This is a genomic window from Streptomyces sp. NPDC048370, from assembly GCF_043200825.1.
In the GTDB taxonomy this organism is placed as follows: Bacteria; Actinomycetota; Actinomycetes; order Streptomycetales; family Streptomycetaceae; genus Streptomyces.
Genome location: NZ_JBICYI010000015.1, coordinates 56,043 through 112,176, shown reverse-complemented (window position 1 = coordinate 112,176; position 56,134 = coordinate 56,043). Strand labels below are relative to the sequence as shown.

The following is a 56,134-nucleotide window of genomic DNA, read 5'->3' as shown; positions in this document are numbered from 1 at the left end:
CGCATCCCGCCACTCATCGGGGCCGATCATCTTGTCCAGGAGGCGGACGGGGGTCCGGTCGTGGACGAGCCCCTCAAGGCTGCAGAGCCGGTCGAGCACCTTGTCGCACAAGGTGTCCAGGGTGTCCTGCGTGGGAAGCAGGCAGGAGAGGCCGGTACGGTCCTCCCGGAAGAGTTCCCTGTGGCGCGCGGCAGAGGACGTGCGCTCGCTCTCCTCGAACGCGCGCAGAGCCCCGACCAGTTCGTGGAGGTCCTTCCTGGCCCGCAGCAGATGGGGCTGGTTGATCCTCTCGTGTTCCCTCCAGTGGCGGTGCCACAGCACTCTGGTCCGCCACCAGTACCAGGTGTCCTGGTCCGAGATGGCCCGCTGTACCTCCAGGTCCCCCCAACGGGCCGGCACCAGGCCGCCCCTGAGCCGGGGGACCGCGGGGGCGGAAGGGCTGACGCCCGCCGGCCGCTCCGGTTCGTTGCGACGGTTCTCGAGCAGGCCCATGAAGCTCCCGTCGGGCCGCTGAGGGTGCCCCGCCGGCCCTGTCATGATCCTTTCCAGTGCGAAAGGCCCCAGGGGGCCGATCAGTTCAGACATCGCGGTGCGCGGCGAGAATTCGTCCACCATGCGAGGGACGACTCGGGCGAGCTCCAGGTCGAGTCCGTCGAGCGCCCGCTCCATGTCGCCGAGCCGATCCCGCAGGGCCTGACCGATGGCCAGCCTGCCCCTCGGTAGCGGGTCGGGGTCCGGGACCTGCAGGGGGTCCCGCGTCCACAACCCACCGATGCGGGAGCGGACGAAGAAGTCCCGGACCCACTGGAGGTCGTCGTCGTGAGGGCGCCGGGCGTCCTCGTCCATCGCGCGTAACCCCCGGGCCAGGAGTCGTCCCGCGATGATCTCCGCCAGGTCGTGCACCGGCACCGTCAGCGAGGCGGTGAAGCCGGTGGACAGGCCCCGGTGGCCGATTCCGGAGCGCGAGGGCGTGGAACGTTCCACACCGTGGTTGACGAAACCGGCGGTGAACGACGGGTAGCCGCCCCCCGTACGCCCGCGCGGCTGCTCCGCACCCGGCTCGGAGCTGACGAACGACATGATCATGGCCGAGACCGAACGGCTTAGATCATCGGGACGGACACCGGCGGGCCTGCTCAGCAGGATCGCGGTCGGCACGGTCGAAGGAGGGAGTCTCACCACACCCTCCCGCGGGTAGAGCACGGAGAGCGCCCCGCGGTCCTCTCGATCACCGGGGGCGGCGAACGACGGGGCGTTCTGGTCGTCCACCAGATGGGCGAGGTCCACCAGTGCACGACCGGCGTTGAGTTCGGCCTCGTGCCCGCCGCCCGCCGCGGGCGGAAACGCCGACGGCATGATCACCAGCGGGTAGATGTTCACCCCCGACATCCTGGCCTTGCGGAACTCGTGCCCGATGAGGTGGAGGAAGTCGTAGTAGATCCCCGCTCCTGTGCCACCCGCCACCGAGAAGGCGACGAACACATCGCAGCCCCGGATCCGGCCGCCGCCCAACATCGCGACGTCAGCGGTTGATCTGCTGATGTCGGCGATGGCCTCCCTCAACTGAACGACGACCGGTTCGAGGCCATGGCGCAGCGACGCGAAGAGCGCGGCCCTGCCGACCGTGGGCAACTGCCCGGCGCCCAAGCGCAGTGGAGTCACCCTCGGCTCTCCATGCCCACGGGGCAGCCAGGAACGCGTCTCCTCGTCCAGCGAGACCCGCAGCAGCCGTGTCACGTCGGGCGAGCTGTCGTAGTCGGGCAGCAGGTCCTCGACGACACGCGAGGTACGGGCGTACGCCTCCGACTCGGCACCCGAGGCGTTGACATGCGGCAGCCGGGAGAGCTCGGGCTCACTGAAGTCCGCGTACACGAACTGAAGGCAGTCCGGCAGTTGAAACGGGAGCCGCCTTCCGTCACCGACCAGCGCCGTGCCGTCGGGTCCGCACAGACTGCGGCGCAGCCCGCGCTCGAGCTCGGCGCCGATCTGTGCGCCCGTTCCTCCCAGGCCGACGAAGAGCATCGGCTGAAAGATCTTGGAGACGGAGGGCAGGCCCGGGCTCGGGAGCGGCTCGGCCTGTCCCGGATGCGAGGAGAGGGGCGCGTCAGCGTGCTCCGCACCGTCCGTCACCGGCTGGGGGTGCTCATCGGCGGAGGGGAAGGCGGAGGGAGGAGGAGAGGCGGAGGGAGACGGGGAGGCCGTGGGGGTGGCGGAAGGTGCTGCCATGTCCACGCCTCGCGCCATGGCCGTCGACATCGCGGACGCCAACTGTCGGTTGGCGCCGCCCAGGCCACGCAGCACCGACAGGGCGACCCTCGCGAACGGGAGGCCGGTCTCCGGAATCGAGAACGGGCTGTCCGGATCCCCGGACGGTACGAGCGCGCGGAAGTCGAGGGTCCCGCCGAACCGCTGGGCGACCGTGCCGGAGACCCGGCTCAGGACGTCGAGTACCTGCATCGACTCGCGCCTCGTCAGCGTGTCGAGCAGCTGGTCCCGTATCCCCGGTGCGAAGTCGTACAGCACGGTCTCCGGGTCCTGGCTCTCGCTGTGCGGGCCGTCCACGGCCACCAGCAGGCCCGAGAGGAAGACCTCGGCCAGATGCATCGGCCCGGACGCGGGCAGCATCGCGTGCTGCACGAGGCGCATCACGGGCAGCGTCAGGGGAGCCGCGGCCAGATACCCGGCGAGCTCGAACGCCGTCGAGGACGCCTCCGCCCGGAAGCGGTCGAGGCCGGCCCAGGGGTCGACCGGTACGGACCCCACCGGCGACGTGAGGTGCCGAGGATCGGCCCCCACTCCGGCGGCGGACACCGCGAGCAGGGAGGTCGATCCGATCGACGTGCCCCCGACGACCTCGGCCCACGGTCCCAGCCAGGTCGCGTCGACTTCCAGCACCGGAATCCAGCAGTCCGGCGGTCCCTGCGCGAGGGCGGGCGCCACGGGATCCACGGCGTGGATCAGCGGTACGGACCGTCCGGTACGCGGCTGGGCGGCGGCCCGCACCGGCACGGGCCGCAGAGACGTGCGGTGCCACAGGCGCCGCGGCAGCACCTGGAGGATCGCCACCGGGGACGTCCTCGCCCATTGGCCCAGTGCCGGTCCGATGCGGCCGTGGTGCCAGGCGGGACCCACACCGTCGGTCAGGATCAGCACAGCACGCCGCCCGGTGGGGTCCGCGAGCTGCTCCGGGCTCCGCCGCAACCCCTGCCCCCGGCCCAGGCGCTGCCCACGCCGCCGGAACGGCACGAGGTCGATCCGGGTGGCCGATGCGGACATCGACCAGCACCGTACGTCCCGGAACGCCCCCTGCCGCTCCAGCAGCGTGCGCAGCTCCGCGCTGAAGCTGTGCCACAGCACCATGGAGGGTCCCGCATCCACCACCAGATCGACCGACAGCCAGGGCTCGCTGGCCGGTCGCTGAACCGGGAAGGGGAAGCGGGCCTCGGCGGACGCCGTCGCCGAGGCCGCCTCGTCCAGGACGAGGGGCCCGGGCGCCCGGACCGCACGCTTCAGCGGGCGCAGGGCACGCGACAGCGCGAGCCCGTCGGCGAGGGCGAAGGCGCCGGGCACCCGCACGGCCGATGCCCGTGTTCCGGTGAATCCCCTGTCGGTGACGGAGCTCGTGGGGCCGAGCCAGGGAGGCATCCCGGCCGGAAACAGCTCGACCAGGGGCTCGTTCTCCGCCGAGCCGCCACCTCTCGGCTCGTCCTCCCGTGGCCCGTACTCCTCCTCCGCGTCCTCCCCGCCGGGCGGAGCGCCGTCCACGCCCGCGGGCGGCACATCGAGGTCCGATACCGCGGGCTCGTCGTGTCCTGTGTCCGCCGCCTCGTCGTCGGACCGGACCTCCTCAGGGTCCGCCGCCGGCGATCTCCGCGTCCATCCGGTCGTGTGCCCTGCCAGCCAGAGCACATCAGCCACATCGTCCGCCGTCGGGGAGCCGATCTCCGGTCCCGACGCGAGCAACTGCAGGAATTCACGCGGGAGTTCGCCGGGCATGGGCTCAGTCCCCGTTGAGTGGACGCAGCAGGCGGTCCTCGATGAGTTCCGGGCCGCCCTCTTCCTCCCACAAGGAGGACGAGGCCATCTGGAGGGCGTTCAGCAACTGGTCGTTCGCCAAGTCCGCCGCCTCGTCCTGCTGTTTGCGCAGGAACGTGGCGATCAGACGCCGCCGCTTGGCGAGCTCCCCCTCGTCGCGGGTGGGAAGGTGCGCGGCCACCATGTGCGCGAGTTTGTTCGCGTCGGGCGGCGCGATCTCCAGGCGTACACAGCGCCGCAGGAACGCCGGCGGGAAGTCTCGTTCACCATTGCTGGTGAGCACGACCAGGGGGAACTCCGTGCAGCTCACCTGACCGTTCCGAAGCTCCGCCCAGTGGCCCGGGTCCGCCGTCATCACCGTCGCACTGTCCTGGGCCAGTCGCGCCAGCTCGGGAACGAGGAACTCACCCTCCTCGAAGATGTTCAGCAGGTCGTTCGGCAGGTCGAGATCGCTCTTGTCGATCTCGTCGACCAGCAGCACGCGGGGCCTTCGCCAGGGGAGCAACGCCGTCCCGAGGGGGCCGAGCCGCAGATAGGGCCCGATGTCCGGCGGCTCCACCGGTTCTCCGGGGCCGTCGTGGCCCGAAAGCACCTTGTCGCGGTGGAGCCCCACGTCCTGGAGCCGCCCGATCGCGTCGTAGTGGTACTGCCCCTCAAGCAGGGTGGAACGACTGGTGATGGGCCATCGCAGGACCGGACCCAGCTTCAGCTCGTGAGCGATGCTGTACGCCAGGGTCGACTTGCCGACCCCGGGCCGCCCCGTGACGAGCAGCGGACGGCGCAGGTGGAGAGCCATGTTGACCAGATTGATCTCCTCAGGATCCGCCTGGTACGTCATGCCGCGCAGATTGCGCCCAAGGCGGCGTGCGCCGGACTGCCCCACCTCGCCCGACGCCGGCGTCGACGCCGGTGGGACGTCGTCGGGAGCCTGCCGCGCGAACGCTCGCCACGGCGGCGGCTCGGGCAGGCGCTCGATGCCGTCGTGCGGTTCCGGGGTGCAGCGGTAGATCCACCAGTGCGGTGGCGCGCCGGCCGCCGGTTCCTCGATCTCTTCCATCACTGCTCCTGTTCCTGCTCGATCGTGGTCCAGACCGGAGCGATGAAATGGCGGGCAGGACTCACGTCGACACAGTCCGGGTCGTCCCACAAGAGGGTCAGGTGGTTGTGCATGTCCGCGTCGTCGTCCTCCTGTGCCGAACGCCGCCAACGGCGCAACAGCTCGGGCAGCGAGGTCAGTTCTTCGGCGGCGAGGTCGCCGAGCCGGGAGATCAACGGCCCGGGGTCTCCTCCGTCGCGGCGCCAGATGATGGCGGGAATCCCCTCACGCACGGCGTCCTTGACCCCACGCGCGACCCATGCGTCGGTCGGCTCGTAGGCGAAGGCGAGACCCAGGCAGGCGACGTCGGCATGGGTGTCGAGCCAACGCCGTACGTCACCGTCCTTGCCCCGCAGCCGCAGCACGGGCCCCCGGTCCCGCAGACCCTCCAGCCGCTCGGGAGCGTCGGCCGCGGCGTCGATGGCCAGCCACCCGCAGCGGGTCGACCGCTGCGCCTCGGGCGGTTTGTCGTGCAGCAGTTTCCAGCGGTCCTGCCACGGCCGACGCCACGACGGCTCGCGCAACCGGTCCAGGGACCGCACCACCACCGGGCACCGGAATCCGACCCGGTAGCCGTCCGCGTCGATCCCCCACAGATCCGCCGGGTGTCCGAGGAGCGACCACGGCAGCAGGAACTCGATCCGGAAGTCGTCGCCTTGATCGCCCGCGGCGACGAGGTCGTTCCAGGTGACGAGAAGGTCGGCGCCGCTCGCGACCAGTTCCCTCCCGCCGAGGCGATCCTGACGCTCCCGCTTGGCGAGCAGGCGCAGACCCACGTCGTCGCGCTCGTAGAGGTGCGCCTCGACGACGTACTGCTCGCCGCCGGCGGGCGCGGACACCTCCTCCACCCTCACCTGGAGGATCATGCGGCCGCCGGGCGCCGGTTGCATGGTCCGGGCGGACAGCGCGAGTCTGTCCTCGTCCGGAAGCCCGAGCAGACCCGACGCGGCGCCGATCTCCTCACGCAACTCGCCGCGCAGCCGGTCCGGTAGGCGGGCAGCCAGTTCGGCGAGGAACAGCAGCACCAGAGGCACGTCGTCGTCGTTGCCCCGCGCCTGGTCGAGCCGGCGTACGGCCTCCGGCAGGGACTCCCTCCCTCGCAGGGGCGCCCGCCGGCCGGCGCCACAGGCCGCCTGCAAGGCCTGCTCCATCACGGCACGCGGCACGGACGGGGCGATCCGGCCGCTGAGTTCCTCGAGTCTGGCCAACTGCCGCTCCGGAAGCCTGCCCCTGCGGGTCAGCCAGTCGATGCATCTCCTCAGTTCGACCAGCGCGGCTTCGTCACGGCGTAGGAATCTCAGGGTGGTCCACAGCGCCTTGAGGGCCGCCTCCGGATCACGATGACGCTCGCAGAAACGGGACAGCTCCAGCAGATGCTCGGAGGCCGTGGCGGCGTGGCGGATCTCGAGAGGTCTCTTGTCGTGATGGAGCTGGGCTCCCATCTCCTTCAGAACGGTGTGCCGGAACTCGGCGTCGATGGAGTCCGGGAATCCGAGCAATGCCTCGGCGAGCCGCACAGCTCCACCACGCGGCCATGCGCTTCCGTACGAGGGGGTCGTCGCCTCGGGCCGGACGACTGGAGCTGGTGCCACGGGAGTTGGTGGCACGGGAGTTGGTGGTGCCACCGGACTTGGCGCCACGGGCGTCGGTAGTGGCTCAGGGCGTGCACCGGCGATGTCCCGCGTCTCCGGGGCCGGGTCGGGTCCGCCCGTGTCCCGGTCCCGGCTCGCCAGGAGGTGACGTAACCGCTCCCGCCACGCTCCCTTCATGACAGTGCCCCGAGATCGGCACGGAGCTCATGAGCCGCGGCCTCGTCGGGCCGCAGTGAGGCGACCGCGTTTCCCAGTGCCCTGTAGGCCAGTCGTGGGTTCCGGTAACTGCGGCACCGTTGAACGATCTCCAGCAGCTGGTCACGGGGGTGGGATCGGTACGCCACTTGAAAGGCGGTCGTGAGGCCGAGCTCCTCACCCATGAGTCTCAGGACCTGGCGCCGGAACTCGGGATCCTCCGTATCGGGAAGGCCCTGCAGCACCGCGACGATCCGCATCGTGTCGGGCAGCGCCCCGCTCTCGGAGCGAGCTGCCGGGGGTGCCGGCGGAAGGGGTTCCGGAAGGAGATCCGCCAGCCAGGTGCGCAGCGCGGACACGGGGGTGACCCATCCCCCGCGCGGACTGTCGTAGTCACGACTCCCCTTGAGTACCCCGCAGACTTCCGCCGTACCGGCACGCATCACCATGCTGCCGCTCATGCCGTCCTTCACCTCGTCACCGCGCACTCGGACGTACGGACCGATCGGCCCGGTCACTTCCAGGAGGAGCGAGTCGGGGTGGACGCCCTCGTCCGGTGCGTAGGTGGAGAATCCGAGAACGTGCACCTGCTCCGCCGGATTCGGATCGGTCGTTGCCAGTTCGGCGTACGGACGTCCGTCGCGGTGCGCCAGGCTGAGCAGAGCCACGTCGGGGAAGGGGTAGGAGGCGCCGGAGCCGTCGTGCTCCGGGGACACCTCGATATCGCCTTCCCGTACCACCAGCCGCTCACCCAGGTGGTGAACGGTCACCCACCCCTGGGACCTCCGGGATTCGGTCACCACGTGCGCCGCTGTGACCACATGCCGGGGTGTCACCAGGAATCCGCTGCCGAGGAACCCCTCGGCGTCACTCAGCCAGACCGCGGCATCCCGCGCGATAGCCATGACGGGTCGTCAGGCAGGGCTGCCCGGGGAAGGTGTGCTGGGCGTTGCCGTCTCGACCTCGGATCGCTCGCGCCTGGCGGCGGTGTCCCAGCTCATCCGCACGGTCAGAGAGGCCTCGCTCGCCGCCTCCGCGATCACACCCACCAGGTGCCCCGACTTGACGGCCAACTTGAGGCCGAACTCCAACTCGAAGGTGTCAGGTTGTCCCGGCCCGCCACCGGCGATGGTGTCGGCGGCCCAAGTCCCCATCCCCCTGATCAACGTGCGGACCTCGTCCAGCTTGAGCGCCACCGCCTCCGCCGCCCGGCCGCTCGCCCTGCGGAGTCCCGCGTCCCCGCCACTGCCCGGACCGGTCAGCTCGACGACCTCGGCCCGGATCTCCGTGCCGTCCCCCATGTTGATCGTGACCAGAGCACTCATCGCGCACCTTCCCGCTCCGACGGACTGTCAGCATAGGGACTGGCACGGGCGGTTGGCAGCAGTTCGACCTTGCTTCCCCCTGCCCGGTCGGAGATCGTCAAGGAGCGGACGGGGTCGGCCGTTCGGCAGCGAAGGTGCCGGCGTCCGAGCCGTCGGCTTCGCTCAACTCGGATCAGGGGGGCGTCCCATGGACGCGAACATCACGTCGGCCGTGATCGGGTCCGTCGCCGTGGCCGGCACGGCCCTGGGCACGGTGCTCGGTGGTTGGGTCCAGGCCCGGGGGGGCAAGGCCCAGGCCAAGGCCGCCCAGCAGGCCGCCCGGATAGCGGCGGAGGCCGCGCACCAGCAAGCTCTGTACGACAGGCGCTGGTCACTTCTGGCCGGATACCTGCGAGCCGCCAGCGAATGCATGGAGGCCGCGGACCAGCTCTACACCACGGACTCCGTGCCGGAGGTCCGGCGGCGCTGGCACGCGTTCACGCTCGCCCACGCCGAGGCCGAACTGGCCGCGCCGGCGGCGCTTCTCGCTCCCATCGACGACCTCCGAAAGGCCGTGGGACGCATGTACTGGACGGCTCAGCGGTCCGGGCCCGCCCATCGCGCCCTGAAGGAGCTGCGCAGGCGGGCGAAGCAGGGGGACGCGGCAGCGGTCCGGGCGCGGGAGGCGGTCGAGCGACTGTGGGTGGCGGGTGAGGGCGTACCCCTCGCACAACGGGAATCGTCTCCGGAGTACGTGGACGCGGGGCAGGCTCTCGACGGCCTTCCCGGCTTCGGCGGCGAGCAGGCGGCTCTCCTGCTGAGCAGGACGCAGCAGCAGTGGGACGAGGCCGCCCAAGACAGGGAGACGCGGAAGGAGAACCACCACCTGGCCCGCCGGACGCTGGTGTCGGACGCGCGGAGCGTGTTCGGCACGGACCGCTTCTGACGGGGACGGGGCGTGGACCGGCCTGCGCCACGGAGCCCGGGTCAGCGGCTGATCGCGCGCCGGGGGAGGGGCGAGGAGTACACCACGCTCGTCGTCACCGAACCCAGCGTGCCCACCTTGCCGGAGATCTCCTCCAGGTGCTTCATGGACCGGGCGGCCACCTTCAGGACGAAGCAGTCGTCGCCGGTCACGTGGTGCGCCTCCAGGACCTCCGGGGTGGACGCGATCAGATCGTGGAACGGCTTGTAGTTGCCGTTCGGGTAGCGCAGCCGGACGAAGGCGAGGATCGGCAGCCCGAGGCGATCCGGGTCGACGACGGCCGCGTACCCCGTGATCACCCCGGCCTCCTCCAGTCTGCGGACCCGCTCGGTCACGGCGGACGCGGACATGGAGACGGCGCGGGCCAGCTCGGTGAAGCTGGCCCTGCCCTGGCTCTGCAGGGCGTCGAGGATGCGCCAGTCGGTGGCGTCCGGGGTGTATCCGGTCATGACGGTCATGACGGAGATGGTGCAGGGGAATCCCCGGGTGATCAAGCGATCCCCGGGGATTTCTCACCGTCCGGAACGCGCGCCGGGCGGGATGTCCCGCCTGGTCAGAGCCGCGAGATCTCCTCCACGAGGTCGTCGAGGCCCAGCGGGCCCTGCGAGAGCGCCGCCATGTGCCACGCCTTCGCGTCGAAGGCGTCACCGTGCGCGGCCCGCGCGTTCTCGCGGCCGAGCAGCCAGGCCCGCTCGCCCAGCTTGTAGCCGATCGCCTGCCCCGGCATCGAAAGGTAGCGGGTCATCTCGCTCTCGACGAAGGCCGGCGGCCGGCTGCTGTGCCGCTGGAAGAACTCCTGCGCCAGCTCGGGGGTCCACTGCTCGCCCGGGTGGAACGGCGAGTCCGCCGGGATCTCCAGGCGCAGGTGCATGCCGATGTCGACGATCACCCGGCAGGCCCGCATCATCTGCGCGTCCAGGTAGCCGAGGCGCCGCTCGGCGTCGGGCAGGAAGCCCAGCTCGTCCATGAGCCGCTCCGCGTAGAGCGCCCAGCCCTCCGCGTTGGCGCTGACCCCGCCGATCGTCGCCTGGTAGCGGGAGAGCTGGTCGGCGACGTGCACCCACTGGGCGATCTGCAGGTGATGGCCCGGCACGCCCTCGTGGTACCAGGTCGACACCAGGTCGTACACCGGGAAGCGGGTCTGGCCGTCGACCGGCAGCCAGGTGCGGCCCGGCCGGGAGAAGTCCTCCGAGGGGCCGGTGTAGTACGGCGCGGCGGCGCCGCCCGGCGGGGCGATGTGCGACTCCACCTTCCGTACCCGCTCGGCGAGTTCGAAGTGGGTGCCGTCCAGCGCCTCGATCGCCTCGTCCATCAGGCCCTGCAGCCAGACCCGTACCTCCTCGACACCTTCGATGTGGGTGCCGTGGACGTCGAGGTGGGCGAGCGCCTCCCACGGGCCGGAGCCCGGCAGGATGCGGTCCGCCTCGGTGCGCATCTCGCCGAGGAGACGGTGGTACTCGGACCAGCCGTACGCGTACGCCTGGTCGAGGTCCAGGTCGGTGCCGTTGAAATACCGCGACCAGCGCCGGTACCGTTCGCGGCCCACCGTGTCGGGCGCGCCCGCGACGGCGGGGGCGTACACGTCGCGCATCCAGTCCCGCAGGGCGACGACCGCCCCGGTGGCGCCCCGGGCCGCAGAGGCCAGCTCCGTACGCAGCTCGGGGCTGAGGGACTCCGGCCCCGTGGCCGCGAACTCCTCGAACCAGCCCCGGCCCTCGGCGTCGTCCCCGCCGGCCCACTCCGTCAGCTGACCGATGAAGGTGGTGGTCGCCCTGGGCCCGCCCAGGAGCTTGCGCTCCAGGCCGAGGGCGAGGGAGTCGCGGTAGCCGTCGAGCGCCGCCGGCACCCCGCGCAGCCGCCGGGCGACGGCCTCCCAGTCCTCCTCGGTCTCGGTCGGCGCCACGGTGAACACCATCCGCACGCTGTGCGCGGGGGACCGCATGTTGCTGACCGCGCAGAGGCCCTCGTCGGCCTCGTGGACGGCGAGTTCGGCCGTCAGCCGCTCCCGCAGCAGCCGGGCGCAGCGCCGTTCGGCGTCGGTGTCCGCGCCCGGGAGCCGCTCGGCCTCGTCGAGCCGCGCGAGGGTGCGGCGGGCGAGTTCGGCCACCGCCTCCTGACCGGCCGGCGAGAAGTCGGGGAGGAGGCCGGCGCTCGCTTCGACTCCCAGGTATGTACCGGTGATCGGGTCGAGTTCGATGAGTGCGTCGACGTAGCTGTCGGCGACCTGGCGGGGCAGCGGGCTGCTGGAAGTCTCTGGCATGGGGGTCATCCTCGTGCCTCCACGGTCCTCTCGTCATCCTCAATCGATCTCATGAGGCTGACAAATGAGCGCCCGGATCGAGAGCCCGCGGGCCTCCGGCGAGAAGGTCCGCCGGAGGTCTACGCGGGTCACCTCGCGCATGCGCTCGACGGACGGGCCGAACAGTTCGCGCCGGTACGGGCACGTCCTGACCTGCCGCCGAGCAAACGGCCCCAGGCCGAGTTTGGCCGGATCCCGTCGTCGGCGGTTCCCCGGCGGGCCCGGACCCGCACGCCCACCTCGACGGTGAGGTGGCGGAGCGCGACCCGGGCGCCGTCGCCCGGGAGGCGGAGAAGGGGCAGGTTGGCCGGGTGGGGTACGACGGATTCGGCCACCTGCCCCTGTCGTCAGCGTTCGCCCAGCGGCAGCCGGGGGCGCGTGGGTGCCGGTACGCCGGCGAGGCGGGCGGTGATGACGAGGGTGCCCTCCTCGATCTGGTAGTCGAGCGGGAGGTTGAGGGCCCGCATGGCGGCAACCATGCCGGTGTTGGACGACTGCGTCACGGCGTAGACGCTCTCGCAGCCGGCCTCGACGGCCATCGCGACCAGCCGGCCGAGGAGTTCGGCGCCGATGCCCCGGCGCTGCCAGTCGTCCTCGACCATCAGGGCGACCTCCGTCTCGTCGCCGTCCCAGAGCAGATGGCCGAGAGCGACCAGTCGGCCGGAGGCCGTCTGTACGGCGAGGGTGCGGCCGAAGCGGGGGCTGAGGAGGTGGTCGAGGTAGCGGTCCGCGTCACCGACCGGGCCGTGGTAACGCAGGGCGAGCGTCCGGGGGGAGCAGCGGTCGTGCATCGCGCGCGCGGCGACGAGGTCGCGCTGGTCGGCGCGGCGGACGGTGATCTCGTTGCCCTCGGGCAGGGTGAGGACGTCCTGGCTGCGCGGGATGCGCGGTCCGAGGCGGGCGTCCAGCTCGACGAGCGCCCGGGCTCGGGCGAACTCGGTCGGGGTGAACGGCAGATGGGGCCGCTCGATGGTGAGCACGCCGCCGTGCGGGTCGCGCAGACGGATCACCGTCTCCTCCAGGACGCCCTCGACGGGGGCGGTCTCGCCGGTCGGGCGGCCGCTCAGGGAGACGGCGGGCAGGGACTGGATCCGGCAGCGGCCGAGGAGCTGGCGCAGGGCGAGCGGGAGTTCGGCCGCGTCGAGCGCGGTCCGGGTTGCGAGGCCGAGGAGGCGGGTGGGGGTGTCCACCAGATCGTGGGCGTCGGCGCGCTCGATCCAGGTGTTCCGGCCGCCGGCCGCGGCGATCTCCCGGGTGAGCTCGTTCGCCTGGAGGCCGGCGGGGGCGCGCAGCAGGAACTCGTCGACGGTGCCCTCGGCGAGCGGGTGGGTCTGCAGGGTCAGGATGTCGACTCCGTGGCGGGCGAGCGCCGTGCACAGCGCGGCGAGGCTGCCCGGGGTGTCGCGGACCGTGGTCCGCATCCGCCAGAGGGACGTCTCGACGGAGCCGCCCGACGCGCTGCCGGTCGCGCCCTCGTCCGCGCGGGTGTCGGTGGCCGGCGGCAGCGGGGTGGACCCGCTGCCGCCGGGATCACCGGCGGGAGGAGCATGGCTGTGGCGCCTGGCCCACCAGGTGTGGAAGGTGGCCGTGGCGATCAGCGCGATCGCGGAGAAGACGAGCATGTAGGGGCCCTCGGCGCCGCGGACGACGGTCTTGGCGATCGTGTCGGCCACAACCACGGCCGTGAAGAGGGCGGCGAGCTCGATCAGGTCCCGCCGCCAGTGGTGGGGGCGGCGGGCGGTCTTCGCGGATGTCACATCGGTCATGACCTCACTGTGACCCAGCGGTGTTGCGTGATCACGAACGCTTTGTGACTGACGGGTTAAGCGCTGATCTGGGGGTTTACTGGTCGATTTCGGCCGGTTGTGTCATGTCCTGACCGGCCTCCGGGGCGTGTCCTTCCGAACCGGCCCGGAGCGCCCTCCTCAGCCGCCCGGCCTGGACGACGAGCTGCGAGGAACCACGCCGGTCCGCCACCGCGTCGAGCCCCGGTATCTCCCCGCAGGACCCGGACCGCTCCACGCAGTCCGCCGCGACGGCGAGCAGCTCACCGAGCCCGCGCACCGGCTTCTCGGCGGCGAGCAACGCGGGCAGCAGGGGTGCGAGGACGGCGCCGGTCGTGCCGTACGCCCCGGTGGCCGCTGCCGTACGGGCCGCGTCCGCGAGCCGGTTGGGCTTGACCGTGCCCTCCTCGACGAGACCGGCCAGCGAAGCACCCAGCTTGCCCAGATCCAGATCGCCCCGCGCGGCAAGGACGAGCAGCGCGTCCACGGCGGTCAGCCGGTCCTCCGCGTGCCGGCAGCCGAGCGCGAGGGCCAGCGCGAGGTGGGTCGCCCCGCCGACCGGCCCGTCCGCCTCGGCGAGCGCCGTCAGACCCCAGGTGACTCCGCGCTCGTCCCACTCCACCCCGCCGACGAGGACGGGCAGCAGCCAGGCCGCCAGGGCCTCCCGGTCGTCCGGCACGACGGCCGCCCAGTGCTCCCGTTCTGCGAACCAGCGATGGCACCGGTTCTCGGCCTGGACTTCGGTACCGCCGAGCCAGCGGAACGCGGGCGGGAACTCGTCCCGTACGGCCCGGCGCTCACGGATCTTCAGGACGATCCGCTCGGCGAGCGAGCCGGTGCCGCCCTTCGTCTCCTGGCCCCGGGTGCGGATCCGTAGACCCGGGGCGAGGGAGGCGTCCGCCGTCAGCCAGTCCGCCAGCCGCTCCCCGGCCCGGGTGCCCAGGGCGGAGGCGTCGGCCGCCGCCTCATCGGCCGACGGGTCGCTCTTACGGACCCGCAGCAGGGCCTGCGCGAAGTCGGTCGGGGCCGGGTCGATGCCCGCGTCCCGGTAGGCGCGCAACCGCTCCACAAGCACGGACGGCTCGATCGCCCCCGTGTGCCAGGTGGGGGTGGCGAGCAGGAACGGCAGCCTGTCCGTACCGATGAGGGCCGCCGTCTCCCACAGACGGGCGTCCAGCACCGAGTCCAGGGCGCCGTGGACACAGGGGGAGGGGGCGTGGCCGCGCACGCGGGCGTTCTGGAGGCGGGACTGCCGCACCCGACCCATCACCGCCGCCGTCACCACGTCCACGCCGTACGTGCCGCGGGCGAAGGCGTCCCGTCCGTACCCTTCGTCGCTCGCCCACCAGGCGTCCGCGAACGCCTCGGTCAGGGCGGCCGTCAACTCCTCGCGGTGCAGATGCGCATGGCGTACGAGCCCGTCGAGGACACGTTCGAACTCCTCCGACGGAGCCTTGGAGCGGCCCTTGGAGACCGTCACCAGATCCGCGACCAGCTCCGCGACCGTGGCGGCCGGGCCCGCCACCCGCCTCCGCTCCGGCACGGGCGGCAGCGTCTCCTCGTACGGAAGGTCCTCCGCGAGCTCCGAGGCGCCGAACAGCTCCTCGGCCGCCTGCCGGTGCGCGGGGCTCAACGCGGCGGCGGCACCGGCCAGTTCCTCCCGCACCTGCCCGTCCACCTTCGGCAGGTACCGACCGACGAGCTTGAGCGCCCGCTCCTGGATCCCGGTGTCCTCGTGACCGAACGCGTCCGCGACGACCGGCAGCAGCTCGGCCGCCGCGCCCGAATCCTTTCGCAACTCCCTCGTGAGCAACGTCAGTTGTGCCCGCACGAGCTTCTTCTCCGTACGGAACAGCACCTGGGCGGACATCTCCGCCAGCTCAGGCGTCGACAGCTCGCCCTCGGCGGCGAGTCCGGCCAGAACCTCCTGCGCGTACGCGGCGACCGGCGACGGCGCGTCGGCGGCCATCCCGATCCAGTCCGCCGTCCGGCCGCGCCGCTCCTCGGGCGTCGGATCGAGGAGCTGGAGCAGCGTCAGTGGGAACCGCAGGTCCCGGGGGCGGCCTCCGCGCAGCAGCCGCGCCACACAGCCGTCCACGAGGGACGCCCGGTCGAGCACGCCCTCCGCGGTGAGCGTCGCGAGCGCCGTCGGCCAGTGCGTGGGTGCTTCGGGACCGACGGCCCAGGTCAACTGGTTCGGGGTCTCGATCATGTCCAGGATCCGGGGCACCAGAACCGGCGTGTGCGGGTCGGCACGCAGGTCCTCCACGAGCCGCCGCCCGGTCATCGCGGCCGTCCACCCCACGAGGTAGCCGTCCGTCGTCGGCGCGGCGCAGCCCGAGCGGTCGACAAGCCCACGCACGAGTCCGTACTCGTTCTCGGCGACCGTCGGCCGCTCGGCGAGCCGCTGCGCCACGTCGGCCAGCCACGCGGTGTCCCGGTCGACCAGCACCTCCAGGACCTGCGAGGTCGTCGCCCGGCCCCAGTCGGAGAAGTCACGGCCACCGATCCAGGCGGCGGCGGCCGCCGCGCCCGTGTGGCAGCCCGCCCCCGCGACCCGCAGCGCCCGCTGGATCGGTAGCTGCTCGCCCCAGCGCTCCCAGCCCCAGCCGCGGACCTCGGTCCGCAGCGACTTGAGCTCCGCGAGGGCCGTCTTCCGCGCGCCGTGCCCCAGCTCCTTCAGCAGCCCGGGCACAGCCTCGAACCTCCCCTCCCGCACGGCGGCCAGCAGGCTCTTCACCAGGATCTCCTCGGTCACATCGCTCATCGCGCACCTCCGGCGACCACGGAGCCGTTCGCGTTCCCGTCCGCGACGCCGTCCGCGTTCCCCGCCCCGGCGCCGTCCGTGAGCGCGGCCACCGCGCCGCGCCGGGCCATCCGCACCGCGAGCGCGTGCTTGCACGGCCCCCGGCGACCCCGGTAGTCCGCCCACCACTGGCAGGTGCAGCTCAGCGCCCCGCCCGACTCCCGCACCTGGTAGCGGCGTTCGCCCGAGGCCACCGTCGCGAGCTCCCCGTCGAGGGCCACCGCCCCCTCCGTGACCAGGGCACGCGCCGCCACGAGCCGCGGATTGTGCCGCTCCGCGCGGTCCGCGTCGTACGGCAGCTCCCGGTGGAAGTAGGCCGCGTCGGCCACGTCGTACCCCACCCGCCCGGCGGTGCCGAGCCGGGTCAGCGCCGCCCGCACCCGGCCCACCGGAAGGCCCGACCGCTCGCCGAGCTCGGCCAGGTCGATCTTCGGCTCCCAGGCGAGCAGCACCGAGATCAGCTCGGCGTCCTGCGCGGCCTCCTCCGTCGCCAGGGCCTCCAGGACCCCGCCCTCGCCGGAGAACCCGCGCGCGGAGTCGGGCGAGAGGGTGAGCGTCAGACGCATCCCGGGCAGCGTCACCTCCCAGGCGCTCGCCGCGGCGGCACCGTCCGGCACCGGCCCGTACACCCGCAGCGCCGTCGCGTGGCGGAGCACCCGCTCCAGGGCCACGAGCCGATCCGGCCCCGGAAGGCAGACCGCACCCGCGACGGGCCGGGTCGTCGGCCGCAGGGTCCGCCCCGCCTGGACCACCCAGAGCGGCGCACGCCGACCCGCGCCCTGCGAGCGCGGCAGCGAGCGCAGGAACCGGACCGCCTCAGGCCCCGTCAGCTCCGCCCGCAGATCGAAGCCGGCCGAGGCCACCTGGGCCTCCGCGAAACCGCGCAGCCAGCGGTCCGGCAGCGGAACCTTCTTCTCCACGACCGCGCCCGCGAGCGTCGTCACGGCCAGCTCCTCAGGACCGACCCGCAGATGCAGCGGATCGCTCCCCGTCATCCGGGACAGGGCCTCGCGCAGCGGGTTGTTGACGTCGACGTTCGTCGTGCCGTGGCCGGTCTCGGCGCCGTCGAGGCCCTCGCTGAGGACGTCGAGCCGGGCGTACACCCCGCCGCAGCCGGAGAACGACTCGAACCGCAGACGATCGCCGTTCCCCGTCACGACCGGGTCGAGCGACCCCGGCCGTATCCGCTGGTAATAGCGGGCCGCCGCCACGTCCGCCACCGCGAGGAGACCCCGGGCGGCGATCTGCGGGGAGGTCAGGAACCCACTGAAGAACCGGGGATGGGCCTCGGCCCCGGAGGGCGTCAGGCCCCCGGAGGTCTCCAGACCGAGGAGCCGCCCGTCCCCGGAGGAGCGCAGGGCGGACGGGCGTGAGTAGGCGAGCGCCTGTACGGATCGCGTCATGGGAAGGACGCTAGGACCCACCACTGACAATCGCCCCCGGCCACCTCCGGAGGCACCGCGAGCCTTGCCGCCGACCACCTCCGGAGGGACCCGCGCGACCTCGCTACCGACCACCCCGGAGGTTCCACGAGGCCTTGCTACTGGCCGACCCGCCCCGGCTGGAGCACCTTGTTGAACAGAACCGTTCCGCCCTCCGCGCGCAGTCGGACCGTCAACTCCCCGCTCCCGCCGTCGATGTCGACCTCGCCGAAGTACTGCGGCGACTCCATCGGCGACAGGTTCGCCCGCTGGGGCGCCCGTACGAAGACCCGCTCGGGACCGAACGTGGCGTCGAGCGCGTTCGCGGGGAAGCCACCGGCGGCCAGCGGCCCGGAGACGAACTCCCAGAACGGCGCGAAGTCCTGGAACGCGGCGCGCTCCGGCGCGTAGTGCTGCGCCGAGGTGTAGTGCACGTCGGCGGTCAGCCACAGCGTGCCCGTGATCCGACGGTGCTTGATGAACCGCAGCAGCTCCGCGATCTGCAGCTCCCGGCCGAGCGGCGCGCCCGGATCGCCCTGGGCGATCGCCTCGATGTTCGTCGCGCCGTCGGGGACGACGAGACCCAGCGGCATGTCCGCCGCGAGCACCTTCCACACCGCGCGCGAACGGCTCAGCTCCCGCTTGAGCCAGGCCAGCTGCTCCGCGCCGAGGATGCCGTCGGTGTCGTCGGCCTGCCGACCGGGGGAGTTGGCGTTCCGGTACGAGCGCATGTCCAGGACGAAGACGTCGAGCAGCGGTCCGTAGCGCACCGCCCGGTGCATCCGGCCCTCGGTGGAGACGCCGTCACCGCGCGCGTGGAGGGTCGACACGGGGAAGTACTCGGCGAAGGCGCGGGAGGCGCGCGCGGCGAGGACGTCCACGTTCTTCTCGGTGTAGCGGACGTCGTCCAGGATCTGGCCGGGGTACCAGTTGTTGCGGACCTCGTGGTCGTCCCACTGCACGATCGAGGGGACCTGCGCGTTGAACGCCCGTACGTTGTGGTCGAGCAGGTTGTACCGGAACTGACCGCGGTACTCGTCCAGGGTCTCGGCGACCTTCGCCTTCTCCGGGGTGGTGACGTTCCGCCAGACCCGGCCGTCCGGCAGCGTGACGCTCGGCTGGAGCGGGCCGTCCGCGTAGATCGTGTCGCCGCTGCAGAGGAAGAAGTCCGGGTTCAGCCGGCGCATCTCCTCGAAGGCGCGGAAGCCGCCGATGTCGGGGTTGATGCCCCAGCCCTGCCCGGCGATGTCGCCCGACCAGAGGAAGCGCACCCCGTCCCTCCGCCGCGCCGGAGCGGTACGGAACGTGCCGACGACCCTTTCGCCCGTACGGCGCGGGTCGTCCGGGTCCGCGAGCGTGACCCGGTAGTGGATCTGCTCGCCCGCCGGCAGGCCGCGCAGCGCCGTCGTCCCCGTGAAGTCGCTGCCGGGGCCGAGCAGCGGCCCGTAGTGGCGGTGCGTACGGCGGAACGATTCGCTCGCCGAGGTCTCCACGATCATCCGGGCCGGCCGGTCCGAACGGGCCCACACGAGACCCGACGAAGCCGTGACGTCGCCCGTCTGCACGCCCCAGGCGGCCCGGGGCCGGCCCGACAGCGCGAGCGCGGGGGCGGCGGAGCCGACGACGCCGCCGAGGGTGAGCGCGGCCGACGCGGCGAGCGAGCCGCGCAGCACGCTGCGGCGGGCGGGGGACGGGCCCGAGGACCGGCCGGGGACGGAGCTGGACATCGAAGGGCCTCCAAGTGGGGTGCGGAGTGGGTGCGTTGTGCCGCCCCATGCCTAACGGCCGGGAGCGGCGCGCACACGAACCCGGGGTGAACACCCCGGAGTCACCCCCCGTTCGGGCCAGACGCACCCTGCGCTGAGCCGGACCCGGAGCCGGACCCGGAGGCCGCGCCGCACGCCTCCGCCGCCAGGCGCACTCCGCGCCCGATCTCGGACGGCGTCAGATGGGCGTAGCCGAGGACAAGGCGGACCGCGCCGTCCGTCGGGCGGGCCGTGCCGAACTCCTCCAGCGGGCGCAGAGCCACCCCCGCCCCCGCCGCGCGTTCCACGAACCGCGCCGGGGGGCCGTAACGCTCCGGCACGCGCGCGATGATGTGCAGACCCGCCGCGATGCCACTCACCGAGGTGCCGGGGAAGGACTCCGCGAGCGCCGCCACCAGGGCGTCCCGCCGCTCCCGGTACGCCCGCTGGCAGCGGCGCAGCTGCCGGTCGTACGCACCGTGCGTCACGAACTCGGCGAGCAGCGCCTGGTCCAGGGACGGATTCCCGAGGTCCATCGTCCGCTTGCGCTCCACGACCTCCGCGAGCAGCTCCCGCGGTACGAGCATCCAGCCGAGCCGCAACCCGGGGGCCAGCGACTTGCTCACCGACCCGGCGTAGACGACCCGCTCGGGATCGAGGCCCTGGAGGGCGCCGACCGGGGCCCGGTCGTAGCGGAAGTCGCCGTCGTAGTCGTCCTCCAGGACGTACCCGTCCACCGCCCGCGCCCAGTCGAGCAGCGCGGCACGGCGCGCCGCCGAGTACGCGATACCGGTCGGGAACTGATGGGAGGGCGTCGCCACCACCGTCCGTACCCCCGAGGCCGCGAGCGGACCGGGCAGCAGCCCTTCCTCGTCCACCGGCAGCCACGTCGTGTCGAGGCCGGTGGAGGCGAAGAGCCGCCCGTGCTCCGGGCTGCCGGGGTCCTCGATCCCGACGGTCCGCATCCCCCGCGCCCGCAGCACGAAGCCGAGCAGCGTCGACGCCTGGGCGACCCCCGAACACACCACCAGGCGTTCCGGATCGGCCACCGCGCCGCGCCGCCGTGCCAGCATCCCGGCGAGCGCCGTCCGCAGCTCCGGAAGCCCGCGCGGATCCGGGTAGCCGAGCGTCCGGTGGGGCATCGCGGACAGCACAGACCGCTGGGTCGACGCCCAGGCCGCGCGCGGGAAGAGCGCGAGGTCGGGAGTGCCGGGGCGGAAGTCCACCTGGACGCCCGGCGGGCGCGGCGCCGCGTCCCGTACCGTCCGGTCCGTGGCCGCCCGTACCGCCTCCCCGACCCACGTGCCCGAACCGCGGTCGCTGCGCAGGTACCCCTCGGCGGTCAGCTGCTCGTACGCCTCCGTCACCAGGCCGCGCGAGACCCCGAGATCGGCGGCCAGTTCACGGCTCGACGGCAGCCGGGTCCCGGCCGTCAGCCGCCCGGTGCGGACCGCCTCCCGCAGCGCCTCCTGAAGCGCCCGGCCGCGCCGCCTGGCCGGTGCGGCGGCCGCCGGGAGCAGCAGCTCCCAGGCCGGTGTGGGGTGCATGCGCGGGCTCCCTCCCTGGTCACTCGGCTCGGCACAGCGCGGTGGAGAGTACCTTCTTCGCGGCCGTCGCCGCCTCGCCGTTCATCGTCGGACCGGTGTCGACGGACAGGGTGATCTACCGCGTGCCGTCCGCCGAGGTGAACCTGAAGCTCTGGTCGGGGTGGCAGCCCCCACGCCCCGAAGGGGCACCCCGACCCATGGAACGTGCGAAGTGGTCCCCGAAAACGTGGGGAGAGTGGTCCTTAAACCGGACCGGCCCGCTTCCTAGCGTCGGGGGCATGAACGCGAACTCCCTGCGAGGAGCCCTCCTCGTGACCGTCGCCTACGCACTCGTGGGCGCCTCCTTCACCGCCAACAGCCTTCTGGGGGACTATCCGTACGCGGGCGGCCAGGCCCTGCGCTACGGCGCCGCGTGTCTGCTCCTGCTGCCCCTGCTCGGCGCCGGCGGGCTCGCGCCGCTGCGGGTGCTGGGAGCCCGCGGTTGGATCCGGCTGGCCGTGCTCGCCGCCGTCGGCATGGTCGGCTTCAACCTCGCGGTCCTCGCCGCGGAACGGACCGCCGAACCCGCCGTCCCCGGCGTCCTCGTCGGCTGCGCCCCGGTGGTCGTGGCCGTGCTCGTGCCGCTCCTGGAGGGACGCAAGCCCTCCCGGCCGGTGCTCTACGGCGCGCTGCTCGTCGCCGCCGGGGCCTTCACCGTCCAGGGGTGGGGACGTACCGACCTGGCCGGCCTCTCCTACTCCGTAGGAGCACTGGCGGGTGAGGTCGGCTTCACCGTTCTCGCCGTCCCGGTCCTGCGCCCGCTCGGGCCGAAGCTCCTGACGGCGGCCGTCTGCGGGATCGCCGCCGTCGAGTCGGCGCTGCTCGGACCGGTCGTCGACGGCGGGGCGTTCCTGCGGACCCCGACGGCCGTGGAGACGGGCGCCCTGGTGTGGCAGGCCGTCCTCGCCACGGTCGTCGGGTTCGTGCTCTTCTACATGGGCGTCCAGCGGATCGGCATGGAGCGGGCCACCCTCTTCACCGGCGCGATCCCGGTCGCCGCGGCCCTGACCGCGGCGATGGTCGCGACCGGCGGCTTCGGCCTCCCGCAGGCCGTCGGCAGCCTCCTCGTCGGTGCGGGCGCGGCCCTCGGGACGGGCCTCTTCACGCGCCGGAACCCATCAGCGGCTGCCGTCGAGGATCACCCGCGCGACGAGAGCCGGATCGTCGCTCATGGGGACGTGCCCGCAGCCGGGCAGCCGTACGAGCCGGGCCCCGGGGACGGCGCGCTTGGCCCGGACGCCCTGGCGGCGAAGGAGCAGCCGGTCCTGCGTACCCCAGGCGACGGTCACGGGCACGGCGGGGACGTCGTCGCCGAACAGCACGGTCCGGCCGGCCTCCAGGGTCTCGCGGAAACCGGTGGCCTCCCGCAGCGCGAGCGTCTCGGCGACCACCGCCTCGGGTGAACGGCGCCCGGGGCGCGCGTAGATGGTGCTCGTCAGCGCCGTCCGCCCTGCGGCGCTGCGGGACAGCCGCTCGATCAGCGGCACCGGCATCGACAGCGCGGCCGCCCGCATCGCGCGCAGGGTCCCGAAGGCGTACCGGCGCTCGCCCTCCGACCAGAAACCGGCCGGGGAGAGCGCGGTGACCGATCGCACCAGCTTCTCCCGGCCGAGCGCCAGGGCGAGCAGCCCGCCCAGCGAGTTGCCCGCCACGTGCGGCCGTTCGATCCCGAGGGCCGTGCAGAAGGCGCCGAGGACCGGAACGACCGTCGAGAGGTCGTAGTCGCAGCCGTCCGGCAGCGCGGGGGAGGTCCCGAAGCCCGGCAGGTCGACGGCGACGACGTCGCGTTCGGTGGCGAGGATGTCGAGCACCGGCTCCCAGGCCTGCCAGTGGTGGCCGATGCCGTGCAGCAGCAGGAGCGGCTCGCCCGCGCCCCTGCGCTCGTACGTCACGGAGGACGTGCGCGGACCCCCGGGGGTCTCGAACGTGAACGAGATCTGTGCGGACATACGCGCGCTCCTTGACTTAGACACCCTGTCAGCAAGAATTACCGCTCAGTAGGTACGAGTTCAAGGGCCCGGACGGAACTGGACAGGGCGCGGCCCGGTCGGCTGGGATGGGGGAGTGGTGACCGACACGCTGACCGACGTCTTCCAGGAACACCGGCCCATGCTCCACGGCGTGGCCTATCGCATGCTCGGCCGGGCCGCCGACGCCGAGGACGTGGTCCAGGAGGCCTGGCTTCGCTGGTCCGCCGCCGACCGTGACGACGTCCTCGCGCCCCGCGCCTATCTCGTACGGATCACCACCCGGCTCGCCCTCGACCGGCTGCGCCAGGTACAGGCGCGCCGCGAGTCCTACGTCGGACCCTGGCTGCCCGAGCCCGTCCTCACCGACTACGGGCCGGCCGCCCCCGACACCGCCGAGCAGGCCATGCTCGCCGACTCCGTCTCCCTCGCCGTCCTCGTCGTCCTCGAATCCCTCTCGCCGCTGGAGCGCGCGGTCTTCGTGCTCAGGGAGGCCTTCGGCTTCCCCTACGGCGAGATCGCCACCGCGCTCGACCGCTCCGAGGCCGCCGTCCGCCAGCTCGCGGGCCGCGCGCGCCGCCATGTCGACGAGGGCAGGCCCCGCTACGACGTCGACCCGGCCGAACGCCGCGACCTCACCGAGCGGTTCCTCGCGGCGGCGGCCGGCGGCGACCTCGACGGACTCCTGGCCCTGCTCGCGCCGGACGTACGGCTCGTCGGCGACAGCGGCGGCAAGTCCAAGGCGCCGCTGCGGGTCATCGACAGCGCGGACAAGGTCGGCCGCTTCCTGCTCGCCGTCTCCCAGGGCGCCGAGTCGGCCTTCGAGTTCCGCTTCACGGAGGTCAACGGCGGGCCCGGACTGCTCGTCCTCGCCGAAGGGAAGCCGGACTCCGTCTTCCAGATCGAGGTGCGCGACGGACGCATCCAGTGCGTGTACATCGTGCGCAACCCCGACAAGCTCCACGCCGTCGCGCCCGACCGACCGGATTCCGCTTGAGCGATACGGCAAAGTGCCCCGCCTCCGACCGGAGGCGGGGCACTTTGCTGCGCAGGGCACACATCGGTGCGAACGTCCTGTGAACGATCTACGCCAGAGGGCCGCATTCGGGGGCATCCGGGCCAGGATTGGTCTTGACCAAGGGGGTGTGCCGCCTTATGGTCGCAGTGTTAGTGCAGGAACCTTTAATAAACAAGGGCGCGGAAAACCGCCGCGGGACACGGCGAATTGCGGAGGATCAGGGTGGGGACCACGCAGCTGGAATCGGTGCCGGAGCCGAAGTACTGGCACCTCAAGACCGTGATCGGCGAGGCGCTCGACTCCGACTTCGCGGTCGGTGAGATCCTGCCCAACGAGCGGGAACTGGCCGCGCGCTTCGGCGTCGCCCGGGCCACGCTCCGCCAGGCCCTGGAGCAGCTGGAGCTGGAGGGCCGCCTGCAGCGCCGCCGAGGTGTCGGCACGACCGTCGCCCCGCCGCGCGTGGGCGTCGACGTCTCCACGACCCAGCACGTCTGGCCCGGCGTCTCCGAGGAGACCTGGCAGTCCATGGACTCCGCCCGAGACACGGCCCCTGCCGCCGTCGCGCGGGTCCTGGAACTCGCCCCCGACGAGCAGGTCCACATCGTGCGCCGCCTGCGCGTCACCCACGGCCAGCCCGTCGCCGCCGAGCTGCTGTACGTGCCGTCCGGCTCGGTCCCCGAGCTGACCGCGATCGACACCCCGACTGGCCCCGCCCGCGCCCGCAGCGTCCTGCGTGAACTCCAGCGCCTCGCCCTCGACGGCCAGGACCGCTCCGTGGAGCTCGGCTCGGCCCGCGCGGACGACGCCAAGGAGCTGGACCGCCTCCCGGGCGCCCCGGTCCTCGTCGTCACGACCCGCTACCTCTCCGAGGGCCGCACGGCCGCGGTCTCCGTCGCCACGTACCGCGCCGACACCTGCCGCCTGACCTTCGGCGACTCGGGCGACCTGGTGATGGCGTCCTGACGGACCCGACACCGGAACACCCGTAACTCGATCGAGCCCGGGTGGTGCTGCCACGGCAGCACCACCCGGGCTCGTTGCGTCGACGTCTCCCGTCAGCGCCCCCGCGCCGGCGCCCCCGCCCCCTCAGCGGCGGGCCGTGGCCGTGCCCTCCACCGCGAAGAGCTGTTCCTCCACGTGGTCGAGGGCCAGGCGCAGCGCGCCCGTGCCGACCGCCGCCTCGCCCAGCATCGACAGGACCACGCGCGGCGGGCGCAGGCAGAAGCGGGCCAGTTCGTCGCGCAGGGGCTGGAGGACGCCGTCCAGGCCCGCCGCCCAGCCGCCGATCACCACCAGCTCCGGGTCGAGCGCGAGGACCAGCGCCGCGACGTCGTGGACCAGGCGCTGCGTGAAGCGCTCCACGGCGGCCTCCGCGCGCGCGTCGCCCCCGCGCGCCAGCGCGAAGACCTCCGCCACCGCCTGCTCGTCCAGCGGATGGAGCGGTTCGTCCGTGGTCGAGAGCAGGTGCTCGGGGGTGACCCCGCGGCCGAGGAGGTGCAGCGCGCCGATCTCGCCGGCGGCGCCGCCGTACCCGCGGTGCAGACGCCCCCCGATCAGGGACCCCGCGCCCGGGCTCAGCCCGGCCAGGACGAAGACGATGTCGTCGGAGTCGGTCGCCGCGCCCTTCCAGTGCTCCGCGACCGCCGCCGCGTTCGCGTCGTTCTCCACGAGCACCGGGCACTTGAAGGACCGCCGCAGGCGTTCCCCGAGCGCCAGGCCCGTCCAGCCGGGCAGCGCCGTACCGAGCCGCACCGTGCCGTCCGCCTCGACGATCCCGGGCGTGCCGACACCGACCGCCCGCAGGTTCGACCGGGGGACCCCGGTCCTGCGCAGCACGTCCGCGACGACCGTTCGGACCCGCTCGAGGCGCTCGTCCTCCGGAGCGGTCTCCGAGACCTCGCGGGAACCCGCGCCGATGATCCGGCCGTCCAGGCCGGAGAGCAGCGCGGCGACCCGGTGCGGGCCGATCTCGATGCCCAGCAGATGCCCGGCCTCCGCCCGGAAGCGGAACCTCCGGGCCGGTCGGCCCTGCCGCCTCGCCTCGCCCTCCTCGGGCGCGACCTCGACGACGAGACCCCCGACGATGAGCCCCTCGACGACGCCCTCGACGGTCGGCCGGGAAAGACCCGTGATCCGGGTCAGGTCCGTGAGCGTGAGCGCGTCGGCGCCCCGCAGAGCATGGAGTACCACCGCGGAATTGATCCGCCGCAGCAGCGACGGATCCCCGCCGGTCAGCCGCCCCACCGTGTGTCCTCCCAGCTCGTGCACATGTGTGCCGGATGTTACTCAATGGACAGGAGTGCGGCGAGGCCCGCCCGGCACCGGGGTGCCCGGGTCATCGAGGTGAGGCCGCCGACGGGTCCTGGCGCCGGTCCGGCACCCCCGCCTCCTCGCGCAGCCGCGCGAACTCCTCCGCCATCGTGTCCAGGGTCCAATGCGCGTTCAGGCCACTGGGGTTGGGCAGCGCCCAGATCCTCGTCGCGCCGATCGTGCGCTCCTGCGGACCGACGACCGCGCGCCGCTCGCCGAACGCCGTCCGGTACGCAGTGATCCCGACCACCGCCAGCCAGCGCGGCCGCAGCCGCTCCACCCGGCCGGTCAGCAGCCGGCCGCCCTCCCGGAACTCCTCGTCGCTCAGCTCGTCGGCCCGCGCCGTCGCCCGCGCGACCACGTTCGTGATGCCGAGACCGTACGCGAGCAGCTCGTCCTGCTCCGCCGGCTTCAGCAACCGGGGTGTGAAGCCGGACCGTTCGAGCACCGGCCAGAAGCGGTTGCCCGGGCGCGCGAAGTGGTGACCCGTCGCCGCCGACATCAGACCGGGGTTGATCCCGCAGAAGAGGACCGAAAGGCCGCCCGCGGCCACGTCGGGGATGACGCGGTCGCGGGCGGCCTGCAGCTCCTGCGGGGTGAACCGGGTCAGAGGATCGACCCGGGGGCGTATCCGGCGGCCTCGGGGTGCTGCTTGACGATCTCGTCGATCCGGGAGACCACGGCGGCGACCTGGTCGGCGGCTGCGCCGGTGAAGGACAGCTTGTCCGCCATCAGCGCGTCGAGCTGCGCGCGGTCGAGCGGGATCCGCTCGTCGGCGGCCAGCTTGTCGAGGAGCTCGTTGCGCTCGGCGCCCTGCTCGCGCATGGCGAGGGCGGAGGCGACGGCGTTCTCCTTGATGGCCTCGTGGGCGATCTCGCGGCCGACGCCGGCGCGGACGGCGCCCATCAGGACCTTCGTGGTGGCCAGGAACGGCAGGTACCGGTCCAGCTCGCGGGCGACGACGGCCGGGAACGCGCCGAACTCGTCGAGCACGGTCAGGAAGGTCTCCAGGAGGCCGTCCAGGGCGAAGAACGCGTCCGGCAGCGCGACCCGGCGGACCACCGAGCACGACACGTCGCCCTCGTTCCACTGGTCGCCCGCCAGCTCGCCGGTCATCGACGCGTACCCGCGCAGGATGACCATGAGGCCGTTGACGCGCTCGCAGGAGCGGGTGTTCATCTTGTGCGGCATCGCGGACGAGCCGACCTGACCCGGCTTGAAGCCCTCGGTGACCAGCTCGTGGCCGGCCATCAGCCGGATGGTCTTGGCCACCGAGGACGGCGCGGCGGCCAGCTGGACGAGCGCGGTGACCACGTCGTAGTCGAGCGAGCGCGGGTAGACCTGGCCGACCGAGGTGAAGGCGTGCGCGAAGCCGAGGTGACCGGCGATCCGGTTCTCGAGCTCGGCCAGCTTCCCGGCGTCGCCGCCGAGCAGGTCGAGCATGTCCTGGGCGGTGCCGACCGGGCCCTTGATGCCGCGCAGCGGGTAGCGGGCGAGCAGCTCCTCCAGACGGCCGTACGCGACGAGGAGCTCGTCGGCGGCGGTCGCGAAGCGCTTGCCGAGGGTGGTGGCCTGGGCGGCGACGTTGTGCGAGCGGCCGGCCATGACGAGCTCGGCGTACTCGCCCGACAGCTTGCCGAGACGGGCGAGGACGGCGACCGTGCGGTCGCGCATCAGCTCGAGCGAGAGCCGGATCTGCAGCTGCTCGACGTTCTCGGTGAGGTCGCGCGAGGTCATGCCCTTGTGGACGTGCTCGTGACCGGCGAGGGCGTTGAACTCCTCGATCCGGGCCTTCACGTCGTGCCGGGTGACCTTCTCGCGCTCGGCGATGGAGCCGAGGTCGACCTGGTCGAGCACGCGCTCGTAGTCGGCGAGGGCGGCGTCCGGAACCTCGATCCCGAGGTCCTTCTGGGCACGCAGGACGGCGAGCCACAGCCGGCGCTCCAGCTTCACCTTCTGCTCGGGGGACCAGAGGACGGCGAGCTCCGCGGAGGCGTAGCGGCCGGCCAGGACGTTGGGGATACGGGGCTTCGCAGTCACAGCAGTCACGTGGACAGATTCTACTGGCGGTTTCTGCAGGCCAGCGCCACGGCCGCCTTTGTCTCTTACTACGAGACGCCCGTCACGCGCACATGGCGCCGAGCCACGCGCGCGTGGGGCGTCACGGCCGGGTCAGGCCGTCGGCGGCTCGTACGGGAGCAGGTCCGGGCGCTTCGCCGGGCGGCCGTCGCCCGAGGAGCGGCCGGTCAGACGGCGGCCGATCCACGGACCGAGGTGCTCCCTGGCGAACCGGGCGTCGCCGACGCGGCGGGCGAGCCAGGCCGGGGGCACCGTCGGCGGCAGTGGCGTCCGCCAGTCCGCCTCCGGGGGCAGGCCCAGAGCCTGCCACACGGCCTCGGCCACCCGCCGGTGTCCCTCGTCGGTGAGGTGGAGCCGGTCGACGTCCCACATGCGCGGGTCACCGAGCGAGGGCGCCCCGTACAGGTCGACCACCAGGGCGCCGTGGCGGGCGGCGAGCTCGTCGACGTACCCGAAGAGCTCCTCCATGCGCGGCCGGAAGCGCTCCATGACGGGGCCGTTGCGGCCCGGGCTGCGCATCAGGACCAGCTGCCCGCAGGAGGGCGCCAGGGTCTCGACGGCCTCGGTGAGCAGGCCCCGTACCCGACCCATGTCGCACTTCGGCCGCAGCGTGTCGTTCAGGCCGCCGACCAGGGTCACCACGTCCGCCTTCATCGCGGCGGCCAGGGGCACCTGCTGCTCGACGATCTGACCGATGAGCTTGCCGCGTACCGCGAGGTTCGCGTACCGGAAGTCGGGGGAGCGGGTGGCCAGTCGGGCCGCGAGGATGTCCGCCCATCCCCGGTACGTACCGTCGGGCAGTCGGTCCGACATGCCCTCGGTGAAACTGTCTCCGACGGCGACAAGACTGGTGTAGGTGGCATTCATCTCCATGGCGGAAGAGATCATACCGCGCGGTATGCGGAGGCTCCGCAGGAGCTGAGATCCGAAGCCGCGGTCCGAATTCCAGGTCTGAGGACGGAACGGGACGACGAGAGCCCCGGAGCGCACAGCGCGCCCCGGGGCTCTCGTCCTCACGACTCCTTGCGTCTCCTACGTCGCCGGTCGTCCCACCAGCTCCCGCAGCACGTCCTCCATCGTGACGAGACCGGCCAGCTTGCCGTCCTCGTCCAGGACCGCCGCCAGGTGCGTACGGCTACGGCGCATCGCCGTCAGGACGTCGTCCATGGGCGTCGCCGCCCGGACGCGGGCGATCGGCCGCATCGCCGAGACCGGGAAGGGCAGGTCCCTCGGCGTCACGTCCAGGGCGTCCTTCACATGGAGGTAGCCCAGGATGCGGCGGCCCGTGTCGACCACGGGGAAGCGCGAGAAGCCCGACTCGGCGGAGAGCGCCTCCAGCTCCTCCGGCGTCGTCCCGACCGCCGCGTACACGACCTTCTCGACCGGCATGACGACGTCCCGCACCGGTCGGCGACCCAGCTCCAGGGCGTCGTGCAGCCGCTCCGCCGCACGGTCGTCGAGCAGACCGGCGACGCCCGCGTCGGTCACCATCCGGGCCAGCTCGGCGTCCGAGAAGGTGGCCGAGACCTCGTCCTTCACCTCCACCCGCAGCAGCTTCAGGAGCGTGTTGGCGAAGGCGTTGATCGTGAAGATCACCGGGCGCAGCGCCCGGGCGAACGCCACCAGCGGAGGGCCGAGGGCCAGCGCCGAGCGGGTCGGCTCGGCGAGCGCGATGTTCTTCGGGACCATCTCGCCCAGCAGCATGTGCAGATAGGTCGCCACGGCCAGCGCGATCACGAACGAGATCGGGTGCACCAGTCCGTGCGGCACGCCGACCGCGTCGAAGACCGGCTCCAGCAGGTGCGCGATGGCCGGCTCGGCGACGATGCCGAGCACCAGGGTGCACAGCGTGATGCCGAGCTGGGCGGCGGCGAGCAGCGCCGAGACGTGCTCGAGGCCCCAGATGACGCTGCGCGCCCGCCGGTTCCCGGCCTCGGCCTCGGGCTCGATCTGGCTGCGGCGCACGGAGATCAGGGCGAACTCGGCGCCGACGAAGAAGGCGTTCACGACCAGCGTCAGCGCGCCGATCAGCAACTGGATCGCGGTCATCGGCCGGCCTCCTGGGTCGTACCGGACTCCTGGGCGGGCGGCATGTGCATCAGCACCCGCGCCGCCCGGCGGCCCGAGGCGTCCACGACGTCGAGCTGCCAGCCGGCGAGCTCCACGCGGTCGCCCACCGACGGGATCCGCCCCAGTTCGTTGGCGATGACACCGGCCAGCGTCTCGTACGGTCCGTCCGGGACGCGCAGGCCGATGGCCTCCAGCTGGTCGGTGCGGGCGGCGCCGTCGGCGGACCAGAGCTCACGCCCGTCCGCGTCCACGCCCACGCGCGCCAGGTCGGGGGTCTCGTGCGGATCGTGCTCGTCGCGCACCTCGCCGACGACCTCCTCGACGATGTCCTCCAGCGTCGCGACGCCGGCGGTCCCGCCGTACTCGTCGATGACGACGGCCATGGTCTGCTTGCCGGACAGCCGGTCCAGGAGGCGGTCCACGGTCAGCGTCTCCGGGACGAGCAGCGGCTCACGGAGCATGTCGCCGATGCGCCTGCGCGGCCGCTCGTCGGCCGGTATCGCCAGGACGTCCTTGATGTGGGCGATGCCGACGACGGTGTCGAGGTTGCCGTGGTAGACGGGGAAACGGGACAGGCCCGTCGCGCGGGTCGCGTTGGCGACGTCCTCCGCCGTGGCCTGCACCTCAAGGGCGGTGACCTGCACGCGCGGGGTCATCACGTTCTCCGCGGTCAGCTCGGCCAGGTTGAGCGTCCGGACGAACAGCTCGGCGGTGTCCGCCTCAAGGGCGCCCTCCTTGGCGGAGTGACGCGCCAGGGCCACCAGCTCCTGCGGGGAGCGGGCGGAGGCCAGCTCCTCGGTCGGCTCCATGCCGATCCGGCGCAGGATCCTGTTGGCCGTGTTGTTGAGGTGGCTGATCAGCGGCTTGAACGCGGCGGTGAAGACCCGCTGCGGGGTCGCCACCCGTTTGGCGATCGCCAGCGGCGAGGAGATGGCCCAGTTCTTGGGCACCAGCTCGCCGACGACCATCAGGACGACGGTCGACAGGGCGGTGCCGAGGACCAGGGCCACCGAGGAGGCCACGGAGGGGGACAGGCCGAGGCTCTCGAACGGGCCGCGCAGCAGCGCGGCGATCGAGGGCTCGGCGAGCATGCCGACGATCAGGTTGGTGACCGTGATGCCGAGCTGGGCGCCGGAGAGCTGGAAGGTGAGCGACTTGACGGCCTTGAGGGCGCTCGCCGCACCCCGCTCGCCGCGCTCCACGGCCCGTTCGAGCTCGGACCGCTCGACGGTGGTCAGCGAGAACTCGGCCGCGACGAAGGCACCGCACGCGAGCGAGAGCAGGAGCGCCACCACGAGCAGAAGCACTTCGATCATCGGTTCACCTCCGTTCCATGATCAGTCAGGGACGGAGAGATCGCGCGCTTGGTACTGGGAGGCTCGCCCATGGGCGGACGCTCACACCTTTCGATCGTGCTGGGATGGAATGACCATGGTAAAGGATGGGCAAAGCAGACTCTGCGGGTGAGGGGCTGCGGCTTCAGCGGGAGGGCAGGGGCTTCACCCAGCGGGTCCACTGCTCCTGGGGGCCGTACGCGGCGGCCCGCCAGGCGCGCTGCCCGAGTTCGTTGCGGTCGAGCACCATCGCGTCCGCGCGCCGCCCACCGAGGCGTACGAAACGTTCCTCCGCCGCCGCGAGCAGCGCGCCGCCCACGCCCCTGCGACGGTGGTCCGGGTGCACGGCGAGGCGGTAGAGGTGGCAGCGCCACCCGTCGAAGCCGGCGATCACCGTGCCGACGAGCTCGCCGTCGCGCTCGGCCAGGATCAGGGCCTCGGGGTCACGGGCGACGAGGCGCTCGATCCCGTCGCGGTCGTCGCTGATGCTCGTGCCCTCGGCGGCGGTCTTCCAGAAGGCGAGGACGGCGTCGAGGTCGGCCGGCCCGGCGGCCCGGATGTGCGGTGCGGTCATGACCGGAATCCCACCACCGGCCCGGGCGTCCCGTCGACCGCGTTTCGGAATCCGGAACGCTTCGGGCAGGCGTAACGACGGACGTCCAGGCCCGCCCCCGGGAGGGGCGGGCCTGGACGTCACGGCATGTGCCGGGTGATCAGCCGGGTGATCAGACCAGGTCGAAGCGGTCCAGCTCCATGACCTTGGTCCACGCGGCGACGAAGTCCTTCACGAACTTCTCCTTCGCGTCGGCGCTCGCGTAGACCTCGGCGACCGCGCGCAGCTCGGAGTTCGAGCCGAAGACGAGGTCGGCACGGGTGCCGGTCCACTTGACCGCGCCCGTGGCGGCGTCGCGGCCCTCGAACTCGTCCTGCGCCGAGGTCGTCGACTTCCACGTCGTGCCCAGGTCGAGCAGGTTGACGAAGAAGTCGTTGGACAGCGTGCCCGGCTTGTTGGTGAGGACGCCGTGCTTCGACCCGCCGTGGTTGGCGCCCAGGACGCGCAGACCACCGACGAGGACCGTCAGCTCGGGCGCGCTCAGGGTCAGCAGGTTCGCCTTGTCGAGCAGCAGGTACTCGGCCGGCAGACGGTTGCCCTTGCCGACGTAGTTGCGGAAGCCGTCGGCGGCCGGCTCGAGCGCGGCGAACGACTCGACGTCCGTCTGCTCCTGGGCGGCGTCGACACGGCCCGGCGTGAACGGCACCTCGACGTCGAAGCCGCCGTCCTTGGCCGCCTGCTCGACGGCCGCGGAGCCCGCGAGCACGACGAGGTCGGCGAGCGAGACCTTCTTGGCGCCGGCGGCGTTGAAGGACTCCTGGATGGATTCGAGCGTACGGAGGACCTGGGCCAGCTCGTCCGGGTTGTTGACCTCCCAGTTGCGCTGCGGCTCCAGGCGGATGCGGCCACCGTTGGCGCCACCGCGCTTGTCGCTGCCCCGGAAGGAGGAGGCGGCGGCCCAGGCGGCGGAGACCAGCTGCGTGACCGTGAGGTCCGAGCCGAGGATCTGCGCCTTGAGGGAGGCGACGTCGGCGGCGTCGATCAGCTCGCCCTCGCGCGCCGGCAGCGGGTCCTGCCAGAGCAGCTCCTCCGCCGGGACCTCCGGGCCGAGGTAGCGGACGACCGGGCCCATGTCACGGTGGGTGAGCTTGTACCAGGCGCGGGCGAAGGCGTCCGCGAACTCCTCCGGGTTCTCGTAGAAGCGCCGGGAGATCTGCTCGTAGACCGGGTCGAAGCGGAGCGACAGGTCGGTGGTGAGCATCGTCGGGAGGTGCTTCTTCGACGCGTCGTACGCGTCGGGGATGATCGCCTCGGCGTTCTTCGCCACCCACTGGTGAGCACCGGCCGGGCTCTGCGTGAGCTCGTACTCGTACTCGAAGAGGTGCTTGAAGAAGTCGTGGCTCCACTGCGCCGGCGTCGTGGTCCAGGTGACCTCGAGGCCACTGGTGATCGCGTCGGCACCCTTGCCGGTGTTGTACGTGCTCGCCCAGCCCAGGCCCTGCGCGTCCATCGGCGCGGCCTCGGGGTCGTCGCCGACGTTCTCCGCCGGGCCCGCGCCGTGGGTCTTGCCGAAGGTGTGGCCACCGGCGATGAGGGCGACGGTCTCCTCGTCGTTCATCGCCATGCGGCGGAAGGTCTCGCGGATGTCGCGGGCCGCGGCGATCGGGTCCGGGTTGCCGTTGGGGCCCTCCGGGTTGACGTAGATGAGACCCATCTGGACCGCGCCGAGCGGGTTCTCCAGCTCGCGGTCGCCGGTGTAGCGCTCGTCGCCGAGCCAGGTGGTCTCGGGGCCCCAGTAGACGTCCTCGTCCGGCTCCCACACGTCGGCGCGGCCACCGGCGAAGCCGAAGGTCTTGAAGCCCATCGTCTCCAGGGCGACGTTGCCGGTGAGGATCATGAGGTCGGCCCAGGAGATGGACTGGCCGTACTTCTGCTTGACCGGCCACAGCAGGCGGCGGGCCTTGTCGAGGTTGCCGTTGTCCGGCCAGCTGTTCAGCGGCGCGAAGCGCTGCTGACCGGCGCCGGCGCCACCGCGGCCGTCGCTGATGCGGTACGTACCGGCGCTGTGCCAGGCCATACGGATCATGAGCGGGCCGTAGTTGCCGAAGTCGGCCGGCCACCAGTCCTGGGAGGTGGTGAGCACCGCGGCGATGTCCCGCTTCACGGCCGGGAGGTCGAGCGCGTTGAACGCCTCGGCGTAGTCGAACTCCTCGCCGAGCGGGTTCGCCACGGCGGGGTTCTTGGCGAGGATCTTCAGATTGAGCCGATCCGGCCACCACTGACGGTTTCCGCCGCCCTGGGTCGGGTGCGCGGCACGGCCGTGCGCGACCGGGCAGCCACCGCCCGACTCCTCCGGTACGGGATCGGTGACGATGGCGTCGTGGTTCTCGGACATGGGAATCCTTCCGGACGGGGCGGATCGCGTGCTCAGCCGTGGTGGCCCGGGTGGGTGGTTGTGCCGCCCGACCGGAGCCATGTTGTCCCTTGGCTATTGCCGGAAGCGATCCTACGATGGACAGAGTCCAAGTCAAGAAGCACGCCAACCCTCTACCCGATCGGACAGCCTGGCATCCCTGGGTGAACGTCGTGTGTCCCGCCGAAATCCAAGCTGAATGGGTGAACCGATATGAGCGACCTGCTGGAGCGACTGCGTGGACGCGGCTGGCGGATGACCTCCCAGCGGCGTGTCGTGGCCGAGGTCCTCGACGGCGATCATGTCCACCTGACGGCCGACGAGGTGCACGTGCGCGCGGCCGAGCGACTCCCGGAGATCTCCCGGGCGACCGTGTACAACACGCTGGGTGAGCTGGTCTCCCTCGGCGAGGTCGTCGAGGTCTCCACGGACGGCCGGGCCAAGCGCTACGACCCGAACGCGCACCACCCGCACCATCACCTGGTGTGCTCCCGCTGCGGCACCATCCGGGACGTCCACCCGACCGGGGACCCGCTGGCCGACCTCCCGGCGGGGGAGCGCTTCGGCTTCACGGTGGCGGCGGCCGAGGTCACGTACCGAGGGCTCTGCCCGTCCTGCGCGTAGGGGGCTCGCGGGCGGGCCGAGGAAGCCCGGGGGCCGGAGGGTCCCGCGCGGGCAGCGGCTCCCGCTCCCCCCCTTGCCCGTGCTAGCGCCCCGGCGCTAGCGTGGTCGTGTGGCCAAGACCCAGCTGAACGTCCGCGTGGACGAGACGACCGCCGACACCGCGCGCCGGCGGGCGCAGCAGCGCGGCGTGAGCGTCAACCGGTACATCGAGGAACTCGTCCAGCAGGACGCCGGGGAATCGGGGCGCGCCTTCGTCGAGGCGGCGGCCGACTTCATGAAGCAGTACGAGTCCGTGTTCGCCGAGGAGTTCGGAACGGAGCGCGACCGCACCGCATGAGCCTCACGGTCGACCTCTCCTGGCTGCTCATGGTGGCCGAACACCAGACGCCCGGCGACCCCCAGGTCACCGACTGGGGCGCGCTCGTCGCCGCCGTCGGCAGGCACGACGCCGAGATCTTCGGCGTGCCCGTGTACGGCGACCCGCACGCCCGCGCCGCCGCCCTGCTCCAACTCCTGCTGCACGTCCCGGCCTTGGAGCACTCCAACGCCATGTTCGCCTCGGCCGTCGCCTACGGCTACCTCGTCGCCAGCGGCCTGAAGGTCGTCACCTCGCCGGAACAGGTCAGGGACCTGGCCCGGCTGGTGAAGAAGGGCGAGGCGGACGTCCGGGTCATCGCCGACGAGCTGCGCCAGTGGAGCCGCTGAGCCACCGGACCGCTCAGCTCCGGCGCGCCGTGCCGAGGACGCAGTACGAGCTGGGGAGCCGCGGCCCGCTCTCCGGGACGACGAAGCGGCGGTACGTGACGTTCTCGAACCCCGCCGCCTCGATCGCCGCCACCGGATCACGGCCCGAGTGGCAGCCGCCGAACAGCAGCGGCCACACCGTGCGGTCCAGGGCCCGCTGGGTCCGCGCCATCCCCGGCGACGGAGCCACCCCGTGCTCGAAGAACCGCAGCTCCGCGCCCGGCCGCAGCACCCGGCGCACCTCGGCGAGCGCGCGCGGAACGTCCCGTACCGTGCACAGCACCAGCGAGGCGACCGCCGCGTCGAAGGCCTCGCTCTTCACCGGCAGCGCCTCCGCCGCGCCCGGCACGACGTCCACCGGCACATCCGCGCGCAGGGCGGCGTCGGCGGCCAACTGGCGCAGATGGCGCTCCGGTTCGATCGCCACGACCTCGGACACCGCCCCGGGGTAGTGGGCGAAGTTCAGCCCGTTCCCCGCGCCGATCTCGATGACCCGCCCGGAAAGACCGGTCAGCAGCTCCGTACGAAGGGCCCCGACGCCGCCCTTCGTGTCGGCGGAGACGCTGAACCGGGCGTAGAAGCGGGCGAAGAGGGGATGGTGGACGGCGTCCCGTGGGACCCGGGCGGTACGTGATGACATCAGGGCCTCCTCCGACGCGCGGACGGGGTGATTCTGCCCCGTTCCGACCCGTTCAGCCCGACACGAAACAGAACTCGTTGCCCTCGGGGTCGTGCATCACCTGGAAGTCCCCCTGCTCGTCGGTGACGAGCCCGCCGGAGCGGGTGGCCCCGAGGACGATCGCCCCGTCGGCCGCCGCGCTCACGTCGGGCGCGTGCAGATCCAGATGGAGCCGGTTCTTCACGGCCTTGCCCTCGGGCACCTGCTGGAAGGCGATCCGGACGAAGCCGGGCGGCTCGACGTACGACCAGCCGGGGTCGCGGTCGACCGGTGTGCCCCCGAGGAGCTGGGCCCAGAACCGCACCAGACGGGACGGGTCACCGCAGTCGAAGACGATTTCCGCAACCTGTGCGCGCATGACACCAGCCTACGGAGATCAGAGCGTCTCGGCCGCCCAGACCCCACCGAGCGCGGGGGCCAGCCACTCGGAGGCCCGCACCCGGAACTCGGCCGGGTCGAGGCCGCCCGCGCCCTCCGGCACGGCACCGAGGAGCGGCGCCCCGGCCGCCTCCGGCAGATCGGCCAGATTGCACCGCGAGGCCAGGTCCGGCGCGGCCGGCCAGCTGCCGACGACGACACCGAGCTGCTCGATGCCGCGCGCCGCGAGGGCCTCGGCGGTCAGCGCGGTCGCGTTGAGCGTGCCGAGACCGGCGGGCGTCACCACCAGGACCGGAGCCCCGAGGAGCCGGGCGGCGTCGGCGAGCGTGCCGCCCTCGTGGTCGAAGCGGACGAGGAGCCCGCCCGCGCCCTCCACGAGGACCAGGTCGTGCTCGGTGGCCAGCTTCTCGGCAGCCTCGGCGACCTCCCGGGGGCCGACCGGCGTCATTCCGGCCCGCCGGGCGGCCGTGGCGGGCGCCAACGGCTCGGGGAACCGGCCCAGTTCGGTCGACGCGGCGGCCCCGGAGAGCCGTACGACCTCGTCCGCGTCCCCGCGCTCGCCCGGCGCGAGCCCGGTCTGCGCGGGCTTCAGCACGGCGACGGACCGCCCCTGACGGGTGGCCACGGCGGCAAGCGCGGCGGTGACGATCGTCTTCCCGATCTCCGTCCCCGTACCGCTGACGACGATGACGCTCATGGTGTGCAGTCCCCTCAGGTATGGCTCGTGTCGGGTGCCGGCCGGCGGGCAGGGCGCCGGCGCGCCGGTTCGTGCCCGGCCGTCGTCCGCCTCGCCCCGCGACGCCCCGCCCCGTACCGGCCGGGGAGCCAGGGCCTCTCGTCCGGATCCCGCCGGGCTCGCGGGGTCAGCCCGCGACCGCGGCCGCCCGCACCGCCGCGCAGATACGGGCCAGATCGTCGTCGCCGGTCACGAACGGCGGCATCGTGTAGATCAGGTCGCGGAACGGCCGCAGCCACACACCGGCCCGGACCGCCGCCTCCGTCGCCGCGGCCATGTCGACGTCGTGGTCGAGCTGGACGACGCCGATCGCGCCGAGGACCCGTACGTCCCGGACCCCCGGCGTCGAGGCCGCCGCCGCGAGCCCCTCGCGCAGGCCCGCCTCGATCCGCTTGACCTCCACCGCCCAGTCCTGGGACAGCAGCAGGTCGATCGAGGCGCAGGCCACCGAGGCGGCCAGCGGATTGCCCATGAACGTCGGCCCGTGGGCCAGGACCGGGACCTCGCCGCGCGAGATGCCGTCGGCGACGCGCGCCGAGCACAGTGTCGCCGCCATCGACAGATACCCGCCGGTCAGCGCCTTGCCCACGCACATCACATCAGGGGAGACCCCCGCGTGGTCCGCGGCGAACAGCGCGCCCGTACGGCCGAACCCGGTCGCGATCTCGTCGAACACGAGCAGTACGTCGTGCGCGTCGCAGGCCTCCCGCAGCACCCGCAGGTACGCGGGCGAGTGGAACCGCATCCCGCCCGCGCCCTGAACCACCGGCTCCACGATCACCGCGGCCAGCTCGTCCGCGTGCCGCCCGATCAGCTCCCGCAGGTGCTCCGCGTACGACTCCTCGTACGCGGCGGGCGGCGGGTCGGCGAAGAAGTGCTTCGGCAGCGCGCCCGACCACAGGTCGTGCATGCCGCCCTCCGGGTCGCACACCGCCATCGGCTGCCAGGTGTCCCCGTGGTAGCCGCCGCGCCAGGTCAGCAGTCGCCGCTTCTCGGGCCTGCCCACGGAGCGCCAGTGCTGCAGACACATCTTGATCGCGACCTCGACGGCCACCGAACCGGAGTCGCTCAGGAAGACGTGCCGGAGCGGCTCGGGCGTGATCTCCACGAGCCGGGCGGCGAGCCGGACGGCCGGCTCATGGGTGAGCCCGCCGAACATCACGTGGCTCATCCGGTCCAGCTGACCGCGCGCCGCCTCGTTGAGCACCGGGTGGTTGTAGCCGTGGATCGCGGACCACCACGACGACATGCCGTCGATCAACTCGGCCTGTCCGTGCGCCGGTTCGGCCAGCCGGAGCCGTACCCCGGACGCCGACTCGACCACCAGCGGATCCGCACGGCCCGGCATGGGGCCGTACGGATGCCAGACGTGCGCCCGGTCCAGGGCCAGCAGTTCCTCGTTACGCATTCGGCGCGAGGTCCGTTCCGGCGCCACGACGGCGCACGGCCACCAGGTCGGTCCGGGCGCCCGGCACCTCGGCCGGCGCGGCCTCCGTGGCCGCCTCGGGCTCCGGCGCGTGGCCACCGCACGGCCCGCAGCCGCCGCCCGCCTCCGCGTGCGAGCCGCAGCCCCCACCGGCCCCGGCCTCCGTCTGCGAGCCGCAGCCCGCCGACGCCGCCGAGCCGCATCCGCCGGCCGCGCCCGCCGCCGCGGCGAGGGCGTCCGCGCGGTGCTTCGGGAGCGTGGTCGTGCCCGCGCCCTCCACCTCGAAGCCCGCGTCGGCGATCATGTCCAGGTCTGTCTTGCCGGCCTGGCCCTCGCTCGTCAGGTAGTCACCGAGGAAGATCGAGTTCGCGATGTGCAGCGCGAGCGGCTGCATCGAGCGCAGGTGCACCTCGCGCCCGCCCGCGATCCGGACCTCGACGTCGGGGCAGACGAACCGGACCATCGCCAGGATCCGCAGGCAGCGCTGCGGGGTGAGGTTCCACTCCTTCGCCAGCGGCGTGCCCTCGAACGGGATCAGGAAGTTCACCGGCACCGAGTCCGAGTCCAGCTCACGGAGCGCGTAGACGACGTCGACCAGGTCCTCGTCGCTCTCGCCCATGCCCGCGATCAGACCCGAGCACGCCGACAGACCGGCGGCGTGCGCCTTCTGCACGGTGTCCACCCGGTCCGCGTAGGTGTGGGTGGTGGTGATCTCCCCGTACGTCCCCTCGGACGTGTTCAGGTTGTGGTTGTAGGCGTCGGCGCCCGCCTCGCGCAGCCGCTCCGCCTGGCCGTCCGAGAGCAGCCCCAGACAGGCGCAGACCTCGACGCCCTCGTTCTGCTCCTTGATGGCCTCGATCGTCCTGCCGACCCGCTCGACGTCCCGGTCCGTCGGCCCCCGGCCGCTCGCCACCAGGCAGACCCGCTTCGCTCCGCCCGCGACACCGGCGGCGGCCGCCTGCGAGGCCTCGTCCGGCTTCAGCCAGCTGTACTTGAGGATCCCGGTCGTCGCACCGAGCCGCTGCGAACAGTACGAGCAGTCCTCGGGGCAGAGCCCGGACTTCAGATTGACGAGATAGTTCAGCTTCACGCGCCGCCCGAACCACTGGCGGCGCACCTTGCCCGCCGCGGCCACCACGTCGAGCAGTTCGTCGTCGGAGGTCGCCAGTACGGCGAGCGCTTCTTCACGGCTCGGCAGCTCTCGCCGCAGCCCCTTGTCCACCAGCGTGTTCAGCAGGTCCATAAGGGCTGATCCTCGCCTACGGCACACCTCGCGGCCAAGGAGGATCTGAACAAACGCGCCGGTTTGACGTGTGTGGATGGCCACACCCTGTCCCCGGGCGCCGACGGTTAGGGTCTGTGCGCTGCCTACAAAAGGATCTGCCCCATGCACCGGGACGAGGACACCCGCCGGACCCCGTTCGACTGGACCGACGCCGAGGCGCGCCGCCGCACGGAGGCGGGGCTCGTCCGCACCCTGAGGCCCCGGTCCGCCGAGTCGGAGCTGCTCGATCTGGCGAGCAACGACTACCTCGGCCTGACCCGCCGCCCGGAGGTCACGGAGGCGGCCGCCGAGGCGGCCCGCCGCTGGGGCGCGGGCGCCACCGGCTCCCGTCTGGTCACCGGCACCACCCGGCTGCACGCCCGGCTCGAAGAAGAACTCGCCGCGTTCTGCGGCTTCGAGGCGGCCCTCGTCTTCTCCTCCGGCTACGCCGCCAACCTCGCCGCCCTCACCGCCCTGAGCGGCCGCGACGCGCTGATCGTCTCCGACGCGGGCAACCACGCCTCGATCGTGGACGGCTGCCGGCTCTCGCGCGCCGAGACGGCCGTGGTCCCGCACGCCGAGCCCGAGGCGGTACGCAAGACCCTCCGGGCCCACCCGGACCGCCGGTCGCTCGTGGTCTCCGACTCCGTCTTCTCGGTGGACGGCGACCGGGCCCCGCTGCCCGAACTGGCCGAGGCCTGCCGGGCCCACGGCGCCGGGCTCGTCGTGGACGACGCCCACGGTCTGGGCGTCCTCGGCGACGGCGGCCGGGGCGCCCTGCACGCCGCCGGGCTCGCGGGCGACCCGGACGTGGTCGCCACCCTCACCCTCTCCAAGTCGCTGGGCAGCCAGGGCGGAGCGGTCCTCGGACCGGCCCGGGTCGTCGAGCACCTGGTCAACGCGGCCCGTACGTTCATCTTCGACACCGGACTCGCCCCGGCGGCCGTCGGCGCCGCCCTGACGAGCCTGCGGCTGATCCAGGGCGAGCCCGGCCTCGCCGCGCGCGCCAGGACCGTCGCCACCCAGCTGCACGGCCTGCTCACGGAGGCCGGTCTGACCGCCGTGCGCCCGGACGCCGCCGTCGTCTCCGTCCGCGCGCCCTCGCCCGATGCGGCGCTGCGATGGGCCGCCGACTGCCGTGAGCAGGGGATCGTCGTCGGTTGCTTCCGGCCGCCGTCCGTCCCCGACGGCATCTCGCGGCTGCGGCTCACGGCCCGCGCGGATCTGACGGACGCGCAGATCGAGCAGGCCGTCGCCACGATCGTGCGGACCGCGCCCCCTTCCCACTGACCGGGACCCAAATACGTGCTCTCGTAGCAGAGTTCACCGCTTCGAGCGACAAATATGCACATATCTTGGTGGATCGCCGCCCAGGCGGACACGATCGGTGGCAGTCTGACGCGAAGTGCAAACCGGGCCGGGCCCGGTGGGAAAGGGACAGCGTCGCCATGGCAGACCACCAGGAAGCAACCGTCACTCTGCCGAGCGATCCCGCCTCGGTGTCCGCCGCCCGGAGATATGTCGCCGACGTCCTCAGCGGATGGGGGCTCGCGGGCGGCAGCGACACCGCGGACACGGTCCGGCTGATCGTCTCGGAGCTGGCCACCAACGCCGTCCAGCACACCTTCGGACAGTCGCCGACCTTCACCGTCGACGTCCGTCTGGAGCGCGAGGAGCAGCTCCACATCGGTGTCACCGACAGCCATCCCCGCTGGCCGAAACGGCTCCCGGCGGCCGTGCAGCAGGACAACGGACGCGGGATGGTCATCATCCGCATCCTGACGGCCGAGGCGGGCGGCCGGCTCTCGGTCACCCCGACCGACGAGGGCGGCAAGACGGTCTGGATCAACCTGCCCTGGACCGCTTCCGCCTCGGCTTCCGCCTCAGCCTCCGTCTCTCCGAACTAGGCGCGAACCAGGCGCGAGCCGGGCGCCGCCTGAGCGCCGCCTAGGCGCGGGCGAACCCGCCGCGCAGCAGCGTACGCAGCGAGGCGGCAGCGGGGCCCGATTCCTCGCCCCGGTGGGCGACCGAGATCGTCCGGCGGAACGAGGTCGGCTCCAACGCCCGTACACCCAGCGGCGAAGCCGTCATCGACGCGACCATCTCCGGCAGTACCGCCACCCCGAGACCCGCGCTGACCAGCGCGCAGACCAGGGCGTAGCCCGGCGTACGGCACACCACCGACGGTGTCGCACCCGCCCGGGCAAGGGCGCCCTCCACGCCCCGCCGCGACGGATGGTCCGGCGCGCTGCTGATCAGCGGCCGGCCCGCGAGGTCCGTGATCGGCAGCCGGCCCGAACCCTCCGCCAGGACATGGCCGGGCGCCGTGACCAGGACCAACTCCTCCACGAGGAGGGGCTCGAGCTCGACGCCCGGCGGCAGCGGTGCCGGCTCGGCCGGTTCGTAGGTGTGGGTCAGCGCGAGATCCACCTCGCCCGCCGCCACGGCGTGGACCCCGGCAGGCGGCTCGTACTCGGCGACCGTCAGCTCCACGTCCGGGTGGGCCCGGCGGAAGGCGCTGAGCACCGGTGGCAGCAGATGGATGCCCACGGTGGTGAAGGTGCCGACCCGGAGCCGCCCGCCCGACAGACCGCTGAGCCGGGCCAGCTCATGGCGGGCCCGGTCCATCTCGTCCAGGACCCGGCGCGCCCGGGTGACGAGGAGCTCGCCCGCCGGAGTCAGCCGTGCGCCCCGGTGGTGCCGGACGAGCAGCGCGGCGCCCGCCTCCCGCTCCAGCTTGGCGAGCTGCTGGGAGAGCGCGGGCGGGGTGTAGCCGAGCCGGGCGGCGGCCCGGGTGATCGAGCCGTCCTCGGCGACGGCCACCAGTGCCGCGAGCCGCACCAGATCCTGCATAAAGCATTCCTTTGGCCAGACCCAGAAGATCGTGTCTACACACTAAAGGCTCACGGCGGGCACGCTGGGGTCATGGACGGACAGCTGATCGCCTTCATCGGGGTCGCGGCGGGCATGGTGGCCATGCCGGGCGCGGACTTCACCGTCGTCGTACGCAGCGCTCTCGCCTCGCGCCGGGCGGGGGTGGCCTGCGCCGTGGGTGTGGCGGGCGGGCTCCTGGTGCACACCGCCCTCGCGGTGGCCGGGCTCGCGGCCGTGCTGATCGCCGTACCGGCGCTCTATCGCGCGCTGCAGATCGTCGGCGGCGCGTACGTCCTCTACCTCGGCGTGCAGGCGCTGCGCGGCGCGCTGCGGGCGTCGGCGGGTGAGCCGTCGGCGGACACGGCGGGGGAGCGGGCGGTCGGACGGGCGTTCCGTCAGGGCTTCCTGACCAACGTCCTCAACCCCAAGGCGCCCGTGCTCTTCCTGAGCCTGCTTCCGCAGTTCGTGCCGGAGGGCGCCGCGGTGCTGCCGCGGACCCTGCTGCTCGCGTCGATCGTGGTGCTGCTGGCCCTGCTCTGGTTCCCGCTGGTGGCGGTCCTGGTGGACCGGCTCGGCCACCGGCTGCGGCGGCCCCGGACGGCCCGGACCGTGCAGGGGGTGACGGGCGGCATGCTCGCCGCGCTCGGGGTGACGTTGCTGGTGTCACCGGGACACTGACCCTGCTGGGGCGAGGGGTGCGGCGGCGCCACCGCACCCTCCGCTCGCGACGATCGGACGGGGCGTCAGCGCACCCGGCCGTAGTACACCTTGGACGACCAGATCTTGTCGAGCTTCACCCAGGACCCCGACTTGGGCGAGTGCCAGATCTTTCCGCTACCCGCGTAGATCCCCACGTGGTACACCCTTCCACCCGAGTGGAAGAAGACCAGGTCCCCCTTCTGCCTGCTGGACGCGGAGATGTGCCGGGTCTTGTTGTACTGCTGCTGCGCGGTACGGGGCAGCGACTTGCCCGCCTTCTTGTACGAGTAGAGCGTGAGCCCCGAGCAGTCGAACCGGGTGGGTCCTGACGCTCCGTACTTGTAGGGCGATCCCTTCTTCGAAGCCGCGATGTTCAGCGCCTTGCCGGCGTACGACGTCGCGGCCTGGGCCTCCGGTGCGGCTCCTGGTGCCAGCATCGTGCCGCCGAGAGCGGCGAGGGTGAGAGCCGAGACGGCTCCGGCCCGGGACAGCATGGACGGGACATGAATCTGCGCAGTCATGCGCAACCCTTCGTCAGCCGCCTGTGAAGGATGACCTGTCGGGTTCGGGCTGGCGAAGTTGCCCGGCCGCGGTCGCGGCTTCACCCCGAGGAACGGCCCCACTGGCCGGCCGTCCCGTACTGCTCGGGTCCTCCACTCCTGCCGATCCACTCCTGTCGACCAGACATCCGGGACAGCGGCAGGACTCGGCGTCCGCCCGGACCGCCCCGCCGCGGTGGCGGGGGCTTGTCGTCGTGAGGGATCTTGACCCACAACACAGGCGAAATCCGAGCCGAAACGGCGTTATGTGAGGCTCCTCACGACTGATCCATTCGGGTGGACAGGCATGTTTCGTGATCGTCGGAGGTTTGGCCGACGAGTCCCGGACCAGGGGTGGAACGCCCGATTCCGCCAGATGCGTACACCTGTTGCGCAACTCACCCCGCACATATGTCGATTCGTCGACTACGCCGAACGGGGGAGCGATTCCGTGGCCGCGCTGCTCCGTGTGGACCTCGACACGACACGGGAGAATGTCAACTCGCCGGTGTCTCCGGGACAGTGACGCGACCCGACCTACGCTCCCCGTCCAACACCCGCAGCGCACGGGCCAATGTCTCCGCGTGCACCTCGCTCTCGCCGCGCGTATGCATCGCCGTCAGCGCGTCGCGCAGGGCGTTCACCCGCCCCACCAGCGCCTGGGCCGCGCGCAGCGCCCCATACGTATGCGAAGCCCTGGATGGATTGATACGGCCCAGCAGATCGACCACTTCGAGATAGGCGTCGATGAACTCGCCCTCGGCGCGCGTCAGGGCGGGCAGCGGTGGCAGCTCGGGAACCATCGGACGCTCACCTTCCCCCGGCGCCGCCCGACGCCCCTCGGTTCTGAATCACGTGGTCCACCAGGCCGTAGGCGGTGGCCGCCGGCGCGTCGAGGACGGTGATCCGGTCGATGTCGGCGTCGATCCGCTCGTGGCTCTGTCCGGTGTGGGTGACCAGCATCCCGGCCAGCATCGCGCGCAGCCGCATCAACTCCCGTGCCTGGATGTCGAGATCGCTCGGCTGCCCCTGCAACGGCTCGTCCGTCGTGGGCTGCTGGAGCACGACCCGGGCGCCGGGCAGCGCGAGCCGCTTGCCGGGCGCGCCGGCCGCGAGCAGCACGGCGGCGGTCGAGACGGCCTGGCCGAGACAGGTGGTCTCCACGTCGCAGGTGACGACCTGCATCGTGTCGTAGATCGCGGACATGGCGCTGATCGAACCGCCGGGGGAGTTGATGTAGAGCGAGATGTCCCGGTCCGGATCGGCGTACTCCAGATGCAGGAGCTGCGCGATGACGTCGTTCGACGAGGTCTCGTCGATGGGGGTGCCCAGGAAGACGATCCGTTCCTCGAGCAGCTTGGAGTACGGGTCGAGGGTCCGGCTCCCGAAGCTCGTGCGCTCCGTGAACTCGGGCAGGACGTAGCGAGCGTGCATGGCGATGCCTCCTTGTAAAAAATGTACAGGACGTACAGGTCGTAAGATGTGGAGCATGGCCTACGAGATTCCGGTGACGCAAGCACGTGCAGAGCTCGCCGACCTGATCAACCGCGTGGTGTACGGCAACGAGCGGGTCGTCGTGACCCGGCACGGAAAGCCCCTCGTGGCGCTGGTGTCAGCCGCTGACCTGGAGAAACTCGAAGCGGAGCACGAGGTCGCCGAGGATCTCGCGGGCAGCGCGGTCTCCGACTTCCGCTCGCTCACGTCCGCTCCGGGTGAACAGGGGCGCTTCGGCCTCGCGGCCCGCCACCGCACCCCCGGCATCCCCGGAGCCCCCGGGGCATGAGAAAGCCGCGTGCCCCCGTCCGCTACGGCGGGGACACGCGGCTGTACGAGTAGGGCGTCAGCCCACCGTCGCCGGTTCGGCCGCCGGGCCGGCGGTCGGCTCGCTCTCCGCCTTGGCCCGCCGGCCGCCGACGAGCAGCGCCGTCAGCCCGGCGACCACCCACGCGCCGAGGACGAGCAGCGCCGAGCCCGCGCCCGCGCCGTCGAAGAAGGCGACCGAGCGAAGCGCGGAGCCTCCCGCGCCCGGGGGCAGCCACTGCCCGAGCGCGCCCACCGGCGCGGGGAGCAGCTCGGGCGCGCTCGCCACGCCCGAGAACGGGTTGCCCAGCAGGATCATCGTGAGCGCGCCGACGCCGATGCCCGGCTTGCCGATGAGCGCGGCGAGCCCCGCGATCGCCGCGCCGATCGCGAGCACGGTCAGTCCGAGGACCCCGGCCTCGGCCCACCAGTCGCCGGCGAACACGCCGAGCCAGCTGTGGGCGAGCGAGGCGCCGACGATCCCGGCGAGCGCGGCGGCGCCGAGCAGGGTCACGGCCGCGCGGGCGCCCCGCAGGCCGAGGACGGTCACCACGATGCCGGAGGCCGCGCCGGCCAGGATCAGCGGGAACAGGCCCGCCCCGAAGGCGCTGCCGCGGGGGTCGCCCGCGGGGGCCGGGACGACGTCGGTCACCGTGACCTGGGTGCCGGGCGGGAGCTGGGCGGTGACGGCCTCGCGCAGCAGCCCGGCGACGACCGGGCTCGCGGCGGACGCGGTCAGCAGTTCGGGTCCCTGCGGAGTCACGACCGCCGCGCCGTATACGACCCGGTCCTCGATCGCCGTACGGGCGGCGGCCTCGGAGTCGTAACGGTGGACCTCGAAGGCGCCGTCGCGTTCGGCGAGGCGCTGTTCCAGCGGGGCGGTGGCGGTGGCGGGACCCGCGACGCCGATGGGCAGGTCGCGTGGGGCGATCCGGGCGGCGGGCCAGGCGAAGGCCCAGAGGGCCAGGGCCACGACGACCGGGATCAATACCAGCACCGCGAGGGTCTTGCGGGTGGCAGAGGCGGACATGAGGCTCTCGATTCAAAGAGAAGGATCGTTCGTTTTACGGTGGCCCCCACTGTCTCTCCGGGGTGGTCGCTTGTCAAGAATGAATGTTCGTTTTAGATTTCGGGCATGGCTCGCGTCTCCCAGGAACACCTCGACGCCCGCCGCCGTCAGATCCTCGACGGCGCCGCGCGCTGCTTCGCCCGCAACGGCTTCCACGCCACGTCCATGCAGGACGTCCTGACCGAGGTGGGCCTCTCGGCCGGCGCCGTCTACCGCTACTTCAGCGGCAAGGAGGAGCTGATCGCGGCCATCGCGGCGGAGGCGTTCGAAGGGATCCGCGGGGCCTTCGCCGAGGCCGCGAAGGCCACGCCGCCGCCCACGCCCGACATCCTCCTCGGCGCCGTCCTCAAGCTCTTCCTGGAGGAGCGGATCCCCGGCGCGGACCGCCGGGCCTTCGCGCGGCTCATCCTCCAGGTCTGGTCCGAGACCCTGCGCAACGAGCGGCTCTTCCAGACCCTCTCCGACGGCTACAACGGCATGCGCGGGGTCTGGGCGGAACTCGTCGAGGTCTACCGCGAGACCGGTCTCATGACGGCCGACGTCCCCGCCGACCGGGTGGCCCGCACCCTCATCGCCACCGCTCAGGGGTACATCGCCCAGCAGGCGCTCTTCGGCGACGTCGAGGTCGAAGTGCTGCAGGACGGCCTGCGCGGGCTCATGTCCATGCGGCCGCAAAGCGCGAGTTAACGCGTAGGAAAAACTTTCGCCCTAACGTGCAATGTCTGGCCGGGCGGCCATCACCGCAGCTCAACAGAGTGTTGACGGTCGGTAAGGTCCGCTGCTGTCCGGGCGCCTGCCCGGTGGACGACTGTGAGGTGGAAGCGTGCAACTGTCGCCGCACGAGCAGGAACGCCTGCTCATCCATGTGGCCGCCGATGTGGCCGAGAAGCGCAGGGCGCGTGGCGTCAAGCTCAACCACCCCGAGGCCGTCGCCCTGATCACCACCCACATCCTGGAGGGCGCCCGCGACGGCCGGACCGTCGCGGAGCTCATGGCGTCGGGCCGCAAGGTGCTCACCCGCGACGAGGTCATGACCGGAATCCCGGAGATGATCCACGACGTCCAGGTCGAGGCCACCTTCCCGGACGGCACCAAGCTCGTCACCGTCCACGACCCGATCGTGTGACGGGAGCGCCGCCGATGATTCCCGGAGAGATCCTCTTCGGTGACGGATCCGTCATCCTCAACGAGGGTCGCCCTGTCACCCGCCTCACCGTCCTCAACGCCGCCGACCGGCCCGTCCAGGTCGGCTCCCACTACCACTTCGCCGAGGCCAACCCCGGTCTCGACTTCGACCGCGCCGCCGCGCACGGCCTGCGCCTGCACATCGCCGCCGGTACGGCGGTGCGCTTCGAGCCCGGCATCCCGGTCGAGGTCGAACTCGTCCCGCTGGCGGGCCGCCGGATCGTCCCCGGCCTGCGCGGCGAGACGGCCGGCCCCCTCGACGCGACCGGCCCCCTCGACGCGACCGGCCCCCTCGACGCGAACGGAGGCGACCGTGCCTGAGCTGCACCGCGCCGTCTACGCCGACCTGTTCGGCCCCACCACCGGAGACCGCATCCGGCTCGCCGACACCGACCTCGTCGTCGAGATCGAGGAGGACCGCTCCGGCGGCCCCGGCCGCGCGGGCGACGAGGCCGTCTTCGGTGGCGGCAAGGTCATCCGCGAGTCGATGGGCCAGGCCCGCACGACACGGGCCGAGGGCGCGCCCGACACCGTGATCACCGGCGCCGTGATCATCGACCACTGGGGCGTGATCAAGGCTGACATCGGCATCCGCGACGGTCGGATCACCGGCATCGGCAAGGCCGGCAACCCCGACACCATGGACGGCGTCCACCCGGACCTGGTCATCGGACCGGAGACCGAGGTGATCGTCGGCAACGGCCGGATCGTCACGGCGGGCGGTATCGACACCCACATCCACTTCATCGCGCCGACCATCATCGACGAGGCCCTCGCCTCCGGCATCACCACCCTCGTCGGCGGCGGCACAGGCCCCGCCGAGGGCACCAAGGCCACCACCGTCACCCCGGGCCCCTGGCACCTCGCCGGGATGTTCGCGGCGCTTGAGAACTCCCCGGTCAACATCGGCCTGCTCGGCAAGGGCAACACGATGTCCCGCGATGCCATGTACTCCCAACTGCGGGGCGGCGCACTCGGGTTCAAGATCCACGAGGACTGGGGGGCGACCCCGGCCGTCATCGACGCCTGTCTGACCGTCTGTGAGGAGACCGGCGCCCAACTCGCCATCCACACCGACACCTTGAACGAGGCGGGGTTCGTCGCCGACACCCTCGCCGCCATCGCCGGGCGCACCATCCACGCGTACCACACCGAGGGTGCGGGCGGCGGGCACGCGCCGGACATCATCACCGTGGTGTCCGAGCCGTACGTCCTGCCCAGCTCCACGAACCCGACCAGGCCGCACACCGTCAACACCATCGAGGAACACCTCGACATGCTGATGGTCTGCCACCACCTCAACCCGGCCGTCCCCGAGGACCTGGCCTTCGCCGAGTCCCGGATCCGGCCCTCCACCATCGCCGCCGAGGACGTGCTGCACGACCTCGGCGCCATCTCGATCATCTCCTCCGACTCGCAGGCCATGGGGCGCATCGGTGAAGTGATCATGCGGACCTGGCAGACCGCGCACGTCATGAAGAAGCGCCGAGGAGCGCTGCCGGGCGACGGCCGCGCCGACAACCACCGGGCGCGTCGCTATGTCGCCAAGTACACGATCAACCCGGCGGTGGCCCAGGGGCTCGACCACGAGATCGGTTCGGTCGAGGCGGGCAAACTCGCCGACCTGGTGCTCTGGGAGCCCGCGTTCTTCGGGGTGAAGCCGCTGGTCGTGCTCAAGGGCGGCCAGATCGCGTACGCGCAGATGGGCGACGCCAACGCCTCCATCCCCACACCCCAGCCGATCCTGCCCCGCCCGATGTTCGGGGCGCTCGGCAAGGCCCCGGCGGCCAACTCCCTGAACTTCGTCACGCAGTCGGCGATCGAGGACGACCTCCCCGAACGCCTCGGCCTGGACCGGAAGTTCGTCGCCATCAAGAACACCCGGCGGATCACCAAGGCGGACATGAGGGAGAACGACGCCCTGCCCCGCGTCGAGGTCGACGCCGACACGTTCACCGTCACGATCGACGGCGAACCTGTCGACCCTGCCCCCGCCGAGGAACTGCCCCTCGCCCAGCGCTACTTCCTCTTCTGACATGGGTGCGCGCGCAGCCGCTCTGCTCGTGCTCGCCGACGGGCGCTTCCCCGCCGGCGGGCACGCCCACTCCGGTGGGGCCGAGGCAGCCGTCAAGGCCGGCCGGATCACGGACGCGGCGAGCCTCGCCGCGTTCTGCCGGGGCCGGCTCCACACCACCGGCCTCACCTCGGCGGGCCTCGCCGCGGCGGCCGCGCGCGGCCACGACCCGTACGCGCTCGACGCCGCCGCCGACGCCCGCACCCCCTCGCCCGCCCTGCGCGGGGCGGCGCGCAAACTCGGCCGGCAGATGATGCGCGCCGCCCGCGCCACCTGGCCCTGCCCCGAACTCGACGCGCTCGCGGCCGCGTTCCCGCGCGGCGCGCACCAGCCGGTCGTCCTCGGCGTCACGGCCAGGGCCGCGGGGCTCGGGCCCGAGGACGCCGCGCACTGCGTCGCGTACGAGACGGTCAGCGGCCCGGCGACGGCGGCGGTACGGCTCCTCAGCCTGGACCCCTTCCAGGCGACGGCCGTCCTCGCCCGCCTGGCGCCGGAGATGGACCAGGTCGCCGAGCGCGCGGTGGCCGCGGCCTGCCTCGGCATCGACGCCCTCCCGGCCGCATCGGCCCCGTTGCTCGACATCACCGCCGAACAGCACGCGACCTGGCCCGTCCGGCTGTTCGCGTCATGAGCGGCGGGCGCCGTAGGGCGCGGTGCGCGGGAACCCGATCACCCAAGCGGCCCCGGGGCCGCGGGTCGTGCCCGCCCTAGGCCCCCCCGCAACCCCTCGACCACACCCCTCAACCGCTGGAGCCCACCCATGCATCTCGATCACTCCCACGACCACGCCGGCGCCGTCTCCGCCGACGCCCACCGTCCCGACGGAACCCGGCGCGCCCTGCGCATCGGGCTCGGCGGGCCCGTCGGGTCCGGCAAGACCGCGACCGTCGCCGCGCTCTGCCGCGCCCTGCGCGACCAGCTCTCGATCGCCGTCGTCACCAACGACATCTACACCCGCGAGGACGCCGAGTTCCTGCTCCGTCACGCCGTCCTGCCCCCCGAGCGGATCCAGGCCGTGGAGACCGGCGCCTGCCCGCACACCGCGATCCGCGACGACATCTCCGCCAACCTCGAAGCCGTCGAGGAGCTGGAGGACACGGTCGGCCCGCTCGACCTCATCCTCGTCGAGTCCGGCGGCGACAACCTGACCGCCACCTTCTCCAAGGGCCTGGTCGACGCCCAGATCTTCGTCATCGACGTGGCGGGCGGCGACGACATCCCCCGCAAGGGCGGCCCCGGCGTCACCACCGCCGACCTGCTCGTCGTCAACAAGACCGACCTCGCCCCGTACGTCGGCTCCGACCTGGAGCGCATGGCACGCGACGCCAAGGAGCAGCGCGGCGACCTGCCCGTCGCCTTCACCTCGCTCACCGGCGAGCAGGGCGTCACGCCCGTCGCCGACTGGGTCCGCGAGCGGCTCGGCGCCTGGTCCGCATGAGCCTGAGCGCCACCGCCCGGATCGTCGCCGACGCCGACGGCGGGCTGCCCGTCCTCCGGAGCGACGGCCCCCTCGCGCTCCGCCGGACCCGTGCCACCGGCCCGTACACGCGGGTCACCGTCGTCGGCGCGATGAGCGCCCCGCTCGGCGGCGACCGGCTCGCGATCGAGTCGGAGGTACGGGACGGGGCCTGGCTCCTGGTCGACTCGGCCGCCGCGACCGTGGCCCTGCCCGGCCGCTCCGCCGAACCGGCCACGTACGACGTGCGGTTGGCGGTCGGCGACGGCGCGGTGCTGCGCTGGCTGCCCGAACAGCTGGTCTGCGCCCAGGGATCCGCACTCGTGATGCGCACCACCGTCGCACTGGCCCCCACCGCACGGCTCGTGCTCCGGGAGGAGCAGATCCTCGGCCGCCACGGCGAGGAGACCGGCACGCTCCTCTCCCGCCTCACCGTCCACCGCGCCGGTCGCCCCCTGCTCGACCAGGAGGTGGCGTACGGACCCGGCTCCCTGGGCGGCTGGGACGGCGGAGCGGTCCTCGCAGGACACCGCTCGGTGGGCCAACTCCTCGTCGTGGACCCCGCGTTCGAGAAGGATCCGGTGGAGCCCCGGGCGCTCGCGGAGAACGCCGTCCTCGCCCCGCTCGCCGGACCCGGTGCGCTGGTCACGGCCGTCGCCCCCGACGCGCTCCGGCTGCGCCGGGTCCTCGACGAGGCGCTCGGCATCCTCGCGCCGTCCTGAGTTCACCGCTCAGCGGTACAGCGGTATCCGGTTATTGGTTCGGCAAAGAAACACGTGTACGCCCTTTCCCGTGCGTCGGCCGGACGAAAGGATCCCTCCGGACAGACCGACACCCACAGGGGGAGACTTCACGTGAGACGCACGGCAGCGCTCGGCTCGGCAGGCGTTCTGATAGCGGGCACGCTCATGGCGGGCGCGCTGGCCGCCCCGGCCGCGAGCGCCGACCAGCGCCACCGGCCCGACGCGGAGGCACGCGGCACGGCCCTCGCCGCCCAGCGCGCCGCCGACCAGGGCATCGACTGGCAGGACTGTCCGGCCGACTGGGGTCTGGAGAAGCCCATCCAGTGCGGCTGGGTCACCGTCCCGGTCGACTACGCCCGGCCCAACGGCAAGCAGATCAAGATCGCCGTCGACCGCATCGGCTCCACCGGCACCCCCGCCGAGCGCCAGGGCGCCCTGCTCTACAACCCCGGCGGCCCCGGCGGCTCCGGACTCCGCTTCCCGCGCCGGGTCACCACCAAGAACACGATCTGGGCGAGCGCCGCCAAGGCGTACGACTTCGTCGGCTTCGACCCGCGCGGTGTCGGCCACTCGGCCCCCATCTCCTGCGTCGACCCGGCCGAGTTCGTCAAGGGACCCAAGCTCGACCCGGTCCCCGACACCGAGGCAGACAAGCTCGCGCAGCGCAAGCTCGCCGCCGAGTACGCCGAGGGCTGCGCGGAGAAGAACGGCGACATCCTGCCGTACATCAACACCCGCAACACCGCCCGCGACCTCGACGTCATCAGGGCCGCGCTCGGCGAGAAGAAGCTCAACTTCGTCGGCGTCTCCTACGGCACCTACCTCGGCGCCGTCTACGGCACCCTCTTCCCGACGCACGTCCGCCGCATGGTGCTCGACAGCGTCGTCAACCCGTCGAAGCAGAAGATCTGGTACGAGGCCAACCTCGACCAGGACATCGCCTTCGAGGGCCGGCTCGAGGACTGGATGACCTGGGTCGCCCGGCACGACGCCACCTACCACCTCGGCGACACCTACGCCGAGGTCCGCGGCCAGTGGGACACGCTGCGCGCCGCCGCCAAGAAGAACCCCCTCGGCGGCAAGGTCGGCCCGGCCGAGCTCGTCGGCTTCTTCCAGAACGCGCCCTACTACGACTCGATGTGGGCCCCGGTCGCCGAGGCCTGGAGCGCGTACGCCGCCGGAGACCCGCAGCCGCTGATCGACGCGGCCGCCTCCGACCCCACCGACACGGCCGGCAACGCCGCCTCGGAGAACGGCAACGCCGTCTACACGGCCGTCGAGTGCGCCGACGCCCCCTGGCCGACCAGCTGGAAGAAGTGGGACCGCGACAACAGCCGGCTCCACGAGCGGTACCCGTTCATGACCTGGTCCAACGCCTGGATGAACCTGCCCTGCGCCACCTGGTCCACCCCGCGCCAGCAGCCGACCGAGGTCCGCACCGGCAAGGGCCTGCCGCCCGTGCTCATCACCCAGGCCGAGCGCGACGCGGCCACGCCGTACGAGGGAGCCGTCGAACTGCACAAGCGCTTCAAGGGCTCGCGCCTCATCACCGAGCGGGACGCCGGCTCGCACGGCATCACCAACGTCGCCAACCCGTGCCTGAACACCCGGGTGGAGGCCTACCTCCTCACCGGCAAGCTCGACAGCCGGGACGTGACGTGCGCGCCGCACGCCACGCCCCAGCCGTAAGGACCGGGTGACGGGGGAGGGGCGGGCCGCCCGGCGGCCCGCCCCTCCTCCCGTCCCGGTTCGCTCAACGCGCGGCGAGCCAGGCGTCCTCGGCCGCGTAGTCGAAGAAGTCCACTCCGTACTTCACCAGGCCGGGGAACGCCTCCCGCCAGCCCTCCTCCGCCACCCGCCGGGACAGATACGCGACCGTCGCGGGCAGGGAGTCGGCGTACGACACCACCGGCCGGTACCCGAGCTCCCGCTCCGCCGCGCCCATGTCGAAGACGACCGGGTGGGGCGCGGTCCAGGGAGTGAGCCCCACCGTGCCCTCCGGCTCGCCCTCGATCAGTACCGTCTCGCTCTCCACACCCATCACGGCGTCGATCGCCGCGCCGATCTCCGCGACCGTCGGGGCCTGCGGGTCACCGCCGTTGAAGACCCGCGTTCCCGGCTTCGCCGCCGCGAGCCGGACCAACTCCCCGAGGTTGTCCACGTGCACTGGATGGAACCGGGACGTGCCGTCGTACGAGAGGATCCGCACCGGCCGCCCGTCGAGCGCGCGCTTGACGAACCACAGCTCGCGCGGGCCCGGGCAGTGCGGCCCGTGGATCGCACCCGCCCGCAGCACCGTCGTCGGCAGCGCCGCGCCCGCCGCGAGCAACTCCCGCTCCAGGGCCACCTTCCGCGTCCCGTACGTCCCCTCGCCCGGCGCGACCGTCCGCCACGACTCCGGGATCGGCACCGGGTAGGCGGGGAAGCCGTCCGGCTCGTCCTGGGTGTCGAAGTTGCGGCCCCGGTCGTCCTCGTACACCGCGCCGCTGGAGACCACCACCGCCGAACCGATCCGGTCCGCAAGGGCCGTCAGCTGCCGTGCATGTCCCGCGTGGTACGCGACGATGTCGACCAGCACGTCACAGCCGTCGCCGAGCGCGGCCGCGAGCGCGCCCTCCTCGTCACGGTCGACGGCCACCGACCGGACCTCCGCCGGCCACTCATCGCCTCGGCCACCGCGCCGCGAGGCCGCCGTCACCTCCCAGCCGTCCGCGACGAGCGCCCGCACGGCCGCCCGCCCCACCTGTCCCGTAGCTCCCAGTACGAATGCGCGTCCTTGTCCCATGGGCGCGACGATACGGCGGCCGCGATCATCGCCCCGGTTCCTTACGCCGAGCGCGGATCCGCCGTCAGCGTCCCCGGCGCGGGAACTTTCCCGACGCCCCCGAGTTCCGCGCCTTCGCCTCCTGCTCGGCGGCCTTCACCTTGGCCGCGTAGTCGTCGACGTACTCCTGCCCGGACAGCGCGAGGATCTCGTACATGATCTCGTCCGTCACCGCGCGGACCGCCGCCTTCTCGCCCTCCATGCCGGCGTACCGGGAGAAGTCGAGCGGCGCGCCGAACCGGACGGTGACCCGCTTGACCCGGGGCACGACCTTGCCGGGCGGCTGGATCTCGAAGGTCCCCACCATCGCGCACGGGATCACCGGCACCCCGGCGGTGATCGCCATGACCGCCACGCCGACCTTGCCCTTGTAGAGCCGGCCGTCGTGCGAGCGCGTGCCCTCGGGATAGATGCCGAGCAGCTCGCCC

51 protein-coding genes, 1 pseudogene and 1 riboswitch (2 of these 53 only partly in view) are annotated in these 56,134 nt (G+C 72.6%); of the genes and pseudogenes, 19 read left to right on the top strand and 33 right to left on the bottom strand.

From position 1 onward, the window contains the following. From ACGFYP_RS28140 to ACGFYP_RS28120, 5 genes are all read right to left on the bottom strand, one after another. A protein-coding gene (locus ACGFYP_RS28140; RefSeq protein ID WP_393499124.1) for an SAV_2336 N-terminal domain-related protein crosses the window boundary here: on the bottom strand, positions 1–3,996 show its 5' portion. It extends 1,095 nt beyond the left edge of the window; 3,996 of the gene's 5,091 nt are visible here — the first part of the coding sequence; the start codon lies at positions 3,994–3,996; its stop codon lies beyond the left edge, outside the window. Positions 3,997–4,000: 4 nt separating this feature from the next. Beyond that, positions 4,001–5,092 carry an AAA family ATPase gene (locus tag ACGFYP_RS28135; RefSeq protein ID WP_393499121.1) on the bottom strand — a complete coding sequence of 364 codons (1,092 nt, stop codon included), beginning with the start codon at positions 5,090–5,092 and terminating at the stop codon, positions 4,001–4,003. Continuing rightward, positions 5,092–6,648, bottom strand: a complete 1,557-nt coding sequence (locus ACGFYP_RS28130) for a hypothetical protein (protein WP_393499119.1) — start codon at positions 6,646–6,648, stop codon at positions 5,092–5,094. The genes ACGFYP_RS28135 and ACGFYP_RS28130 overlap by 1 nt, the downstream gene beginning before the upstream one ends. A 248-nt stretch (positions 6,649–6,896) precedes the next feature. Beyond that, complete coding sequence (locus tag ACGFYP_RS28125) at positions 6,897–7,823, bottom strand: trypsin-like peptidase domain-containing protein (protein ID WP_393499117.1); 927 nt, start codon at positions 7,821–7,823, stop codon at positions 6,897–6,899. 9 nt (positions 7,824–7,832) lie between these two features. Next, positions 7,833–8,243, bottom strand: coding sequence for a CU044_2847 family protein (locus ACGFYP_RS28120; RefSeq protein WP_393499114.1), 411 nt, complete (start codon positions 8,241–8,243; stop codon positions 7,833–7,835). 187 nt (positions 8,244–8,430) lie between these two features. On the opposite strand from ACGFYP_RS28120, the gene ACGFYP_RS28115 reads away from it, so the two are divergent. Continuing rightward, positions 8,431–9,168, top strand: coding sequence for a hypothetical protein (locus ACGFYP_RS28115; RefSeq protein WP_393499111.1), 738 nt, complete (start codon positions 8,431–8,433; stop codon positions 9,166–9,168). Positions 9,169–9,209: 41 nt separating this feature from the next. On the opposite strand, the gene ACGFYP_RS28110 is transcribed toward ACGFYP_RS28115, so the two are convergent. The 7 genes from ACGFYP_RS28110 to ACGFYP_RS28080 all read right to left on the bottom strand — a co-directional run bounded on the left by ACGFYP_RS28110 (position 9,210) and on the right by ACGFYP_RS28080 (position 20,809). After that, the gene (locus ACGFYP_RS28110) at positions 9,210–9,656 is read right to left on the bottom strand and encodes an Lrp/AsnC family transcriptional regulator (RefSeq protein ID WP_361957587.1); all 447 of its coding nucleotides are present in this window, start codon (positions 9,654–9,656) and stop codon (positions 9,210–9,212) included. Between the two features lie 104 nt (positions 9,657–9,760). Next, a complete protein-coding gene (locus tag ACGFYP_RS28105) occupies positions 9,761–11,467 on the bottom strand; it encodes a DUF885 domain-containing protein (RefSeq protein ID WP_393499108.1) in 1,707 nt (568 codons plus the stop codon). A 386-nt stretch (positions 11,468–11,853) separates the two neighbouring features. Next, entirely contained in the window at positions 11,854–13,272 is a 1,419-nt protein-coding gene (locus ACGFYP_RS28100; protein ID WP_393499105.1) for a GNAT family N-acetyltransferase, read from the bottom strand. 76 nt (positions 13,273–13,348) lie between these two features. Further along, positions 13,349–16,057: a DUF6493 family protein gene (locus ACGFYP_RS28095; protein WP_393499102.1), complete on the bottom strand. Its 2,709-nt coding sequence runs from the start codon at positions 16,055–16,057 to the stop codon at positions 13,349–13,351. Next, complete coding sequence (locus tag ACGFYP_RS28090; protein ID WP_393499099.1) at positions 16,054–17,499, bottom strand: SWIM zinc finger family protein; 1,446 nt, start codon at positions 17,497–17,499, stop codon at positions 16,054–16,056. Before ACGFYP_RS28090 ends, ACGFYP_RS28095 begins: the two co-directional genes overlap by 4 nt. Positions 17,500–17,636: 137 nt before the next feature. After that, entirely contained in the window at positions 17,637–19,244 is a 1,608-nt protein-coding gene (locus tag ACGFYP_RS28085; RefSeq protein WP_393499096.1) for an alkaline phosphatase D family protein, read from the bottom strand. A gap of 101 nt (positions 19,245–19,345) precedes the next feature. After that, a complete protein-coding gene (locus ACGFYP_RS28080; RefSeq protein WP_393499093.1) occupies positions 19,346–20,809 on the bottom strand; it encodes a PLP-dependent aminotransferase family protein in 1,464 nt (487 codons plus the stop codon). A 197-nt stretch (positions 20,810–21,006) separates the two neighbouring features. On the opposite strand from ACGFYP_RS28080, the pseudogene ACGFYP_RS28075 reads away from it, so the two are divergent. Next, positions 21,007–21,492 (top strand): annotated as a pseudogene (locus ACGFYP_RS28075) (EamA family transporter); the annotation flags it as partial. A gap of 474 nt (positions 21,493–21,966) precedes the next feature. Here the strand turns inward: ACGFYP_RS28075 and ACGFYP_RS28070 are convergent. Then, positions 21,967–22,797, bottom strand: a complete 831-nt coding sequence (locus ACGFYP_RS28070) for an alpha/beta fold hydrolase (protein WP_393499090.1) — start codon at positions 22,795–22,797, stop codon at positions 21,967–21,969. Positions 22,798–22,912: 115 nt separating this feature from the next. On the opposite strand from ACGFYP_RS28070, the gene ACGFYP_RS28065 reads away from it, so the two are divergent. Both ACGFYP_RS28065 and ACGFYP_RS28060 read left to right on the top strand, forming a co-directional pair. Beyond that, complete coding sequence (locus ACGFYP_RS28065; protein ID WP_393499087.1) at positions 22,913–23,812, top strand: RNA polymerase sigma-70 factor; 900 nt, start codon at positions 22,913–22,915, stop codon at positions 23,810–23,812. A gap of 243 nt (positions 23,813–24,055) precedes the next feature. Continuing rightward, positions 24,056–24,796, top strand: a complete 741-nt coding sequence (locus ACGFYP_RS28060) for a GntR family transcriptional regulator (protein WP_393499084.1) — start codon at positions 24,056–24,058, stop codon at positions 24,794–24,796. 123 nt (positions 24,797–24,919) lie between these two features. On the opposite strand, the gene ACGFYP_RS28055 is transcribed toward ACGFYP_RS28060, so the two are convergent. The 8 genes from ACGFYP_RS28055 to katG all read right to left on the bottom strand — a co-directional run bounded on the left by ACGFYP_RS28055 (position 24,920) and on the right by katG (position 34,574). Beyond that, a complete protein-coding gene (locus tag ACGFYP_RS28055; RefSeq protein ID WP_361957345.1) occupies positions 24,920–26,077 on the bottom strand; it encodes an ROK family transcriptional regulator in 1,158 nt (385 codons plus the stop codon). A 91-nt stretch (positions 26,078–26,168) separates the two neighbouring features. Then, positions 26,169–26,753 (bottom strand): G/U mismatch-specific DNA glycosylase, encoded by a 585-nt coding sequence (mug, locus tag ACGFYP_RS28050; protein ID WP_393499343.1) that lies wholly within the window; start codon positions 26,751–26,753, stop codon positions 26,169–26,171. Next, positions 26,750–28,192: an adenylosuccinate lyase gene (gene purB / locus ACGFYP_RS28045; protein ID WP_361957348.1), complete on the bottom strand. Its 1,443-nt coding sequence runs from the start codon at positions 28,190–28,192 to the stop codon at positions 26,750–26,752. The genes mug and purB overlap by 4 nt, the downstream gene beginning before the upstream one ends. 123 nt (positions 28,193–28,315) lie before the next feature. Beyond that, positions 28,316–29,095, bottom strand: coding sequence for an SGNH/GDSL hydrolase family protein (locus tag ACGFYP_RS28040; RefSeq protein WP_393499340.1), 780 nt, complete (start codon positions 29,093–29,095; stop codon positions 28,316–28,318). A gap of 159 nt (positions 29,096–29,254) precedes the next feature. Beyond that, the gene (locus ACGFYP_RS28035; protein ID WP_393499080.1) at positions 29,255–30,271 is read right to left on the bottom strand and encodes a hemolysin family protein; all 1,017 of its coding nucleotides are present in this window, start codon (positions 30,269–30,271) and stop codon (positions 29,255–29,257) included. Next, positions 30,268–31,608, bottom strand: coding sequence for a hemolysin family protein (locus ACGFYP_RS28030; RefSeq protein ID WP_393499077.1), 1,341 nt, complete (start codon positions 31,606–31,608; stop codon positions 30,268–30,270). The genes ACGFYP_RS28035 and ACGFYP_RS28030 overlap by 4 nt, the downstream gene beginning before the upstream one ends. A gap of 163 nt (positions 31,609–31,771) precedes the next feature. Further along, positions 31,772–32,251 carry a GNAT family N-acetyltransferase gene (locus ACGFYP_RS28025; protein ID WP_393499337.1) on the bottom strand — a complete coding sequence of 160 codons (480 nt, stop codon included), beginning with the start codon at positions 32,249–32,251 and terminating at the stop codon, positions 31,772–31,774. Positions 32,252–32,351: 100 nt separating this feature from the next. Continuing rightward, positions 32,352–34,574, bottom strand: a complete 2,223-nt coding sequence (gene katG / locus ACGFYP_RS28020) for a catalase/peroxidase HPI (protein WP_393499074.1) — start codon at positions 34,572–34,574, stop codon at positions 32,352–32,354. Positions 34,575–34,805: 231 nt separating this feature from the next. On the opposite strand from katG, the gene ACGFYP_RS28015 reads away from it, so the two are divergent. From ACGFYP_RS28015 to ACGFYP_RS28005, 3 genes are all read left to right on the top strand, one after another. Continuing rightward, on the top strand, positions 34,806–35,216 hold the full coding sequence (locus tag ACGFYP_RS28015; RefSeq protein WP_393499071.1) for a Fur family transcriptional regulator: 411 nt from the start codon (positions 34,806–34,808) through the stop codon (positions 35,214–35,216). Positions 35,217–35,325: 109 nt separating this feature from the next. Continuing rightward, the gene (locus ACGFYP_RS28010) at positions 35,326–35,553 is read left to right on the top strand and encodes an antitoxin (protein ID WP_361957366.1); all 228 of its coding nucleotides are present in this window, start codon (positions 35,326–35,328) and stop codon (positions 35,551–35,553) included. Continuing rightward, a complete protein-coding gene (locus ACGFYP_RS28005; protein WP_361957369.1) occupies positions 35,550–35,921 on the top strand; it encodes a fic family toxin-antitoxin system, toxin component in 372 nt (123 codons plus the stop codon). The genes ACGFYP_RS28010 and ACGFYP_RS28005 overlap by 4 nt, the downstream gene beginning before the upstream one ends. Before the next feature lie 13 nt (positions 35,922–35,934). Here the strand turns inward: ACGFYP_RS28005 and ACGFYP_RS28000 are convergent, their stop codons facing one another. The 5 genes from ACGFYP_RS28000 to bioB form a co-directional block, all read right to left on the bottom strand. Next, positions 35,935–36,600: a class I SAM-dependent methyltransferase gene (locus ACGFYP_RS28000; protein ID WP_393499066.1), complete on the bottom strand. Its 666-nt coding sequence runs from the start codon at positions 36,598–36,600 to the stop codon at positions 35,935–35,937. A 52-nt stretch (positions 36,601–36,652) separates the two neighbouring features. Beyond that, on the bottom strand, positions 36,653–36,997 hold the full coding sequence (locus ACGFYP_RS27995; protein ID WP_393499063.1) for a VOC family protein: 345 nt from the start codon (positions 36,995–36,997) through the stop codon (positions 36,653–36,655). Positions 36,998–37,015: 18 nt separating this feature from the next. Then, on the bottom strand, positions 37,016–37,714 hold the full coding sequence (gene bioD, locus ACGFYP_RS27990; RefSeq protein WP_393499059.1) for a dethiobiotin synthase: 699 nt from the start codon (positions 37,712–37,714) through the stop codon (positions 37,016–37,018). Between the two features lie 166 nt (positions 37,715–37,880). Next, positions 37,881–39,161 carry an adenosylmethionine--8-amino-7-oxononanoate transaminase gene (locus ACGFYP_RS27985; RefSeq protein ID WP_393499056.1) on the bottom strand — a complete coding sequence of 427 codons (1,281 nt, stop codon included), beginning with the start codon at positions 39,159–39,161 and terminating at the stop codon, positions 37,881–37,883. Further along, the gene (bioB, locus tag ACGFYP_RS27980) at positions 39,154–40,422 is read right to left on the bottom strand and encodes a biotin synthase BioB (protein ID WP_393499053.1); all 1,269 of its coding nucleotides are present in this window, start codon (positions 40,420–40,422) and stop codon (positions 39,154–39,156) included. The genes ACGFYP_RS27985 and bioB overlap by 8 nt, the downstream gene beginning before the upstream one ends. Positions 40,423–40,566: 144 nt before the next feature. On the opposite strand from bioB, the gene ACGFYP_RS27975 reads away from it, so the two are divergent. After that, positions 40,567–41,733 carry an 8-amino-7-oxononanoate synthase gene (locus ACGFYP_RS27975; protein WP_393499050.1) on the top strand — a complete coding sequence of 389 codons (1,167 nt, stop codon included), beginning with the start codon at positions 40,567–40,569 and terminating at the stop codon, positions 41,731–41,733. A 158-nt stretch (positions 41,734–41,891) separates the two neighbouring features. Beyond that, the gene (locus tag ACGFYP_RS27970) at positions 41,892–42,350 is read left to right on the top strand and encodes an ATP-binding protein (protein ID WP_393499047.1); all 459 of its coding nucleotides are present in this window, start codon (positions 41,892–41,894) and stop codon (positions 42,348–42,350) included. A 40-nt stretch (positions 42,351–42,390) separates the two neighbouring features. On the opposite strand, the gene ACGFYP_RS27965 is transcribed toward ACGFYP_RS27970, so the two are convergent. Beyond that, positions 42,391–43,296: a LysR family transcriptional regulator gene (locus ACGFYP_RS27965; protein ID WP_393499044.1), complete on the bottom strand. Its 906-nt coding sequence runs from the start codon at positions 43,294–43,296 to the stop codon at positions 42,391–42,393. Positions 43,297–43,368: 72 nt separating this feature from the next. Between ACGFYP_RS27965 and ACGFYP_RS27960 the strand changes: the two genes are divergently transcribed. Then, positions 43,369–43,995 carry a LysE family translocator gene (locus ACGFYP_RS27960; RefSeq protein ID WP_361957402.1) on the top strand — a complete coding sequence of 209 codons (627 nt, stop codon included), beginning with the start codon at positions 43,369–43,371 and terminating at the stop codon, positions 43,993–43,995. Positions 43,996–44,060: 65 nt separating this feature from the next. Here the strand turns inward: ACGFYP_RS27960 and ACGFYP_RS27955 are convergent, their stop codons facing one another. The 3 genes from ACGFYP_RS27955 to ACGFYP_RS27945 form a co-directional block, all read right to left on the bottom strand. After that, positions 44,061–44,537, bottom strand: a complete 477-nt coding sequence (locus tag ACGFYP_RS27955; RefSeq protein ID WP_361957405.1) for a C40 family peptidase — start codon at positions 44,535–44,537, stop codon at positions 44,061–44,063. Positions 44,538–44,540: 3 nt separating this feature from the next. Next, a riboswitch (cyclic di-AMP (ydaO/yuaA leader) is annotated at positions 44,541–44,738 on the bottom strand. A gap of 314 nt (positions 44,739–45,052) precedes the next feature. Further along, positions 45,053–45,358 (bottom strand): hypothetical protein, encoded by a 306-nt coding sequence (locus ACGFYP_RS27950; protein ID WP_361957408.1) that lies wholly within the window; start codon positions 45,356–45,358, stop codon positions 45,053–45,055. Between the two features lie 7 nt (positions 45,359–45,365). Next, a complete protein-coding gene (locus tag ACGFYP_RS27945) occupies positions 45,366–45,989 on the bottom strand; it encodes an ATP-dependent Clp protease proteolytic subunit (protein WP_393499037.1) in 624 nt (207 codons plus the stop codon). Positions 45,990–46,044: 55 nt separating this feature from the next. Between ACGFYP_RS27945 and ACGFYP_RS27940 the strand changes: the two genes are divergently transcribed. After that, a complete protein-coding gene (locus ACGFYP_RS27940) occupies positions 46,045–46,338 on the top strand; it encodes a type II toxin-antitoxin system Phd/YefM family antitoxin (RefSeq protein ID WP_361957414.1) in 294 nt (97 codons plus the stop codon). A gap of 57 nt (positions 46,339–46,395) precedes the next feature. Here the strand turns inward: ACGFYP_RS27940 and ACGFYP_RS27935 are convergent, their stop codons facing one another. Beyond that, complete coding sequence (locus ACGFYP_RS27935) at positions 46,396–47,385, bottom strand: ABC transporter permease (RefSeq protein WP_393499034.1); 990 nt, start codon at positions 47,383–47,385, stop codon at positions 46,396–46,398. A 105-nt stretch (positions 47,386–47,490) separates the two neighbouring features. On the opposite strand from ACGFYP_RS27935, the gene ACGFYP_RS27930 reads away from it, so the two are divergent. The 8 genes from ACGFYP_RS27930 (at position 47,491) to ACGFYP_RS27895 (ending at position 54,571) form a co-directional block, all read left to right on the top strand. Next, a complete protein-coding gene (locus tag ACGFYP_RS27930; protein WP_361957420.1) occupies positions 47,491–48,111 on the top strand; it encodes a TetR/AcrR family transcriptional regulator in 621 nt (206 codons plus the stop codon). Between the two features lie 136 nt (positions 48,112–48,247). Next, the gene (locus ACGFYP_RS27925) at positions 48,248–48,550 is read left to right on the top strand and encodes an urease subunit gamma (protein WP_361957423.1); all 303 of its coding nucleotides are present in this window, start codon (positions 48,248–48,250) and stop codon (positions 48,548–48,550) included. 14 nt (positions 48,551–48,564) lie between these two features. After that, on the top strand, positions 48,565–48,930 hold the full coding sequence (locus ACGFYP_RS27920; protein WP_393499029.1) for an urease subunit beta: 366 nt from the start codon (positions 48,565–48,567) through the stop codon (positions 48,928–48,930). Further along, positions 48,923–50,644 (top strand): urease subunit alpha, encoded by a 1,722-nt coding sequence (locus ACGFYP_RS27915; protein ID WP_393499026.1) that lies wholly within the window; start codon positions 48,923–48,925, stop codon positions 50,642–50,644. Before ACGFYP_RS27920 ends, ACGFYP_RS27915 begins: the two co-directional genes overlap by 8 nt. Before the next feature lies 1 nt (position 50,645). Further along, positions 50,646–51,314, top strand: a complete 669-nt coding sequence (locus tag ACGFYP_RS27910) for an urease accessory protein UreF (RefSeq protein WP_393499023.1) — start codon at positions 50,646–50,648, stop codon at positions 51,312–51,314. Between the two features lie 129 nt (positions 51,315–51,443). Continuing rightward, positions 51,444–52,121 (top strand): urease accessory protein UreG, encoded by a 678-nt coding sequence (gene ureG, locus ACGFYP_RS27905; RefSeq protein ID WP_361957435.1) that lies wholly within the window; start codon positions 51,444–51,446, stop codon positions 52,119–52,121. Next, the gene (locus tag ACGFYP_RS27900; protein WP_393499019.1) at positions 52,118–52,861 is read left to right on the top strand and encodes an urease accessory protein UreD; all 744 of its coding nucleotides are present in this window, start codon (positions 52,118–52,120) and stop codon (positions 52,859–52,861) included. Before ureG ends, ACGFYP_RS27900 begins: the two co-directional genes overlap by 4 nt. A 132-nt stretch (positions 52,862–52,993) precedes the next feature. Then, complete coding sequence (locus ACGFYP_RS27895; RefSeq protein WP_393499015.1) at positions 52,994–54,571, top strand: alpha/beta hydrolase; 1,578 nt, start codon at positions 52,994–52,996, stop codon at positions 54,569–54,571. 64 nt (positions 54,572–54,635) lie between these two features. Here the strand turns inward: ACGFYP_RS27895 and ACGFYP_RS27890 are convergent, their stop codons facing one another. Both ACGFYP_RS27890 and ACGFYP_RS27885 read right to left on the bottom strand, forming a co-directional pair. Beyond that, entirely contained in the window at positions 54,636–55,667 is a 1,032-nt protein-coding gene (locus ACGFYP_RS27890) for an NAD-dependent epimerase/dehydratase family protein (RefSeq protein ID WP_393499012.1), read from the bottom strand. A 64-nt stretch (positions 55,668–55,731) separates the two neighbouring features. After that, positions 55,732–56,134, bottom strand: partial view of a lysophospholipid acyltransferase family protein gene (locus ACGFYP_RS27885; RefSeq protein ID WP_393499009.1) — the 3' portion only. The gene runs 329 nt beyond the window's last position; only the last 403 of its 732 coding nucleotides appear in the window; the start codon falls outside the window, past its right edge — the gene reads right to left on this strand; its stop codon occupies positions 55,732–55,734.

Excerpts from the sequence above, each read along its gene's own strand:
- bioB (WP_393499053.1), bottom strand. The coding sequence starts at position 40,422 with ATGGACCTGCTGAACACGCTGGTGGACAAGGGGCTGCGGCGAGAGCTG.
- ACGFYP_RS27960 (WP_361957402.1), top strand. The coding sequence starts at position 43,369 with ATGGACGGACAGCTGATCGCCTTCATCGGGGTCGCGGCGGGCATGGTG.
- ACGFYP_RS28035 (WP_393499080.1), bottom strand. The coding sequence starts at position 30,271 with ATGACCGCGATCCAGTTGCTGATCGGCGCGCTGACGCTGGTCGTGAAC.
- ACGFYP_RS28100 (WP_393499105.1), bottom strand. The coding sequence starts at position 13,272 with ATGACCGATGTGACATCCGCGAAGACCGCCCGCCGCCCCCACCACTGG.
- katG (WP_393499074.1), bottom strand. The coding sequence starts at position 34,574 with ATGTCCGAGAACCACGACGCCATCGTCACCGATCCCGTACCGGAGGAG.
- ACGFYP_RS28120 (WP_393499114.1), bottom strand. The coding sequence starts at position 8,243 with ATGAGTGCTCTGGTCACGATCAACATGGGGGACGGCACGGAGATCCGG.
- ACGFYP_RS28080 (WP_393499093.1), bottom strand. The coding sequence starts at position 20,809 with ATGCACCCCACACCGGCCTGGGAGCTGCTGCTCCCGGCGGCCGCCGCA.
- ACGFYP_RS27900 (WP_393499019.1), top strand. The coding sequence starts at position 52,118 with ATGAGCCTGAGCGCCACCGCCCGGATCGTCGCCGACGCCGACGGCGGG.
- bioD (WP_393499059.1), bottom strand. The coding sequence starts at position 37,714 with ATGAGCGTCATCGTCGTCAGCGGTACGGGGACGGAGATCGGGAAGACG.
- ACGFYP_RS28115 (WP_393499111.1), top strand. The coding sequence starts at position 8,431 with ATGGACGCGAACATCACGTCGGCCGTGATCGGGTCCGTCGCCGTGGCC.
- ACGFYP_RS27950 (WP_361957408.1), bottom strand. The coding sequence starts at position 45,358 with ATGGTTCCCGAGCTGCCACCGCTGCCCGCCCTGACGCGCGCCGAGGGC.
- ACGFYP_RS27930 (WP_361957420.1), top strand. The coding sequence starts at position 47,491 with ATGGCTCGCGTCTCCCAGGAACACCTCGACGCCCGCCGCCGTCAGATC.
- ACGFYP_RS27965 (WP_393499044.1), bottom strand. The coding sequence starts at position 43,296 with ATGCAGGATCTGGTGCGGCTCGCGGCACTGGTGGCCGTCGCCGAGGAC.
- ACGFYP_RS27910 (WP_393499023.1), top strand. The coding sequence starts at position 50,646 with ATGGGTGCGCGCGCAGCCGCTCTGCTCGTGCTCGCCGACGGGCGCTTC.
- ACGFYP_RS27955 (WP_361957405.1), bottom strand. The coding sequence starts at position 44,537 with ATGACTGCGCAGATTCATGTCCCGTCCATGCTGTCCCGGGCCGGAGCC.
- ACGFYP_RS28085 (WP_393499096.1), bottom strand. The coding sequence starts at position 19,244 with ATGTCCAGCTCCGTCCCCGGCCGGTCCTCGGGCCCGTCCCCCGCCCGC.
- ACGFYP_RS28040 (WP_393499340.1), bottom strand. The coding sequence starts at position 29,095 with ATGGAGATGAATGCCACCTACACCAGTCTTGTCGCCGTCGGAGACAGT.
- ureG (WP_361957435.1), top strand. The coding sequence starts at position 51,444 with ATGCATCTCGATCACTCCCACGACCACGCCGGCGCCGTCTCCGCCGAC.
- ACGFYP_RS28090 (WP_393499099.1), bottom strand. The coding sequence starts at position 17,499 with ATGACGCGATCCGTACAGGCGCTCGCCTACTCACGCCCGTCCGCCCTG.
- ACGFYP_RS28000 (WP_393499066.1), bottom strand. The coding sequence starts at position 36,600 with ATGTCATCACGTACCGCCCGGGTCCCACGGGACGCCGTCCACCATCCC.
- ACGFYP_RS28030 (WP_393499077.1), bottom strand. The coding sequence starts at position 31,608 with ATGATCGAAGTGCTTCTGCTCGTGGTGGCGCTCCTGCTCTCGCTCGCG.
- ACGFYP_RS27985 (WP_393499056.1), bottom strand. The coding sequence starts at position 39,161 with ATGCGTAACGAGGAACTGCTGGCCCTGGACCGGGCGCACGTCTGGCAT.
- ACGFYP_RS28070 (WP_393499090.1), bottom strand. The coding sequence starts at position 22,797 with ATGTCCGCACAGATCTCGTTCACGTTCGAGACCCCCGGGGGTCCGCGC.
- ACGFYP_RS27995 (WP_393499063.1), bottom strand. The coding sequence starts at position 36,997 with ATGCGCGCACAGGTTGCGGAAATCGTCTTCGACTGCGGTGACCCGTCC.
- ACGFYP_RS28015 (WP_393499071.1), top strand. The coding sequence starts at position 34,806 with ATGAGCGACCTGCTGGAGCGACTGCGTGGACGCGGCTGGCGGATGACC.
- ACGFYP_RS28110 (WP_361957587.1), bottom strand. The coding sequence starts at position 9,656 with ATGACCGGATACACCCCGGACGCCACCGACTGGCGCATCCTCGACGCC.
- ACGFYP_RS27890 (WP_393499012.1), bottom strand. The coding sequence starts at position 55,667 with ATGGGACAAGGACGCGCATTCGTACTGGGAGCTACGGGACAGGTGGGG.
- ACGFYP_RS27945 (WP_393499037.1), bottom strand. The coding sequence starts at position 45,989 with ATGCACGCTCGCTACGTCCTGCCCGAGTTCACGGAGCGCACGAGCTTC.
- ACGFYP_RS28125 (WP_393499117.1), bottom strand. The coding sequence starts at position 7,823 with ATGGCTATCGCGCGGGATGCCGCGGTCTGGCTGAGTGACGCCGAGGGG.
- ACGFYP_RS27970 (WP_393499047.1), top strand. The coding sequence starts at position 41,892 with ATGGCAGACCACCAGGAAGCAACCGTCACTCTGCCGAGCGATCCCGCC.
- ACGFYP_RS27920 (WP_393499029.1), top strand. The coding sequence starts at position 48,565 with ATGATTCCCGGAGAGATCCTCTTCGGTGACGGATCCGTCATCCTCAAC.
- ACGFYP_RS28005 (WP_361957369.1), top strand. The coding sequence starts at position 35,550 with ATGAGCCTCACGGTCGACCTCTCCTGGCTGCTCATGGTGGCCGAACAC.
- ACGFYP_RS28105 (WP_393499108.1), bottom strand. The coding sequence starts at position 11,467 with ATGCCAGAGACTTCCAGCAGCCCGCTGCCCCGCCAGGTCGCCGACAGC.
- ACGFYP_RS27975 (WP_393499050.1), top strand. The coding sequence starts at position 40,567 with ATGCACCGGGACGAGGACACCCGCCGGACCCCGTTCGACTGGACCGAC.
- ACGFYP_RS28135 (WP_393499121.1), bottom strand. The coding sequence starts at position 5,092 with ATGGAAGAGATCGAGGAACCGGCGGCCGGCGCGCCACCGCACTGGTGG.
- ACGFYP_RS27935 (WP_393499034.1), bottom strand. The coding sequence starts at position 47,385 with ATGTCCGCCTCTGCCACCCGCAAGACCCTCGCGGTGCTGGTATTGATC.
- ACGFYP_RS28095 (WP_393499102.1), bottom strand. The coding sequence starts at position 16,057 with ATGAGCGATGTGACCGAGGAGATCCTGGTGAAGAGCCTGCTGGCCGCC.
- ACGFYP_RS27940 (WP_361957414.1), top strand. The coding sequence starts at position 46,045 with ATGGCCTACGAGATTCCGGTGACGCAAGCACGTGCAGAGCTCGCCGAC.